Source organism: Saccharothrix mutabilis subsp. mutabilis (assembly GCF_039521145.1).
GTDB classification, from domain to species: domain Bacteria; phylum Actinomycetota; class Actinomycetes; order Mycobacteriales; family Pseudonocardiaceae; genus Actinosynnema; species Actinosynnema mutabilis.
In genome coordinates, this window is sequence record NZ_BAAABU010000013.1 from 115,344 (window position 1) to 172,516 (window position 57,173).

General features: G+C 72.3%; 53 protein-coding genes and 1 riboswitch (2 of these 54 cut by a window edge). Of the genes, 23 read left to right on the forward strand and 30 right to left on the reverse strand.

The features are described from left to right. Nucleotides 1-408 carry the 5' portion of an Lrp/AsnC family transcriptional regulator gene (locus ABD126_RS25255; RefSeq protein WP_343936387.1) on the reverse strand. The gene continues 42 nt to the left of window position 1, outside the view, so 408 of the gene's 450 nt are visible here — the first part of the coding sequence; its start codon is at nt 406-408; its stop codon lies beyond the left edge, outside the window. 75 nt (nt 409-483) lie between these two features. Between ABD126_RS25255 and ABD126_RS25260 the strand changes: the two genes are divergently transcribed. Genes ABD126_RS25260 through ABD126_RS25270 form a run of 3 tightly spaced genes read left to right on the forward strand, consistent with a single transcriptional unit; the run spans nt 484 to nt 1,836 of the window. Continuing rightward, the gene (locus ABD126_RS25260; protein WP_343936388.1) at nt 484-1,389 is read left to right on the forward strand and encodes an SMP-30/gluconolactonase/LRE family protein; all 906 of its coding nucleotides are present in this window, start codon (nt 484-486) and stop codon (nt 1,387-1,389) included. Nucleotides 1,390-1,399: 10 nt separating this feature from the next. Next, nucleotides 1,400-1,645: an MBL fold metallo-hydrolase gene (locus ABD126_RS25265; protein WP_343936389.1), complete on the forward strand. Its 246-nt coding sequence runs from the start codon at nt 1,400-1,402 to the stop codon at nt 1,643-1,645. Further along, complete coding sequence (locus ABD126_RS25270) at nt 1,624-1,836, forward strand: hypothetical protein (protein ID WP_343936390.1); 213 nt, start codon at nt 1,624-1,626, stop codon at nt 1,834-1,836. The genes ABD126_RS25265 and ABD126_RS25270 overlap by 22 nt, the downstream gene beginning before the upstream one ends. A 4-nt stretch (nt 1,837-1,840) precedes the next feature. On the opposite strand, the gene ABD126_RS25275 is transcribed toward ABD126_RS25270, so the two are convergent. Next, nucleotides 1,841-2,398, reverse strand: coding sequence for a hypothetical protein (locus ABD126_RS25275; protein WP_343936391.1), 558 nt, complete (start codon nt 2,396-2,398; stop codon nt 1,841-1,843). 89 nt (nt 2,399-2,487) lie between these two features. Here ABD126_RS25275 and ABD126_RS25280 point away from each other — a divergent pair, with 89 nt between their 5' ends. Next, nucleotides 2,488-2,760 (forward strand): hypothetical protein, encoded by a 273-nt coding sequence (locus ABD126_RS25280; protein ID WP_343936392.1) that lies wholly within the window; start codon nt 2,488-2,490, stop codon nt 2,758-2,760. Here the strand turns inward: ABD126_RS25280 and ABD126_RS25285 are convergent. Genes ABD126_RS25285 through ABD126_RS25295 form a run of 3 tightly spaced genes read right to left on the reverse strand, consistent with a single transcriptional unit; the run spans nt 2,757 to nt 5,748 of the window. Then, on the reverse strand, nt 2,757-3,575 hold the full coding sequence (locus ABD126_RS25285) for a carbohydrate ABC transporter permease (RefSeq protein WP_343936393.1): 819 nt from the start codon (nt 3,573-3,575) through the stop codon (nt 2,757-2,759). The genes ABD126_RS25280 and ABD126_RS25285 overlap by 4 nt on opposite strands. Beyond that, nucleotides 3,575-4,459, reverse strand: a complete 885-nt coding sequence (locus tag ABD126_RS25290; protein WP_343936394.1) for a carbohydrate ABC transporter permease — start codon at nt 4,457-4,459, stop codon at nt 3,575-3,577. Before ABD126_RS25290 ends, ABD126_RS25285 begins: the two co-directional genes overlap by 1 nt. Further along, the gene (locus ABD126_RS25295; RefSeq protein ID WP_343936395.1) at nt 4,456-5,748 is read right to left on the reverse strand and encodes an ABC transporter substrate-binding protein; all 1,293 of its coding nucleotides are present in this window, start codon (nt 5,746-5,748) and stop codon (nt 4,456-4,458) included. Before ABD126_RS25295 ends, ABD126_RS25290 begins: the two co-directional genes overlap by 4 nt. 391 nt (nt 5,749-6,139) lie before the next feature. Between ABD126_RS25295 and ABD126_RS25300 the strand changes: the two genes are divergently transcribed. From ABD126_RS25300 to ABD126_RS25315, 4 genes are all read left to right on the forward strand, one after another. Next, nucleotides 6,140-7,399, forward strand: a complete 1,260-nt coding sequence (locus tag ABD126_RS25300) for a haloacid dehalogenase-like hydrolase (RefSeq protein ID WP_343936396.1) — start codon at nt 6,140-6,142, stop codon at nt 7,397-7,399. Nucleotides 7,400-7,441: 42 nt separating this feature from the next. Next, nucleotides 7,442-9,496: a phosphocholine-specific phospholipase C gene (locus tag ABD126_RS25305; protein WP_343936397.1), complete on the forward strand. Its 2,055-nt coding sequence runs from the start codon at nt 7,442-7,444 to the stop codon at nt 9,494-9,496. 93 nt (nt 9,497-9,589) lie between these two features. Then, a complete protein-coding gene (locus ABD126_RS25310; protein ID WP_343936398.1) occupies nt 9,590-9,802 on the forward strand; it encodes a hypothetical protein in 213 nt (70 codons plus the stop codon). 124 nt (nt 9,803-9,926) lie between these two features. Continuing rightward, complete coding sequence (locus ABD126_RS25315) at nt 9,927-11,099, forward strand: extracellular catalytic domain type 1 short-chain-length polyhydroxyalkanoate depolymerase (protein ID WP_343936399.1); 1,173 nt, start codon at nt 9,927-9,929, stop codon at nt 11,097-11,099. A 38-nt stretch (nt 11,100-11,137) separates the two neighbouring features. Here ABD126_RS25315 and ABD126_RS25320 read toward each other — a convergent pair whose 3' ends face one another. The 4 genes from ABD126_RS25320 to ABD126_RS25335 form a co-directional block, all read right to left on the reverse strand. Then, nucleotides 11,138-13,024, reverse strand: coding sequence for a DUF8189 domain-containing protein (locus ABD126_RS25320; protein ID WP_343936400.1), 1,887 nt, complete (start codon nt 13,022-13,024; stop codon nt 11,138-11,140). Then, on the reverse strand, nt 13,021-14,439 hold the full coding sequence (locus ABD126_RS25325) for a PLL family lectin (protein WP_343936401.1): 1,419 nt from the start codon (nt 14,437-14,439) through the stop codon (nt 13,021-13,023). The genes ABD126_RS25320 and ABD126_RS25325 overlap by 4 nt, the downstream gene beginning before the upstream one ends. 834 nt (nt 14,440-15,273) lie before the next feature. Next, a complete protein-coding gene (locus tag ABD126_RS25330) occupies nt 15,274-16,785 on the reverse strand; it encodes a PLL family lectin (RefSeq protein ID WP_486374853.1) in 1,512 nt (503 codons plus the stop codon). Then, entirely contained in the window at nt 16,785-17,741 is a 957-nt protein-coding gene (locus ABD126_RS25335; protein WP_343936404.1) for an alpha/beta hydrolase, read from the reverse strand. The genes ABD126_RS25330 and ABD126_RS25335 overlap by 1 nt, the downstream gene beginning before the upstream one ends. A 147-nt stretch (nt 17,742-17,888) precedes the next feature. Between ABD126_RS25335 and ABD126_RS25340 the strand changes: the two genes are divergently transcribed. Together ABD126_RS25340 and ABD126_RS25345 are read left to right on the forward strand one after the other, a co-directional pair. Further along, complete coding sequence (locus ABD126_RS25340) at nt 17,889-20,135, forward strand: ATP-binding protein (RefSeq protein ID WP_343936406.1); 2,247 nt, start codon at nt 17,889-17,891, stop codon at nt 20,133-20,135. 10 nt (nt 20,136-20,145) lie between these two features. Then, on the forward strand, nt 20,146-20,901 hold the full coding sequence (locus ABD126_RS25345; RefSeq protein WP_343936408.1) for a class I SAM-dependent methyltransferase: 756 nt from the start codon (nt 20,146-20,148) through the stop codon (nt 20,899-20,901). A gap of 70 nt (nt 20,902-20,971) precedes the next feature. On the opposite strand, the gene ABD126_RS25350 is transcribed toward ABD126_RS25345, so the two are convergent. The 6 genes from ABD126_RS25350 to ABD126_RS25375 form a co-directional block, all read right to left on the reverse strand. After that, entirely contained in the window at nt 20,972-23,254 is a 2,283-nt protein-coding gene (locus ABD126_RS25350; protein WP_343936410.1) for a SpoIIE family protein phosphatase, read from the reverse strand. Next, entirely contained in the window at nt 23,251-27,795 is a 4,545-nt protein-coding gene (locus ABD126_RS25355) for a HAMP domain-containing protein (RefSeq protein ID WP_343936474.1), read from the reverse strand. Before ABD126_RS25355 ends, ABD126_RS25350 begins: the two co-directional genes overlap by 4 nt. A gap of 386 nt (nt 27,796-28,181) precedes the next feature. Beyond that, complete coding sequence (locus tag ABD126_RS25360; protein ID WP_343936412.1) at nt 28,182-28,550, reverse strand: hypothetical protein; 369 nt, start codon at nt 28,548-28,550, stop codon at nt 28,182-28,184. A gap of 243 nt (nt 28,551-28,793) precedes the next feature. Beyond that, a complete protein-coding gene (locus ABD126_RS25365) occupies nt 28,794-29,315 on the reverse strand; it encodes a phosphatase PAP2 family protein (protein WP_343936413.1) in 522 nt (173 codons plus the stop codon). 29 nt (nt 29,316-29,344) lie between these two features. Next, the gene (locus ABD126_RS25370) at nt 29,345-30,244 is read right to left on the reverse strand and encodes a serine hydrolase (RefSeq protein ID WP_343936414.1); all 900 of its coding nucleotides are present in this window, start codon (nt 30,242-30,244) and stop codon (nt 29,345-29,347) included. Beyond that, nucleotides 30,241-31,107, reverse strand: coding sequence for a LysR family transcriptional regulator (locus ABD126_RS25375; protein WP_343936416.1), 867 nt, complete (start codon nt 31,105-31,107; stop codon nt 30,241-30,243). The genes ABD126_RS25370 and ABD126_RS25375 overlap by 4 nt, the downstream gene beginning before the upstream one ends. 82 nt (nt 31,108-31,189) lie before the next feature. Here ABD126_RS25375 and bla point away from each other — a divergent pair, with 82 nt between their 5' ends. Both bla and ABD126_RS25385 read left to right on the forward strand, forming a co-directional pair. After that, complete coding sequence (gene bla / locus ABD126_RS25380) at nt 31,190-32,137, forward strand: class A beta-lactamase (protein ID WP_343936417.1); 948 nt, start codon at nt 31,190-31,192, stop codon at nt 32,135-32,137. Continuing rightward, nucleotides 32,134-32,706, forward strand: a complete 573-nt coding sequence (locus ABD126_RS25385) for a D-alanyl-D-alanine carboxypeptidase family protein (protein ID WP_343936419.1) — start codon at nt 32,134-32,136, stop codon at nt 32,704-32,706. Before bla ends, ABD126_RS25385 begins: the two co-directional genes overlap by 4 nt. Here ABD126_RS25385 and ABD126_RS25390 read toward each other — a convergent pair. Further along, entirely contained in the window at nt 32,703-33,002 is a 300-nt protein-coding gene (locus ABD126_RS25390) for a DUF1905 domain-containing protein (RefSeq protein WP_343936420.1), read from the reverse strand. The genes ABD126_RS25385 and ABD126_RS25390 overlap by 4 nt on opposite strands. Before the next feature lie 183 nt (nt 33,003-33,185). Between ABD126_RS25390 and ABD126_RS25395 the strand changes: the two genes are divergently transcribed. Beyond that, nucleotides 33,186-33,932 (forward strand): hypothetical protein, encoded by a 747-nt coding sequence (locus tag ABD126_RS25395; protein ID WP_343936421.1) that lies wholly within the window; start codon nt 33,186-33,188, stop codon nt 33,930-33,932. Here the strand turns inward: ABD126_RS25395 and ABD126_RS25400 are convergent. Then, nucleotides 33,929-34,486 carry a TetR/AcrR family transcriptional regulator gene (locus ABD126_RS25400; protein ID WP_343936422.1) on the reverse strand — a complete coding sequence of 186 codons (558 nt, stop codon included), beginning with the start codon at nt 34,484-34,486 and terminating at the stop codon, nt 33,929-33,931. The genes ABD126_RS25395 and ABD126_RS25400 overlap by 4 nt on opposite strands. A gap of 121 nt (nt 34,487-34,607) precedes the next feature. On the opposite strand from ABD126_RS25400, the gene ABD126_RS25405 reads away from it, so the two are divergent. Continuing rightward, nucleotides 34,608-35,450 (forward strand): alpha/beta fold hydrolase, encoded by an 843-nt coding sequence (locus ABD126_RS25405; protein WP_343936423.1) that lies wholly within the window; start codon nt 34,608-34,610, stop codon nt 35,448-35,450. 54 nt (nt 35,451-35,504) lie between these two features. On the opposite strand, the gene ABD126_RS25410 is transcribed toward ABD126_RS25405, so the two are convergent. Then, entirely contained in the window at nt 35,505-36,662 is a 1,158-nt protein-coding gene (locus ABD126_RS25410) for a trans-sulfuration enzyme family protein (protein ID WP_343936424.1), read from the reverse strand. Nucleotides 36,663-36,742: 80 nt separating this feature from the next. On the opposite strand from ABD126_RS25410, the gene ABD126_RS25415 reads away from it, so the two are divergent. From ABD126_RS25415 to ABD126_RS25425, 3 genes are all read left to right on the forward strand, one after another. Then, nucleotides 36,743-38,125 carry an aminotransferase-like domain-containing protein gene (locus ABD126_RS25415; RefSeq protein ID WP_343936425.1) on the forward strand — a complete coding sequence of 461 codons (1,383 nt, stop codon included), beginning with the start codon at nt 36,743-36,745 and terminating at the stop codon, nt 38,123-38,125. 118 nt (nt 38,126-38,243) lie between these two features. Further along, nucleotides 38,244-38,747 (forward strand): peptide-methionine (S)-S-oxide reductase MsrA, encoded by a 504-nt coding sequence (gene msrA, locus ABD126_RS25420; RefSeq protein WP_343936426.1) that lies wholly within the window; start codon nt 38,244-38,246, stop codon nt 38,745-38,747. A gap of 168 nt (nt 38,748-38,915) precedes the next feature. Next, a complete protein-coding gene (locus tag ABD126_RS25425) occupies nt 38,916-39,287 on the forward strand; it encodes a hypothetical protein (RefSeq protein WP_343936427.1) in 372 nt (123 codons plus the stop codon). Between the two features lie 46 nt (nt 39,288-39,333). Here ABD126_RS25425 and metH read toward each other — a convergent pair whose 3' ends face one another. The 6 genes from metH to ABD126_RS25455 form a co-directional block, all read right to left on the reverse strand. Beyond that, complete coding sequence (metH, locus tag ABD126_RS25430; RefSeq protein WP_343936428.1) at nt 39,334-42,948, reverse strand: methionine synthase; 3,615 nt, start codon at nt 42,946-42,948, stop codon at nt 39,334-39,336. Between the two features lie 23 nt (nt 42,949-42,971). Continuing rightward, nucleotides 42,972-43,049: riboswitch (S-adenosyl-L-homocysteine riboswitch) on the reverse strand. A 364-nt stretch (nt 43,050-43,413) separates the two neighbouring features. Continuing rightward, on the reverse strand, nt 43,414-44,586 hold the full coding sequence (locus tag ABD126_RS25435) for a Gfo/Idh/MocA family protein (protein WP_343936429.1): 1,173 nt from the start codon (nt 44,584-44,586) through the stop codon (nt 43,414-43,416). A 4-nt stretch (nt 44,587-44,590) separates the two neighbouring features. After that, entirely contained in the window at nt 44,591-45,418 is an 828-nt protein-coding gene (locus ABD126_RS25440) for a carbohydrate ABC transporter permease (protein WP_343936430.1), read from the reverse strand. Next, complete coding sequence (locus ABD126_RS25445) at nt 45,411-46,373, reverse strand: carbohydrate ABC transporter permease (RefSeq protein WP_343936431.1); 963 nt, start codon at nt 46,371-46,373, stop codon at nt 45,411-45,413. Before ABD126_RS25445 ends, ABD126_RS25440 begins: the two co-directional genes overlap by 8 nt. Next, on the reverse strand, nt 46,370-47,629 hold the full coding sequence (locus tag ABD126_RS25450; protein ID WP_343936432.1) for an ABC transporter substrate-binding protein: 1,260 nt from the start codon (nt 47,627-47,629) through the stop codon (nt 46,370-46,372). Before ABD126_RS25450 ends, ABD126_RS25445 begins: the two co-directional genes overlap by 4 nt. 243 nt (nt 47,630-47,872) lie before the next feature. Further along, complete coding sequence (locus tag ABD126_RS25455; protein WP_343936433.1) at nt 47,873-48,223, reverse strand: hypothetical protein; 351 nt, start codon at nt 48,221-48,223, stop codon at nt 47,873-47,875. Nucleotides 48,224-48,321: 98 nt separating this feature from the next. On the opposite strand from ABD126_RS25455, the gene ABD126_RS25460 reads away from it, so the two are divergent. Continuing rightward, nucleotides 48,322-48,528, forward strand: coding sequence for a hypothetical protein (locus ABD126_RS25460; RefSeq protein WP_343936434.1), 207 nt, complete (start codon nt 48,322-48,324; stop codon nt 48,526-48,528). A gap of 224 nt (nt 48,529-48,752) precedes the next feature. On the opposite strand, the gene def is transcribed toward ABD126_RS25460, so the two are convergent. Together def and ABD126_RS25470 are read right to left on the reverse strand one after the other, a co-directional pair. After that, complete coding sequence (def, locus tag ABD126_RS25465) at nt 48,753-49,280, reverse strand: peptide deformylase (protein ID WP_343936435.1); 528 nt, start codon at nt 49,278-49,280, stop codon at nt 48,753-48,755. A gap of 150 nt (nt 49,281-49,430) precedes the next feature. Then, complete coding sequence (locus tag ABD126_RS25470) at nt 49,431-49,964, reverse strand: CGNR zinc finger domain-containing protein (protein WP_343936436.1); 534 nt, start codon at nt 49,962-49,964, stop codon at nt 49,431-49,433. A 103-nt stretch (nt 49,965-50,067) separates the two neighbouring features. Here ABD126_RS25470 and ABD126_RS25475 point away from each other — a divergent pair, with 103 nt between their 5' ends. Beyond that, complete coding sequence (locus tag ABD126_RS25475; RefSeq protein WP_343936437.1) at nt 50,068-50,925, forward strand: alpha/beta fold hydrolase; 858 nt, start codon at nt 50,068-50,070, stop codon at nt 50,923-50,925. Between the two features lie 22 nt (nt 50,926-50,947). Here the strand turns inward: ABD126_RS25475 and ABD126_RS25480 are convergent, their stop codons facing one another. Next, nucleotides 50,948-51,757, reverse strand: a complete 810-nt coding sequence (locus tag ABD126_RS25480; RefSeq protein ID WP_343936438.1) for a TIGR03619 family F420-dependent LLM class oxidoreductase — start codon at nt 51,755-51,757, stop codon at nt 50,948-50,950. A 96-nt stretch (nt 51,758-51,853) separates the two neighbouring features. On the opposite strand from ABD126_RS25480, the gene ABD126_RS25485 reads away from it, so the two are divergent. Continuing rightward, nucleotides 51,854-52,192 carry a MerR family transcriptional regulator gene (locus ABD126_RS25485; RefSeq protein WP_343936439.1) on the forward strand — a complete coding sequence of 113 codons (339 nt, stop codon included), beginning with the start codon at nt 51,854-51,856 and terminating at the stop codon, nt 52,190-52,192. Between the two features lies 1 nt (nt 52,193). On the opposite strand, the gene ABD126_RS25490 is transcribed toward ABD126_RS25485, so the two are convergent. Then, nucleotides 52,194-53,177 (reverse strand): hypothetical protein, encoded by a 984-nt coding sequence (locus tag ABD126_RS25490; protein ID WP_343936440.1) that lies wholly within the window; start codon nt 53,175-53,177, stop codon nt 52,194-52,196. A 70-nt stretch (nt 53,178-53,247) separates the two neighbouring features. On the opposite strand from ABD126_RS25490, the gene ABD126_RS25495 reads away from it, so the two are divergent. Genes ABD126_RS25495 through ABD126_RS25505 form a run of 3 tightly spaced genes read left to right on the forward strand, consistent with a single transcriptional unit; the run spans nt 53,248 to nt 55,598 of the window. Continuing rightward, nucleotides 53,248-54,171 carry an aminoglycoside phosphotransferase family protein gene (locus ABD126_RS25495; RefSeq protein WP_425542880.1) on the forward strand — a complete coding sequence of 308 codons (924 nt, stop codon included), beginning with the start codon at nt 53,248-53,250 and terminating at the stop codon, nt 54,169-54,171. 9 nt (nt 54,172-54,180) lie between these two features. Next, complete coding sequence (locus tag ABD126_RS25500; RefSeq protein ID WP_343936442.1) at nt 54,181-54,870, forward strand: MOSC domain-containing protein; 690 nt, start codon at nt 54,181-54,183, stop codon at nt 54,868-54,870. Continuing rightward, complete coding sequence (locus ABD126_RS25505; RefSeq protein ID WP_343936443.1) at nt 54,861-55,598, forward strand: MBL fold metallo-hydrolase; 738 nt, start codon at nt 54,861-54,863, stop codon at nt 55,596-55,598. Before ABD126_RS25500 ends, ABD126_RS25505 begins: the two co-directional genes overlap by 10 nt. 15 nt (nt 55,599-55,613) lie before the next feature. Here the strand turns inward: ABD126_RS25505 and ABD126_RS25510 are convergent, their stop codons facing one another. Both ABD126_RS25510 and ABD126_RS25515 read right to left on the reverse strand, forming a co-directional pair. Further along, complete coding sequence (locus tag ABD126_RS25510) at nt 55,614-56,828, reverse strand: acyl-CoA dehydrogenase family protein (RefSeq protein WP_343936444.1); 1,215 nt, start codon at nt 56,826-56,828, stop codon at nt 55,614-55,616. An 18-nt stretch (nt 56,829-56,846) separates the two neighbouring features. Next, nucleotides 56,847-57,173, reverse strand: the end of a protein-coding gene (locus tag ABD126_RS25515) for an acyl-CoA dehydrogenase family protein (protein ID WP_343936475.1). Its footprint extends 963 nt past the window's final position; the window shows 327 of its 1,290 coding nt (coding positions 964-1,290); its start codon lies off the right edge, out of view — the gene reads right to left on this strand; it ends in the stop codon at nt 56,847-56,849.

A 57,173-nucleotide genomic window follows, 5' to 3' on the forward strand; every position in this document is an offset into this window, starting at 1 on the left:
CAGCACCACGATCGCGTTGGTCCCGGACACGCCCGCGATCTCGTGCACGTCCCGCAGCGCCGCCTGCAACTCGCGCGTCCCGGCGGTCCGGACCTTGAGCAGCAGCGACGCCTTGCCGGCCACGATGTGGGCCTCCTCCACCGCCGGCAGCGCACGCAGGGCCTCGGCGGTCTCCGGCGACCCCATCCACGCCGACGAGTCGACCAGCACGAACGCCAGCACGTCCAGGCCCAGCGCGGCGGGGTCGATCTCGATCGTCGTCCGCCGGATCACCCCGCGCTCGCGCAGCTTGCGCACCCGCTCGTGGGCCGCCGCCGCGGACAGCCCGACCCGCGCCCCCAACGCCGCGTAGGACAGGGTCGCGTCCTCCCGGAGCAGTGCCAGCACCGCGCGGTCCGTGTCATCCATCTCGCACTCCTCACCAGACGTCATCAAGCAGTATAGGCTTTGAGCAAGATGCTGTTCGGCGATGAGGAGCTTCAAGTGGATGTCTTCCCGACCAAGGTGGAGTCGTTCGACGAGCGGTTGCTGATCTTCGGGGACGACCTGTTGGAGCGCCTGCACACGGGCGGCAAGTGGACCGAGGGTCCCGTGTACGTCCCCGCCGGCCGCTACCTGCTGTGGAGCGACATCCCCAACGACCGCGTCCTGCGCTGGGACGAGACCACCGGCCACGTCGGCGTCTTCAAGTCGCCCGCCGGGTACGCCAACGGCCGCACGCTCGACGCCCAGGGCCGCGTGATCACCTGCGAGCAGGGCGAACGACGGGTCACCCGCACCGAGCACGACGGTTCCACCACGGTGGTCGCCGACCGGGTGGACGGCAAGAGGTTCAACAGCCCCAACGACGTCGTGGTCGCCGCCGACGGCGGCGTGTGGTTCACCGACCCGCCCTACGGCATCCTCAGCGACTACGAAGGCGTGCGGGCGGAGTCGGAGATCGGCGGGTGCCACGTCTACCGGGCCGACCCGGTGACCGGGGAGGTCCGGGTCGTCGCCGACGACTTCGTGCGCCCCAACGGCCTCGCCTTCTCCCCCGACCAGACCACCCTCTACATCGTGGACACCCGCCGCAACCACATCCGGGCGTTCGACGTCGAGGGCGGGAAGCTGAGCGGCGGCGACGAGGTCGCGCGGTGCACGGCCGGCCAGTTCGACGGCATCCGGCTGGACGAACAGGGCCGCATCTGGGCCGCGGCGGGCGACGGCGTGCACTGCGTCCACCCCGACGGCACGCTGCTGGGCAGGATCGGCGTTCCCGAGGTCGTGTCGAACGTGTGCTTCGGCGGCCCCAAGCGCAACCGGCTGTTCATCACCGCCACGACCTCGGTCTACTCGTTGCTGTTCAACGTCAACGGCGCGCGTCCGGTGTACTCGGCCGTTCGATAGGTTGCGGGGCATGACCGACTTGCGGGAAGTCGCGCCCGGCGTCCGCGCGTGGGTGCAGGCGGACGGCACGTGGCACGCCGGCGGCGAGGTGGTGCTGATCGACACGTGCGCGACCCGGCGGCGGACGCAGGCGTTCCTGGACGCGGTGTCCGCGGCGAGCGGCGGCGCGCCGATCAAGGCGGCGTTGAACACCCACCTGCATGGCGACCACGTCTACGGGACCCGCTGGTCGTCGTGCCCGGCCACGGGCCGCTGATCGAAACTCCACAGTGGACGGAAGTCCTGGCCGCCCACGCCCGCTACTACGAGTTCGTGGCGACCACCGCCGAGTCGGCGCCGGCCCGCGGCCTGACCCCGCTGGAGGCCGCGCGCGAGGCGGACCCCGGCGCGTTCGCCGCCCTGCCCGACAGCGAACGCCTCGTGCTCAACCTGCGCCGCGCGGTCTGACCGGTCAGCGGCCCCGCGAGGTGGCGTGCCCGAGGACGCCGACCAGCACCAGCACGAACCCGACGAAGAACAGCGTGACGCCCGGCCCGACGTCCGGCGTGTCGGGCCGGGAGGGGGTGCTGTGGTACGGGTCGGACCCGAACGGCCCGGTGCTGTCCATGCGCGAACCGACGGCGGTCAGCACCTCCAGGAAGAACAGGCCGACCCCGCCGACGGCGAACACCACCCCGATCCACACGCACGCCTGCACCCACCCCGGCGCACCGGCGAGGTTCCCGCGACGGCCACGGCCGCTGAGCCGGTGGTGGGAGGCGTGGTGGGACGAGTGGTGGTGAGAGCGGCCGTGGTGGTAGGACTCGTGGCCGTAGGGCGGTTGTTCGTAGCCGTAGTGGGGCTGGGGCGGGTAGGGGTCGTACCCGGCGGCCTGCCCGCTCTGGTCGAAGTACCCGTCGGCCCGGTCGAAGTCGTGGTCGGCTCGACCCGAGTCGTACCCGCTGCTCCCGCCGGAGTCATGGCTCGACGAGCTGTCGCTGCCGCTGCTACTGCTCCCGCTGTCGTCCATGTGCTCTCCCCCAGTCTCCGTGCGCGCAGTCATAGCACGTCGGGCCCGACCGGAGAGGGCGTTCCGCACAACGTCTGCAGTGGAACCCGATGGTCGAGTTGACGCTGTTGGGCGAGGTCACCCTGCGGGTCGACGGCCGGCCGGTGGACCTGCACCGCTTCCGGGCGCTGTGGACGGGGTCGCGGTCGGTGTCCGCGCTGGGCGAGGTCGAGCAGGCGCGGGCGGTGTGGCTGGAGGCGTTGGAGCTCTACCAGCGCCAGGAACGCGACCTCGACGCGGACCGCGTGCGCCGGCAGTTGGCCGACCTGGGCGTGTTCCCGGAGATCCGCGCGTGCGCGACGAACGGGGGCGCCGTCGACTAGGACTCGACGTGCTGGGTGACCGTGCCGCGCACGAAGTACCGCTGCGCCACCAGGAACAGCGCCACCATCGGCACGGTCGCGACGGTGCTCGCCGCCAGCACCAGCTCCCACTGCGCCTCCCCGCCCTCGCCGAAGCGGTCCAGCACGGTCTTCAGGCCGCGCGGCAGGGTGTAGAGCTGCGGGTCGCGCAGGTAGATCAGCGGCTTGATCAGGTCGGTCCACGCCGCCTTCAGCTCGAACACGAACACCACGATCAGGCCCGGCCGCGCCAGGGGCAGCGCCATGCTGGTGAACAGCCGCCACGGGCTCGCCCCGTCCACCCGCGCCGCGTCGAAGACCTCGCGCGGCAGCCCCAGGAAGAACTGCCGCAGCAGGAAGATGTAGAACGCCGACCCGAACAGGTTCTGCGCCCACAACGGGACCTGGGTGGTCGCCAGGCCCAGCGCGTGCCACTCCAGGTACACCGGCACCATCGTCACGGCGCCGGGCAGCATCATCGTCGCCAGCACCACGCCGAACAGCAGGCTGCGCCCCCGGAAGCGGAACAGCGCGAAGCCGAACGCCACCGCCGCGCTCGCCGCCGTCGCCGCCAACGCCGCCGCCACGCCCACCGCGGCGCTGTTGGCGATCCACGTCGTCAACGGCACCGCCCGCCACACCTCGACGTAGTTGCCCGGCGAGAACGGGCTGGGCAGCAACGCGTTGTCGAACACGTGCGCCCGGTCCTTGAGCGAGGCGCTGACCAGCCACCAGAACGGGTACCCGAACGCCAGCGCGACGACGAGCAGCCCCGACCACACCGCGACCCGTTTCATCACCGCTCGCCTTCGTAGTGCACGTACCGGCGCGACAGCCGCACCTGGACGGCCGTGACCACGGCGATCACCACGAACAGCCCCCACGCCAACGCCGACGCGTACCCCATCCGCAGCGACTCGAACGCCTCGCGGAACAGGTGGATCACGTAGAACAGCGCCGCGTCACCCTCACCGGACTGCTTGCCCCGCGCGCCGAAGAACATCGTGTAGGCCTCGGTGAACACCTGGAGGGACGCGATCGTGTTCACCACCACCGTGAAGTACACCGTGCCGCTGATGCCGGGCAGGGTGACGTGCCAGAACTGCCGCCACGGGCTCGCCCCGTCCAACCGCGCCGCCTCGTAGCGCTCCAGCGGCACGCGGGTCAGGGCCGCCAGGTACAGCACGGCCGTGCTGCCGACGGTCCACAGGCTCATCACCACCAGACCGGGTTTGATCCACACCGGGTCGGTGGTCCAGTTGGGACCGGTGAACCCGAACCAGCCGAGGAACGCGTTCACCGCGCCGTTCTGGCCGTTGAGCAGCAGCAGGAACAGCGCGGCCAACGCCACCGGCGGCGTCATCACCGGCAGGTAGACGATCGTGCGGAAGAACCCCGCCGCGCGCCCGGCCCGGCGCAGCAGACCCGCCAGCGCCAGGGCGAGCACGACTTGCGCCGGCACGTGCAGGGCGGTGAAGAACAGCGTGTTCCACAGCGCCGTGCCGGCCCGTTCGTCGGTGAGCGCCTCGCGGTAGTTGTCCAGGCCGATGTACTCCGGCGGTTTGAGCATGTCGTAGTGGTTGAGCGACAACCACAGGCTGAACAGCATCGGGCCGGCCGTGAACGCCAGGAACCCGACGATCCACGGCAGCAGGAACAGCCACGCCGCGCGGCCCTTCACCGGGCGCCCACGCGGCGCAGGGCCCGTTCGGCTTCGCGTTGCGCCTGGGCCATCGCGTCCTCCGGGCTCTGCCGGCCGGTCAGGACCCGGTTCACGCCGCCCTCCCACGCGCGGACCAGTTCGCTGGCCGCCGGGCTGGGCGCGAGGGCGAACGCCTTGTCCTGCAACGCCAGCACCTGCGGCACGCCGCGCTCCAGGATGCGGTTGCCGCGCGGGTCGAACACGTCGCGGAAGATCCGCTCGTCGGCCACCCGGTTCGCGGTGAACGTGCCCCCGTACGGCTTGCCCTTGGCGGCCAACGCGTCCCGCCGCGCGGTCGCCGCCGTGACCCACGTGTCGGCGTCGGTCATCGTCACCAGGAACCGGCACGCCAGGTCGGGGTGCCGCGCGCCCTTGGGGATCGCCCACGCCTGGCCGGAGGACTCGGTGAGCGGCTCGCCGCGCCGGTCGGTGAACGGGGCGATGGTCACGTCCGCGTCGGGCGAGTTGGTGGCCAGGGTGTTGAGGTACCAGGACTCCATGGGCATCGCGGCGAGCTGCCCGGTGACGTAGGCGTTCTGCGCGCCGAACTGGTCGAACGTGTCCCGGAACGCCTTGAAGGACGCCCATCCGCCTTGCCGGCGCACGAGGTCCGTGGTGTAGCGGACGGCTTCGACCACGCGCGGGTCGTCCAGGCGGGCGCCGACCAGGTCCACGCCGTTCGCCTTGGCCCACAGCGGGAGGAACTCGGGCACCTTGGGGTCGAACGCGATGTGGCGGGGCCGGGTTAGCCGGGCGGCCAGGTCGGCCAGGGCGCCCCAGTCGGTCGTGGAGAACGTGGCCGGGTCGACGCCGGCGGCGCGCAGGACGGGGTTGTTCAGGATCAGGACGCGGACCATCGCGAAGTCGGGCAGCCCGTAGACCCGGCCGTCGTGGGTGACCTGGCGCAGCGCCGCCGCGCGGAACTCGCCGAGGTCCACGCCGTGCTCGCGGACGCAGTCGTCCAGGGCGAGCACCGCGCCGCGCGCGGCGTAGCCGCCGAGCTTGCGGCGTTCGGCGTAGACCAGGTCGGGCGGGTCGCCGGCGGCGACGGCGGACAGGAACTGCTGCTCGTCGAACGCGCCCTCGTTGATCCGGACGTCCACCTCGGGGTGGGCGGCGCGGAACACGGCGACCCTGGCGGTGGCGTGCTCGTCGGGCTGCCCGAACCCCATCGTGACCAGCGTGTTGGGCGCGTCGGCCGGCGACGCCCCCACCCCGCCGCAGCCGCACACCAGCACCGCGACCAGACCGACCAGCCATCCGCGCACGACCGCCTCCCCGCAAGCCGGCAGTAAGGACACGGTGCCCGGTGCCGCCCATGATCACTCCAGAACCGCCCGAACGGCCCAGCGGGAACGGGGACGGCCCGAGTGGCGGCCCGGCGGTGCGACGACGACACGCTCAGGGTGATGAACAGCCATTACGAGGACGACGACGACTGGCCCACGACGTGCGCCGCGGCCGGTGCGGCACCCCGCCGCACCGGCCCCACCCTGCCCGCCCTCCGCCGGAAAGGTCAACCACCGCAACGGAAAACGAACACAAGCGACCACCGGAAACCTACCGGGAGGTATTCGGAGACGACCATTGACCGGCACCGACTGCGCGCTCTAGCCTTCACCGCCAATGGGTCACGTTCAGACCTTTACGGAGATGGCCATGCGCACTCTGGGTCGTGCAGGCGTTCTCGGCTTCGCCCTTTCCCTGGGCCTGACCGTGGCACCCCTGCCCGCTGCACCAGCACCGGCACCAGCCGGCTGCCCCACCCTCGACCGCACACTGCCCTGGCACGGCGAGAACCGCGCATCCCTGCAAGCATTGCTCGACGCGCACTGCGGGCGCAAGCCCGGCCGACGCCCGGTCGCCGCGTTCGACTGGGACAACACCGTCATCCGCAACGACGTCGGCGACGCCACCGTGTTCTGGTTGCTGCGCAACGACAAGGTCCTCCAGCCACCGGGCCGGGACTGGCGGGCGACCAGCGCGTACCTGACCGACGCCGCCGCGACCGCCCTGCGCACCGCGTGCGGTGCCGCCGAACCGGGCACGCCGCTGGTCACCTCCGGCCCGGACACCCGGTGCGCCGACGAGGTGCTGAGCGTGTACGCGCAGGCCAAGACCACGAGCGGCGCGACCGCCTTCGCCGGGGCCGACCTGCGCCGAGCCGAGCCGGGCTACGCGTGGGCCGCGCAGCTGCTCGCGGGCCGCACGGACGCGGAGGTCGCCGCGTTCGCCGCCGCCGCGCGCGCCGAGAACCTGGCCGCACCGGTCGGCGCCACCCAACGGGTCGGCAGCAGGCAGGTAACCGGCTGGGTGCGGTACTACGACCAGCAACGCGACCTGATCGGGGCCTTGCGCCAGACGGGGTTCGACGTGTGGGTGGTGTCGGCGTCACCCGAACCCGTCGTGCGCGTGTGGGCGGCCGGCGCCGGCATCCCCGCCGACCGCGTGATCGGCATCCGCAACGTCCACAAGGGACACCGGCTGACCTACGCGTTCGAGGGCTGCGGCGGAGTCCCGGACGGACCTACCGCGCCCATCACCTACATCGACGGCAAGCGGTGCTGGCTCAACAAGGTGGTCTTCCACGTGCCCGACCGGCGCGCGTTCGAACGCCAACCCGCCGCCCGCCGCCCGGTGTTCGCCGCCGGCGACTCCACCACCGACCTGACATTCCTCGCCGACGCCACCGCGCTGCGCCTGGTCGTCAACCGCAACAAGGCCGAGCTGATGTGCCACGCCTACGACAACAGCGACGGCCGCTGGCTGGTCAACCCGATGTTCCTGCAACCGCTCCCCCGGCGCGCCACCCCGTACCCGTGCGGCACCACCGCCCACACCGCCTCCGACGGCACCCCGGGACCGGTCCGGCGCGCGGACGGCACCGTGATCCCCGACCAGCTCGACACCGCGTTCTGAACCGCCCTCCGCGATCACCCCTGCGATCCTTGGAGTCCCCCGATGGACCGACGAAGCTTCCTGGCCGCCGCCCTGGCCGCCGGGACCTACTCGATGCTGCCCCCGAGCCTCGTCCGCGCGCTCGCCCAACCCGCACCGACCGGCGGCCTGGAGATGGTCGAGCACGTGGTCGTCTTCATGCAGGAGAACCGCGGTTTCGACCACTACTTCGGGTCGCTGCGCGGCGTGCGCGGTTACGGCGACCGCAACGCGATCACGTTGCGCGCCAACGGGAAGTCGGTGTTCCACCAGCCCGACGGCACCGGTTACGTCCTGCCCTACGGCACCGACAGCCACCAGCTCGCCGGCACCCCGCACTACTGGACCGACGGCCACGACGCGTGGAACAAGGGCAAGTACGACCGGTGGGTCCCGGCCAAGGGCAAGCACACCATGTGCTTCTACGACCGCGCGGACCTGCCGTTCTACTACCAGCTCGCCGACGCGTTCACCGTCTGCGACGCCTACCACTGCTCGGTGATGGGCTCCACCAGCCCCAACCGCAGCTACCACGTCACGGGCATGATCGGCAACGAGCCGGACGGGTCGCGCGCCATCGGCAACGCCGCCTACGCCGAGGACACCCACGCCGGTTACACGTGGAAGACCTACTCCGAACGCCTGGAGGCCGCGGGCGTGTCGTGGAAGGTGTTCCAGGAGTGGGACAACTACCAGAACAACAACATCGAGTTCTTCCAGGTCTTCAAAGCGGTGGCGCGCAAGGCGTTGCAACCGTTGGGCCTCAAGAGCATGCACACCTTCTACGGCAAGGTCCGCGCCGCGTCCGCGACCGAACGCGCGAACCTGCTCGCCAAGCTGGACCAGGGTGTCGCGACCCTGACGACCGCCGAGCGCAGCCTGTTCGAGCGCGGGTTGCGGCGGGTGCCGACCGGGGACCTGACCGCGTCCTTCCGCGCCGCCGTCGCCGCCGACGCCCTGCCGACGGTGTCGTGGGTCCTCGCCTCGGAGGACCAGTGCGAACACCCGTCCTCGGACGGCCCGAGCACCGGGTCCGAACTGGTGTGGCAGGTGCTCGACGCGTTGGCGTCCAACCAGGCCGTGTGGAACAAGACCGTGTTCCTGCTCAACTACGACGAGAACGACGGCTACTTCGACCACGTGCCGCCGCCCGTGCCGCCGACGACCGAGACCTCCGAGTGGGTCAACGGCGCGCCGATCGGCCTCGGGCCGCGCGTGCCGCTGCTGGTCGTGTCGCCGTGGAGCCGGGGCGGGAACGTGTGCTCGGAGCTGTTCGACCACACGTCCGTGCTGCGGTTCCTCGAAGCCGTGACCGGCGTGCGGGAGACCAACATCAGCGCGTGGCGGCGCAACCTGTGCGGCGACCTCACCGCCACGCTCGACACCGCCGCCCCGGGCCCCTACCCCGGCTTCACGCGCCCGGTGCCCACCGCCGGGTCCGGCCCGTCCACGCCCGCGCCGCCCAGCCCGCAGGTCATGCCGACCCAGGAGCCCGGCACCAAACCCGCCCGCAAGCTGCCCTACAACCCGCGGGTCGGCACCCGGCAGACCAAGTCGTCCGGGCGGGTCTGGTTCGACCTGACCAACAACGGCACCCGCCACACCCACTTCTCCGTCTACGCCAACGCGCACCGCAGCGACGGCCCGTGGCGCTACGACGTCGCACCGGGCGCGACGACCTCGGACTACTTCAGCGTCCAGACCTACGGCGGCGGCAAGTACGACCTGTCCTGCTACGGCCCCAACGGGTTCTGCCGCCGCAGCACCGGCGACCTGAACGCGCCCGGCGCGACCGTGGAGGTCACCGCGACGACCAGCACCGCCGAGGACGGCCTGGTCACCCTCACGTTCACCAACGCCGGCGCCACCGAGGTCACGTTCACCGTGAAGGCCAACGCCTACCGCACCGGCTCGTGGACCTACGTCGTGCCGGCCGGCGCGACGCGCACCGACACCTGGCACGCCGGGTGGTACGGCAACCGGTGGTACGACCTGACCGCCACCGTCAACACCGACGCGTCCTTCTCCCGCCTGTTCCGCGGCCACATCGAGACCGGCGTTCACGGCGTGACCGGCTAAGACGCGGTTGTGGTGGGGCCACACACCATCTCGGCCCAGGACAGTGGCCCCACCACATGGTTCTCGCGCGGCCGAGTGCCTAGTTTCGGTGCCATGCACCTGACCCGCGAGCGCTCGACCTGGCTGGCCGACCGCGAGGCGGCGGCCGAGTACGCGGCCCGGCGGCTCGCGGACGACCGCGGCATCGACCCCGGCGCGTTCGGTGTCGTGTGGGCGAACATGCGCAAGGGGCACCGGTTCGGCGAGCTGCGCGTGCTGCCCGGGTTGGCGGAGGCCTTCGAGGACTGGGTGGCCGAGCACCGCTGACGTGGGCAACCACCACACGGCCGCCGGCGAAAATGGTGGTGTCCACCAACGACCGGCGGCCCCGGCGTTCCTAGCATCGGCGTAACGCATGTGACTGCGATCACCTCAACGTGGAGGAAGCGTCATGCCGATCCGTCCCCCTGCCCGCGGCCCCGCCGCGGTACTGCTCGCCGCCGCGACCGCCCTGGCCGCGGCCACCCTGGTCGCCACCCCCGCCTCGGCCGCCACCCTGCGCGAGGTCACCGGGTTCGGCACCAACCCCGGGAACCTCCAGATGTTCCGGTACGTGCCCGATGGCCTGCCGTCCGGCCGCCCGGTCGTGCTGGCCCTGCACGGCTGCACCCAGAACGCCTCGTCCTACGCCACCGGCACCGGCTGGCTGAAGCTGGCCGACCAGCACCGGTTCACCGTCGTGTTCCCGCAGCAGCGGTCGGCGAACAACGCGAACTCGTGCTTCAACTGGTTCGAGCCCGGCGACACCCGGCGCGGGTCGGGCGAGGCGCTGTCGATCAAGCAGATGGTCGACCGCACCCGCCAGGACGTCGGCGCGACCGCCGCCTACGTCAGCGGCCTGTCCGCGGGCGGCGGGATGACCTCGGTCATGCTCGCCACCTACCCGGACGTGTTCTCCGGCGGCGGTGTGGTCGCCGGCCTGCCCTACGGCTGCGCGACCTCGGTCTCCACGGCGTTCACCTGCATGAACCCGGGTGTGAACCTGTCGCCCGCGCAGTGGGGCGACCGCGTCCGGTCGGCGTTCTCCCACTCGGGCCCGCGCCCGAAGGTGTCGATCTGGCACGGCACCTCCGACACGACCGTGCGGCCCATGAACGCGGTCGAACTGGTCGAGCAGTGGACCAACGTCAACGGCACCGACCAGACCCCGGACACGACGGACACCGTCGGCGGTTACCCGCACCGGGTGTACGGCGGCACGGTCGAGCACTTCGAGATCACCGGCATGGGCCACGGCCACCCCGTGGACCCCGGCACCGGGTCCGCCCAGTGCGGCACGGCCGGCGCGTACGTCCTCGACGTGAACATCTGCGCGGCCCACCACCTGGTCCGGTTCTGGGGCATCGCCGACTCCGCGCCGCCGACCACCACCACCACGACCTCCCCCGCCGCCCCGCCGTACACCGACACGGCCCTGGGGACGCCGACGGACCACTACGTCGCCGGCCGCGTGGACGTGACCGAGTACAACACCCTGGGCACGCGCTACGGCTACTCGACGCCGATCACCCTCTACCGCTGCGCGACCGACTGGACCGACAAGCCCGACTGCTCCCCGATCTGACCGCTCGGCGGCACCGGGCGCCCGCCCGGTGCCGCCCCTCACCGCAGCACGGGACCGCCGACCGACGCCCACTCCGACCAGTGGCCGCTGGGCACCACCTGGTACCGGCCGCCGACGGGCCGCACCGGCGACCCCGCCAGCACCTCCAGCCGGCCGTCCGGGTTGGTCCCGACGTCCAGCGCGGACGTGCCCGGCCCGAACGACTCCCAGGCCGACCAGCCCGACCCGTTCTCCCAGCGGTGCCACGTGGCGGAGCCGTCGGTGGCGAACACCTCCAGCCGGCCGTCACCGTTGCGCCCGATGTGGACCTTCGCGTGCGCCGGCCCACCGAAGCCGGACCACGACCAGGCCCCGCCCGGCCCGTCCTGCGCGGCCCGCGCCAGCCCACCGGCACCGGAGGCGACCAGTTCCAGCGCACCGTCCGGCCGCCGCCCGACCGCGAGGTCGCCGACACCGCCGACCCGCCCCAGTTCCGCGAACCCGGCCTCCCACCCCGCCGGTCCCTGTCCGCGCCGCCGCACCACCCCGTCGGCGAGGGCGAACACCTGGAGCCCGCCCCGCGCGGCACGCCCCGTGGCCAGGGTGGCGTCCGCCGGCCCGCCGAACGCCGTCCACCCCGACCACTCGCCGCCGGGCGAGGTCTGCCACCGGTGGTAGATCCCCACGGGCCCGGACGCGAACACCTCCAGCCGACCATCCGCGTTCTGCCCCAACGTCATGCTCCGCGCGGCAGTTCCGAAGGACTCCCACTCGCCCCACCGGTCGGGCGAGGACTGGGCCCTGCGATCCACCCGCCCCTCCCCCGCCGCCAACACTTCCAGCCGCCCGTCGACGTTGCGCGCCAACGACAACACGGCCGAACGCGGCCCGCCGAACGGGTACCACTGCGACCACGACCCGCCGGGCGTCACCTGGTACCGCCCCCACACCTGGTCCGAGCCGCCGACGAACACCTCCTGCCGACCGTCCACACCGGACACGACGGCGACCCGGTCCGACGACGCGGACGACGCCTCCACCGAGTACTGCCGACTGCCGTCCCGGAAGTCCAGCCCCGCCAGCCACACCCCGCGCTGCCCCCACCCCGCGTGGCTGACCCACCACCGCCCGCCGTCCGCCACGACCTCGGCCGCGTGCGCGTAGACGTGCCCGCTCAACCCGTCGGCCGTGAACCGGAACGGATCGGCGCTGGTGAAGACGTCGGTGCCCACGTAACCGCCCCGCGGCCCGAGGAACAACCGCCAAGCCCCGTCGGCGAAGACCACGAACGGCGACTCGGTGTTGCCGCCGCCGACCCCCGACGACGGGTCGCGGAACGCGATCCCCCGCTCGCCCCAGTGCACCAGGTCCGTGCTGGTCCGGTACGCGACGACGTGGTTGCCGCCACTCGCCGGCTCGGTGGCGGTGTAGTACATGACCCACCGGTCCCCCACCCGCACCACGTGCGGGTCACGCGCCACCGCCCCGTCCCGGAACAACGGCCCACTGGGCAAGCGCGTCCACGTCTCCAGATCCCTCGACGTGGCCAGGTTGATCGCGTGCCGACTCGGGTCCGCGCCACCGCCCGCGTAGAACATGTAGTACAGGTCGCCGTGTTTGATCACGTGCGGCGCCCACAGGTGCGTTTCGCCGTAGGACGGGTCGGTGTGCAACGCGGGCGGCCGGGTGGTCCAGGGGCCGCGCAGGTCCGGTGCGGTGGCGTGGGCGAAGGTGTCCTCGTCCTCGTCATCGGCCGGTTCGGTGTGGGTGATGCCGAACAGGTGCCAGGTGCCCGCGTCGTCGCGGATGAGGGTGTGGTCGTTGATGTACCGGGCTTGGGTCGTGCTCGGGTCGTAGACCTGCACGAACGGCGTCGCGCCGACGTCGGCGACGGCCGTGGCGGGCGCCACCAGTGCGGCGACCACCACGGCCACGAGCAGCTTCACGACACACCCGGGCCGGCGGACCCGTTGAGCCAGGCCCACTCCGACCACGTTGAGAACCCGGTCTGCCACTTGTGGAACACGCCCGCCTGACTGGTGCCGAACACCTCGATCCGCCCGTCGGCGTTGTTCCCGGTCGCGACCTCCGCCCCGCCGGTGCCGAACGTCTCCCACCCCGAGTAGGGCGAATTCGGCCGCTGCTGCCAACTGTGCACAGCGGTGTCCCCGTTGATGGCGAACACCTCGACCCGCCCATCGACAGACCGCCCGGTAGCCAACTCTGCGTTCGCTATCCCGCCCGTGCCCTCCCACCCGGACCACGACGTGGAACCGGTCTGCCACTTGTGGAACACCCCGGCATGGCTGGACGCGAACACCTCAAGCCGCCCGTCCTGGTTGTGGCTCACCGCGACGTCCCGGCCACCCCCACCGAAGTCCTCCCACGCCGACCAGCCCCCGTTGGGCGAGGTCTGGTAGAGGTGCTGGAACGTGCTGTCCGACAGGGCGAACACCTCAAGCCGCCCATCCGGCGCGGCCTCCATCGCCAACCGCGACAGGGAAGGCCCACCCAACCCCTCCCAAGCCGACCACCCGGCCCCCGTCTGCCACCGGTGGAACACCCCACTGGCGTTGGACGCGACAACCTCGATCCGCCCGTCGGCGTTGGCCCCGACCGCGACCCGGTACCCACCACCCCCGAAGTTCGCCCACCCGGACCACGCCCCACTGGGCGAGGACTGCCACATGTGGTCGAAAGTGCTGTCGGACAAGGCGAACAACTCCAACCGCCCGTCCCCGTTGGCCGCGATCCCCAACTGGGCACCCCGCGGCCCACCCACGAACCGCCACTCCGACCAACCACCGTTCACGGCCGTCTGCCACGCGTGGTAAACCCCGTCCGCCCCGGCCGCGAACGCCTCCAACCGCCCATCAGCCGACCGAGCGGACACCACCCGCCCACTGGCATACGGATGCACCCGCCGCCCCATCCCACTCCACAACGCGTCCGCGATCACGACCGCGTCCCCCGCTTCCACCCCGTACCGGTACCGGTACTGCGCCGCGGGCCGCTGAACGTCGGCGGCGACGTCCCCGATCGAGGCGTTGTTCCAGGAGCCGTTGGGATACTCGCGCTCCATCCCGTTCAGGAAGGAGTTGGTGGCGAACACGGGATCGATGCACTGCGCCGGCTGACACCACCCAGCCGAGGGCCGCTGCTGGAAGAGCCCGAGCGAGTCGTGGTCGACGGCCTCGGAGTAGTTCATGATGCCGGTCTCCACGATCACGGTGGAGATCGCGATAGCGGCGGCGTGGCGGTTCAACCCCCGCGCACGCACGGTGTCGACGACCACCCGAGCACAGGACATCCGGTAGGCGGTCAGGTGCCCGGCCATCTTGGTCGCCAACTGCGGGTTCAACTGAGCGGCAAGATTGCCATCCATAGCCGACGGCCCGTTGGCGTCACAGGGAGCGGTGGCAATAGCGGCCCGCACGTCCTGCGGCCAGATCTCATCGGGATCAACGGGCTGCGCACCAGCAACCGGCACCCAAACACCCATCAAACAAAGCACAAGAACAAACACACGTCTCAACGACACAACTCCCCCTCAACGAAACATGAATTCGCGCGCGCAGCGCGCCAATAGGGCCTGGCGAGGTCACAACTCAACCCGGGCTTCTTGCTTGTGTCATCTCCGTATGGCCTGCCCGAAGGGCTACCGCGCTTTCCCGGGGTTGGGCCAAAAAGTTTTGCGAGGAACGAGCAAAAGTTTTTCGACCGACCCCGGGAAAGTGTGGTAGGCTCCGCCAGGCCATATGGAGATGGCACAAGCAAGAAGCCCCCGCTCTTTCTTTTGCTTTTGTGTCATCTTTGGCGGCCTGCCCGCCGGCGAGGCTCTTTTAATCTTTAAGAGTGACGCTGACGCTCTCAAGCCGAGCGCGCTTCGCGCTTGGGAGCGCTCCGCGCATTGGGACGCGCGGAGCGCTTGAAAGATTAAAAGCGCCTCGCCGGCGGGCAGGCCCCCGGGGGTGGAAGGGCGTCGGTTCGTTCCCCGTACGGCCTGCCGGAGGCAACCACCCTTCGCTGCTCTTGGCAACCGGTGAAGCGTGGTTGCCAAGAACAGCGAAGCGCGGTTGGGCTGCGCCCAGGCCGTACGGGGAACGAACCGAGGCCCTTCCTTGGGCTCAAGAGCCCAACAAAAGCGCGCCTGCGGCGCGAACCTCGCGACGCGCCTCGGCCCAGCGGCGGGCGGCTAGGCGATCGGGGGTCCGGCGGAAGCGTTCAACCACGACCATTCGGACCAGGTGGCGAAACCCGTCTGCCACTTGTGGTACACGCCCGCATGGCTGGTGCCGAACACCTCGATCCGCCCATCCGCGTTGTTCACCGCCGCCACCTCGGCCCCGCCGGTACCGAACGTCTCCCACCCCGAATAAGGCGCGTTGGGCCCGGTCTGCCACATGTGCGCGGCGGCGTCCGCGTTGATCGCCACCACCTCGACCCGCCCGTCCACCGTTCGGGCACTGGTCAGTTGCGAGTTCGCCGGTCCACCGACGCCCTCCCAGCCGGACCACGACGTGGCGTTGGTCTGCCATCGGTGGAACACGCCCACCGGGCCCGAGGCGAAGACTTCCAGCCTCCCGTCCGTGTTGTGGTTGACCGTCAGGTCGTGCCCGCCGCCGCCGAACGCCTCCCACGCCGACCAGCCGCCGTTCGGCGAGCTCTGGTAGACGTGCTCGAACACGCTGTCGGACAGGGCGAACACCTCAAGCCGTCCGTCCGGAGCGGCCTCCATCGCCAATCGCGACGACGGAGGTCCGCCCAATCCCTCCCAAGCCGACCAGTCAGCCGGTCCCGTCTGCCACCGGTGGAACACCCCACTCGCGTTGGACGCGAAGACCTCCACCCGCCCGTCGGCGTTGGCGCCCACCGCGACCCGGTACCCACCGCCGCCGAAGTTCGACCAACCCGACCACTCCCCGCTGGGACCGGTCTGCCACATGTGGTCAAAAGTGCTGTCCGACAACGCGAACAGCTCCAACCGGCCGTCGCCGTTGGCCGCGATCCCCAACTGGGCGCCGCGGGGCCCGCCCACGAACCGCCAGTCCGACCAACCGCCGTTCACGGCCGTCTGCCACGCGTGGTGCACCCCGTCCGCCCCGGCCGCGAACGCCTCCAACCGTCCATCAGCCGAGCGCGCCGACACCACCCGCCCACTGCCGTACGGGTGGGGACGGATCGCCGAGTCCTCGATGATCTTCCGGTACCGCAGTGCCTTGTAGTCGCCGTTGGGGTGGCCGTCGAGGTACCGGTCGTTGATGTTCGCGCGCAGGTGGGAGACCGGGGTGGAGCCGAAGGAGTAGTAGGCGAAGCCGCCCCGGTCGTCGGTCCACTCGTGGAAGATCAGGACGTGGTCCCAGTGCGAGTTGAGGATGTCGCCCGCCCTCAGGTCCGCGCGTGGGATCTCCTGCGAGTAGTCGGGCAACGTCCCGGTCCACGGGTTGGCGTCCAGGTGCCACGCCATCGCCACGTACCCCGAGCAGTCCCGGCGGTACCGGTAATCGCCGCCGGGACCCCACGCATAGCCCTGCTGGTCGTAGGGGCCGGGCTGGTGGTCGACCCAGTACTGGGCCCGCCAGATCACCTCGCTGCGGGTGATGGGGCCGCCGCGCACGGAGTCGGCGCGGGCCGGGGTGGTCGTGAGCAGTCCGCTCGACACGGCGGCCAGGACGGCGGGCAGCGCGAGGACGGTTCTTCGTCTCATCACGGGTGCCACAGGACGTCCATCATCACCGGCAGCTCACGGCCGATGCCGTTGCGCGCCACGCACTCGATCCAGTGGCCGCAGTCGTACTCGACCATCCAGCTGTTGCCGATCCCGCTGGCCAACAGGTGCTGGTGGAACTCGTAGGTCAGCCGGTGCGCCTGCGCCTCCAGCAGGTCGTCGTGCCGCGTGCCCGCGTACAGCACGGTGTGCACGCCGCTCAACCCGCTGACCCGGTGCCACGGGTTGTTGAACCCCCACGACCCGTCCCACGGCGCGCCGAACGGGCCGTCCAGCGGCAGGCCCTTCTCCGGCAGGGGCGCGGTGACGGCGGTGCGCATGCGCTGGTCTTCCAGGTTGTAACCGCCGGACATGCCGATGGCCATGCGGAACAGCCACGGCCGGTGGGTGGCGTGCCGGATCGCCGTGTAGCCGCCCATGGAGAACCCGGCCACCGCGCGGCCCTCGCGGGCGCGGATGGTGTTGAGGTTGTCGTCCACCCACGGGATCAGCTCGTCGAGGTGGAACCGGTCCCACTGCTGGACGCCGGCGGACTGGTTGACCCAGTTGGTGCCCCACCCGGCCCAGCCGGCCTCGGCGGCGACGGTGATGATCGGGTACCCGTGGGTGACGGCCTCGATGTTGGCCTCGTTGTGCCACGCGCCGGGGCTCTGCGCCCGCCCGTGGTACAGGTACAGCACCGGGTAGGAGACGTTGGGGTTGTAGTTGCTCGGCAGGGTGATGATCACGTCGTGGTAGGTCCACGCGAGGGCGCGGGTGTCCACGGAGTTGGTGTGGATGTTGACCACGTACGTGCGCGGCGTGGTCTGCATGACGTTGCGGACCTCGATGCCGTGGCCGTTGTGGAACTGCGGCGCGGCGCTCGCCGGCGTGGCGCCACCCAGCAGGCCGCCGAGCAGCACGAAGGTGAGCAGGATGACTTTGAGGCGTTTCACGTGCGGGTTCCTCCCCGGGATGAGCCGCGAGAGGTGAGTGGTCCCCTACCACCCGGTAGCTCTCGCTGCGCCCGGTAGCGCATCATGTGCGGAGTGTCAGGAGGTCCTTCGCTGGAGAACGCCGGAAATTCTGGAAACCCGGACGACGTGGCCGCGTTCGCCCGGGAGCTGAAGCACTGGACCCGGCGCGGGCCGCGCGGGCCGGTGAAGGTGGCGGCGCTGGCGAAGCGGCTCGCGGTGTCGCAGAGCACCCTGTACGCCTACCTCGCGGGCACCACCCTGCCGTCCAGCCAGGCCCTGGACGACCTGCTCACCGCGCTGGAGGTGCCCGCCGACGAGCACCGGCGGCTGGCCACCGAGCGCGACCGCCTGCACCGGCCGCGCGGGGCGGCCCGGCCGGACCGGCCGGCCGAGCTGCCCGCCGACCCGGCGGGGTTCACCGGTCGCGCGGCGGAGCTGGCGGCGCTGGACCGGGCGCTGGCCGAGGGTCCCCCGATCGTCGTGGTCGCCGGGCCGGCCGGGGTGGGCAAGACCGCGTTGGCGGTGCGCTGGGGGCACCGGGCGCGGTTCCCCGACGGATGCCTGTACGCCGACCTGCACGGCTACTCGCCGGGCGAGCCGCGCGAGCCGGGCGCGGTGCTCGCGGGCCTGCTGCGCAGCCTGGGCGTGGAGGACATCCCCGACGACCCGGCCGAGCGGGCGGCCCGGTTCCGCAGCGCCCTGGCCCGCAGGCGGCTGCTGCTGGTGCTGGACAACGCCCTGGACGTCAACCAGGTCCGGCCGCTGCTGCCCGGCGGGCCGCCCGCGTTCACCGTGATCACCTCGCGCACCGACCTCGCCGGGTTGCAGGTCCGGCCGGGGGCGCTGCGCGTGGACCTGCGGCCGTTCGGCCCCGACGACGGCGTGGAGCTGCTGCGCGCCCAGGTCGGGCCGCGCGTGGACCGGTCCGCGCCGGCCGCGTTGCGCCTGGCCGAGCGCTGCGGCGGGCTGCCGCTGGCGCTGCGGATCGTGGCCGCCCGCGCCCAGGGCGGGCGGTCGCTGGAGGAACTCGCCGACGGGTTGGGCCCCGGGCTGGACGGGTTCGACGTCGGCGACCCGGACACCGCCGTCCGCACGGTGTTCTCGTGGTCCCTGCGCCACCTCGACGCCCAGGCCGACCGCGACTTCCGCCTGCTCGGCGCGCACCCCGCGCACACCATCGCCGCGCCGGCCGCCGCGGCGCTGCTGGACACGACCGTGAAGGACGCCGCGAAACGGCTGGACGTGCTGGTCCGGGCGCACCTGGTGCAGCACTCGGCGGGCCGGTACGGCATGCACGACCTGGTCCGGGCGTACTCGCGCGAACAGCCGGTGGAGGGCCTGGACACCGCGCTGGACCGGTTCTTCGACCACTACACCGACACCCTGGCGGCGGTCATGGACGTCCTGCACCCGACGGCGGGCACCACGCCGAAGCTGCCCGTGCGCACCGCCCGCGACTGGCTGGACGCCGAGTGGGACACCCTGCTCACCCTGGTCCGCGCCGGCGCCGCCGCCCGCCTGGGCACCGAACTGCAACGCCACCTCGACCAGGGCGGGCGGCACAGCGACGCGCTGGTGGTCCTGGAGCACGTCCGGTCGGCGGCCCGCGACGCCGGCGACCGGGCCGCGGAAGGCGCGGCGCTCTACCACCTGGGCGTCGCCTACCTGCGCCTGGGCCGCCACCGGGAGGCGATGGAGCACCACCGCCAGGCGCTGGTGATCTGCCGCGAGGTCGGCGACCGCGACGGCGAGGCGGGGGCGTTGAACAACCTGGGCAACCTCCACGAGCGGCTGGGCCACTACCCCGAGGCCCTGGCCCACTACCGGCAGGCCCTGGCGCTGGTCGAGGGCTTCCGCAAGGGCCGCGCGGTGCTGCTGGTCAACATCGGCGTCGTCCACGCCCGGCTGGGCGACCACGAGGCGGCGGTGCGGGCCTACGAGAAGGCCCTCGCGACGTTCACCGACCTGGGCGACCAGGGCGGCATGGCCCGCGCGGTGGGGAACCTGGCGGAGGTCCACCACCTGGCGGGCCGGCCCGAGCAGGCGTTCGCGTTGTTCGCACGGGCCTTGGACCTGGCGCGGGAGATGGGCGCACGGGGCATCGAAACAGAGGTGCTGAACAACCTGGGCGCGGCGCACGCGGCCACCGGCCGCACCGACCTGGCCGCCGGCACCTACGCCGACGCCCTGGCGGTGGCGCGCGAGGTCGGCGACCGGTACGAGGAGGCGCGGGCGCTGGAAGGCCTGGGCACGGTGACCGGCGAGGTCGAGCGCTGGCGGGACGCCCTGGCCGTCTACCGCCAACTCGACCTGCCCGAGGCCGCCCGCGTGGCGGACCTCCTCGCCGGCCGAACCCCGCCCGCCGGCCCCTAGGGTCGGGGGTGTGGATGCGAAGACCGTCGACACCTCGACGACCGCGTGGCGCCAGTGGCAGGACAGTCCGTGGGGACGGTTGCGGTACGCGCTGGCCGAGCACAACCTGGCCCGCCACCTCGGCGACGCGCCGCTGCGGGTGCTCGACCTGGCCGGCGGGGACGGGTCCGACGCGGTGCGGCTGGCCGTGCGGGGCCACGACGTGACAGTGCTCGACAACTCCCCCGCGATGCTCGCCGCCGCCGCCGAACGCGCCGCCGCCGCCGGGGTCACGATCACCCGCGTCGAGGCGGACATCGCCGACCTGCCCGAGACGGCTTACGACGTCGTGCTGTGCCACAACATCGTCCAGTACCGCGACGACGCGCTCGCCCTGGCTCTGGACGCGCTGCGGCCGGGTGGCCTGCTGTCGGTCATGGCCATCAACCGGCACGCCGCTCCCCTGGTCACCGCCGTGCGCCGACTCGACCCGGCCGCCGCCCTGGCCGCCCTGGACACCGATCAAGCGCACACGGCCACGTTCGACACGACGATCACCCTCTACACCGCCGAAGACCTCAGCCGGCTCATGCGCGTCTCCGGGTGCCGGGTCCTCGCGCACTACGGCATCCGCGCGGTGTGCGACTACATCGCCGACGACGAGCGCAAGCACGACCCGGCCTTCTACGCCGACCTGGAACGCCTCGAACTCGCCCTCACCGACCGGGAGCCCCACAAGCACACCGCCCGGCTCTTCCAACTCGTCGGCCGCAAGGACGTCCCGTGACCCGCCGCCTCACCAGGCCCCGCCGCCGGCGTCCGCCGGCGGTCGAGGACCAGGCCCGGGCCGCGGGCGCTCAGGTCACCTGCAAGCCCACCACGCACGTGTCGTCGTCGGTGTTGGAGTCGCTGCCGTCCAGCAGGTCGTCCAACCGGTCCTCCAGCGTCCCCTCGAAGCGGGCCGACACCACCAGCAGCCGTTCCAGGCACTCGTCCAGCGGCACGTCCCGCCGTTCGATCAACCCGTCGGTGTAGAGCAGCAGGGTGTCCCCGACCTCCAGCTGCACCTCGTCCTGCTCGTAGGTCCCCTCCGCCAGGGCGCCCAGCAGCACACCGCTCAGCAGCGGCAGCGCCGTCGCCTTGCCGCCCCGCACCAGCACCGGCGCGGGGTGGCCGGCCCGCGCCCACCGCAGCACCCGCGTCTCCGGGTCGTACACCCCGCACACCGCCGTCGCCAGGATGTGGTCGGTCAGGTGGTGCGCCACCAGGTTCAGCCAGGTCAGCATCTGCCCCGGCCCGGCGCCGGTCGCCGCCAAGCCCCGCAACGCGTTGCGCAGCACGACCATCCCGGTGGCGGCCTTGATGCCGTGCCCGGTGATGTCGCCGACCGACAGCAGCACCTGCTTGGACGGCAGCACCACCGCGTCGTACCAGTCGCCGCCCACCACGTGGTCGCCGCCGCTGGGCCGGTAGCGCACCGCGATCCGCAGCCCGAACGCCTCGATCGACGGCTCCGCCGCCGGCATGATCGCGTGTTGCAGCTGCACGGTCAGCCGTTGCTGCTCGGCAACGTGCTGCTCGGTGTCGGCCAGCCGGTCCCGCGTGGCCGACAGGGCGACCTCGGTCCAGTGCTGCGCCGAGATGTCCTGGAACGCCCCGCGCACCGCCAGCAGGTGCCCGCTCGGGTCCAGCACGGGTTCGGCCACCACCCGGATGTGCCGGGCCACGCCGTCGGGCCGCAGCAGCCGGAACGCCGCCGACCCGGCCCGCCGGTAGCGCAGGACGGTCCGCAGGAACCGGTCGATGGCGGGCACGTCGTCCTCGTGGGCGTGGGCGGTCAGCTGCGCCAGCGGCACCGGGTCGGCCGCCGGTTCCAGGCCCCACAGCGAGTAGAGCTGGCTGCTCCAGGTGATCTCGCCCAGCGCGGTGTTCTCCTCGAACCCGCCGACCCGGCCCAGCCGCTGGGCGTGCTGCAACAGCGTCGCCAGCCGCGCGACCTCGTCCTCCACCCGCCACACCACCAGCACCGCGTCGCCGTGGCGGGTGATGCTGATCGCGGCCACCACGGTCAGCGGGACCTGGTCGACCATCTCGGTGAAGGTCATCCGCTCGGTGCGGAACGACTCGCCGGTGGCGTAGACGTGCTCGACCTTGTCGAACAGCTGCCCGGCGCCGGCCATCGGGTAGGCCTCCAGCAGCAGCGCCCCGGACACCAGGCCGCGCGGCCGGCCGGTCAGGTCGACGAACGCCGGGTTGAGGTGCGCGATGCGGAAGTCCGCCAGCGCGCCCGTGTCGTCCAGGTGCGGCCGGAGCACCAGGGCCGAGTCGAACAGCCCGTCGGCCAACGCCTCCAGCTCCGACACGTCCGGGGTGGTGGCCGCGGCGGCGTCGGCGTCCAGCGCGTGCCCGCACAGCTCGGCCAGCGCGTCCAACTGCCGGTGTACGGGCTGGGGCTGCGGCTCCAGCGGACGCGGCCAGCACACCTCCAGCACGCCCAGCAGCCGGCCGCCGGTCACCGTGGGCAGCACGGCCCGCCCGCCGGACGGCCCCACCGACGGCAGGCCGGCCGCGGCGAGGTCCTCGATCCACACCGGTTCGCGCTCGATCAGCGCCCGCCGCGCCGGGGTGGCCACGCCCGGCGGCACGTACCGCCACCGGCTCGCCTCGCCGGGGGTGATGCCCGCGAACCCGGCGAGGGTGAGCGAGGAGTCGGTGGCCGCCGACCAGATCGCCACTGCCGTCGCGCCCAACGGCCGCGCCGCGTGCGCCAGCACCGACTCGGCGACCCGTTGCGTGTCGCCGCCGGACAGGACCGCGCTCTCGGCGGTGCGCAGCCGCACCGCCGCCGACAGCTCGTCGCTCGCCCGCACCAGGAACTCGCCGACCGCCTCGGTGACCCGGTCCTGCGCGGCCTGGTTGACCAGGTCGGCCGCCAGCTCCAGCGGGGTCACCGACGCCTGCTCGGCCAGCGTCTCCAACTGGCGGGCGGCGTGCGCGGGACCGCAGCGCAGCCGTTCCACCAGCACGCCCTTGGCCAGCTCGATCAGGGCGCGGCCGTCGGCGGCGGCGTTGGCCTCCTGGATCTCCCGCCGCAGCCGCTCGACGGTCGCGGCCAGGCGGCTGACCGGTGTCGCGCTCACGCGCCCAGCCAGCGCTTGACGGAGGCCACCAGGGCGTCGGCGTCGACCGGCTTGGTGACGTAGTCGTTCGCGCCCGACGCCAGGCTCTTCTCCCGGTCGCCCAGCATCGCCTTGGCGGTGACCGCGATGATCGGCAGGTCGGCGTGGTCGGGCATGTCCCGGATCGCCGCCGTGGCCGCGTAGCCGTCCATCTCGGGCATCATCACGTCCATCAGCACCAGGTCGATCTCCGGGTGGCCCTGGAGGGTGTCGATGCCCTCGCGGCCGTTCTCGGCGTGCAGCACGTGCACGCCGTGCAGCTCCAGGATGCTGCTCAGCGCGAACAGGTTGCGGGCGTCGTCGTCCACGATGAGCACGGTCCGGCCGGCCAGGCTGCCGTCCACCGGCCGGGGCTCGGGGGTGGTCGGGTCCTCGCGGCGCACCAGCGGCAGCACGTCGCCGGGCGCCTCCGCGCTCAGGTGCAGGGCGATCCGCTCACGCAGTTCGTCCAGGCTGGACAGCAGCTCCAGCGGCTGCGGGCCGGTGCGGGACTGCAACGCCCGTTCCTGCTGCGGGTCCAGCCGCCGGTTGTTGTGCGCCAGCACCGGCACGGTGCGCAGGGCCGCGTCGCCGTCCATGGTCTCCAGCAGCCGCAGCGCGGCCCCGCCGGGCATGTCCAGCTCCAGCACCACGCAGTGGAACGCCTCGGCGGCCAGCGCGGCGGCGGCCTCCTCCGCGCCGATCGCGGTCACCACCTGCACCGGGCCGCGCTGGTCGTGGCTGTCGGTGAGGTCGGCGACGGCGCTGCCGGCCACCAGCGACAGCAGGCCCTGCGGCCGTTCCTCGACCACGAGCAGCCGCCGCTGGTGGGTCTGCGGCGACGGCGCGGGCTCGACGTCCTGGGGCGCGGTGTCGGTGTGCTGGGTGGTCGCGGTCTCGGCGAAGTCCGGCCGCGCCACCGGCAGGTACAGGGTGAACGTGCTGCCCTGGCCCGGGGTGCTCTCGGCGGTGATCGCGCCGCCGAGCAGGTAGGCGATCTCGCGGCTGATCGACAGGCCCAGGCCGGTGCCGCCGTACTTGCGGCTGGTGGTGCCGTCGGCCTGCTGGAACGCGCCGAAGATCGACTCCAGTTGCTGCTCGGCGATGCCGATGCCGGTGTCGATCACCCGGAACGCCAGGGCCGCGCCGTGCCGGCGCACGGTCGTGGGCGGCTCGTCCGGGGCGGCCGGTTCGATGCGCAGCTCGACGCTGCCGGTCTCGGTGAACTTCACCGCGTTGGACAGCAGGTTGCGCAGCACCTGGCGCAGCCGCGAGTCGTCGGTGAGCAGGTCGGCCGGGACGCCCGGCGCGGTGGTGACCCGGAACCCGAGGCTCTTCTGCGTGGTCATCGGGCGGAAGGTGACCTCGACGTAGTCCAGCAGCCGGCGCAGCGGCACCCGCTCCGGGCTGACGTCCATCTTGCCCGCCTCCACCTTGGACAGGTCGAGGATGTCGTTGATCAGTTGGAGCAGGTCCGAGCCCGCCGAGTGGATGATGCCCGCGTACTCGACCTGCTTGGGGGTGAGGTTGCGGGTCGGGTTCTGGGCCAGCAGCTGGGCCAGGATGAGCAGGCTGTTGAGCGGGGTGCGCAGCTCGTGGCTCATGTTGGCCAGGAACTCCGACTTGTACTTCGAGGCCAGCGCGAGCTGCTGGGCGCGGGCCTCCAGCTCCTGGCTGGCCAGCTCGATCTCCAGGTTCTTGGCCTCGATGTCGCGGTTCTGGCTGGCCAGCAGCGCGGCCTTGTCCTCCAGCTCGGCGTTGGAGGCCTGCAACTCCTCCTGCCGCGCCTGGAGTTCCTCCGAGCGGGCCTGGAGCTCCTCGGCCAGGCGCTGGGACTCGGTGAGCAGCTCGTCGGTGCGGGAGTTGGCGATGATGGTGTTGACGTTGACCCCGACGGTCTCCATGAGCTGGTCGAGGAAGTCGCGGTGGATGCGGGTGAACCGGTGCACCGAGGCCAGCTCGATCACGCCCAGCACCTGGTCCTCCACCACGATCGGCAGCACCAGGATGTTCACCGGCGAGGTCTGGCCGAGACCGGAGGTGATGGTCAGGTAGTCGCCGGGGACGTCGTCCACGGTGATCGGGCGGCGGCTGCGGGCGGCCTGGCCGACCAGGGACTGGCCGAAGGTGAACCGGGACGGGCGGCCCGGCTCGTCGGGGCCGCCGTAGGAGCCGATCAGCCGCAGCTCGGCCGTGTCGGTGGTGTCGTCGGCCAGGTAGAACGCGCCGTACTGGGCCGAGACGAGCGGGGTCAGCTCGTCCATCACCAGCTCGGCGACGACCTCCAGGTCCCGGCGGCCCTGCATGAGGCTGGAGATGCGGGCCAGGTTGGTCTTGAGCCAGTCCTGGTCGCGGTTGGCCCGGGTGGTCTCGCGCAGCGACTCCACCATCGAGTTGATATTGTCCTTGAGCTCGGCGACCTCGCCGGAGGCCTCGACCGTGATGGACCGGGTCAGGTCGCCCTCGGCGACCGCGCTGGTGACCTCGGCGATCGCGCGCACCTGGCGGGTGAGGTTGCCGGCCAGCTCGTTGACGTTCTCGGTGAGCCGCTTCCAGGTGCCCGAGACGCCCTCGACCTCGGCCTGGCCGCCCAGCCGGCCCTCGCTGCCCACCTCGCGGGCCACGCGGGTGACCTCCGCGGCGAACGCGGAGAGCTGGTCGACCATGGTGTTGATGGTGGTCTTGAGCTCCAGGATCTCGCCGCGCGCGTCCACGTCGATCTTGCGGGTCAGGTCGCCCTGCGCGACGGCGGTGGTGACCTGGGCGATGTTGCGGACCTGGTTGGTCAGGTTGTTCGCCATGAAGTTGACGTTGTCGGTCAGGTCCTTCCACGTGCCCGCCACGTTCGGCACGCGCGCCTGACCACCGAGGATGCCCTCCGTGCCGACCTCGCGGGCCACGCGGGTGACCTCGTCGGCGAACGCGGAGAGCGTGTCGACCATCGTGTTGATCACGCCGGCCAGCGCGGCGACCTCGCCCTTGGCCTCGACGGTGATCTTCTGGCTCAGGTCGCCGCGGGCCACCGCCGTCGCGACCTGGGCGATCGAGCGCACCTGGCCGGTCAGGTTGGAGGCCATGACGTTGACGTTGTCGGTCAGGTCCTTCCAGGTGCCCGACACGCCCCGCACGGTGGCCTGGCCGCCCAGGTTGCCCTCGGTGCCGACCTCGCGGGAGACGCGGGTGACCTCGTCGGCGAACGCCGAGAGCTGGTCGACCATCGTGTTGATGGTCTCCTTCAGCTCCAGGATCTCGCCGCGGGCGTCCACGCGGATCTTCTGGGACAGGTCGCCGCGCGCGACGGCCGTGGTGACCTGGGCGATGCTGCGGACCTGCGCGGTGAGGTTGTCGGCCATGACGTTGACCGACTCGGTGAGGTCCTTCCAGGTGCCGGAGACGCCCTTGACGTCGGCCTGGCCGCCCAGCCGCCCTTCGGTGCCGACCTCGCGGGCCACCCTGGTGACCTCGTCGGCGAACGCGGACAGCTGGTCCACCATCGTGTTGATGGTGTTCTTCAGTTCGAGGATCTCGCCCCGCGCGTTGACCGTGATCTTCTGGGAGAGGTCGCCGCGCGCGACGGCGCTGGAGACCTGAGCGATGGAGCGGACCTGCGCGGTGAGGTTGCCCGCCATGAAGTTCACCGAGTCGGTGAGGTCGCGCCAGGTGCCCGAGACGCCCTTGACGTCCGCCTGCCCGCCCAGCGCGCCTTCGGTGCCCACTTCGCGGGCCACGCGGGTGACCTCGTCGGCGAACGCGGACAGCTGGTCGACCATGGTGTTGATGGTGTTCTTCAGTTCGAGGATCTCGCCCCGGGCGTTCACAGTGATCTTCTGGCTGAGATCACCGCGGGCCACCGCCGTCGCGACCTGCGCGATGTCGCGGACCTGGTCGGTGAGGTTGCCCGCCATGAAGTTCACCGAGTCGGTGAGGTCACGCCAGGTGCCGGCGACGCCCGGGACCTGCGCCTGACCGCCCAGCCGGCCCTCGCTGCCGACCTCGCGGGCCACGCGGGTCACCTCGTCGGCGAAGCTGGAGAGCTGGTCGACCATCGTGTTGACGGTCTCCTTCAGCTCCAGGATCTCGCCGCGCGCGTCCACGTCGATCTTCTGCGACAGGTCGCCGCGCGCGACCGCCGTGGCGACCTGCGCGATGTCGCGGACCTGGCTGGTGAGGTTGCCCGCCATGGCGTTGACGGAGTCGGTGAGGTCGGCCCACGTGCCCGACACGCCCGGGACCTGCGCCTGGCCGCCCAGGACGCCGTCGGTGCCGACCTCGCGGGCCACGCGGGTGACCTCCGAGGTGAACAGCGAGAGCTGGTCGACCATGCCGTTGAAGACGGTCGCGATCTCGCCGAGCAGGCCGTCGGCCTCCTCCGGCAGCCGGGTCCGGAAGTCGCCGTCGCGCACGGCGGTCAGGCCCGCCAGGAGTTGGCGCAGCTCCACCTGGTCGCCACCGCCCCGGGCGCCGTCGCCGCCTTGGCCCCTGCCCCGGGCAGCGCGCACTGATCCCGCAGCCGCGTCTGTCATCTCCACCCTCGCTCCGTCCGCAGGCCGGTGGGAACACGGCTCGCGGGGCGGTCGGGGTGGGGTGGGGAGCGTGGACGTGGGTCGTCAGCGCATCCTCCCGCCGCACGGCGGCCGACCGTCGCGAAGCCGGTCACACGGGATGCTGCGCTGTTGAACATCCACTTCGGGGGAGACTCTACGGCACCTCCGTCCGGTGGCCGCCGCCGCGGTCCGCCAGACACCGCCCACGGCAAGACACCGTCCACAGTGGACCTGCCGGCGCGAAGGCGAACGGTCCGTCCGCCGCGACCCCGGCTCGGGGGATCGCCGCGGACGGACCGCATCAACCGGTTTTCCGGTACTTCCCAGTGCTTGCCTGCCTATCCGCGGATCATCGCCGCCTGCGGTCAATCGCTGTCGGCGTAGGAGAAGGTCTCCTGGTGGTAGGCGCCGTGGTCACTCGCGTAGGCCTCTTCGTTGTGGTAGCCCGCGCTCGACCCGTCGTGGTGGCCACCGCCGTGATGGCCGTCGTGGGTCCACGAAGTGGTACTGAACGAACCCGCGCCGTGCGGACCCGCCGCCGCGGCGTGCTCGTGGAAGTACGTGTTGCCGTGGTCGTCGGCGAAGGCGACCACGGTGTGCGCCCACGCGCCGCCGGGGCCCGCGACAGCGGTCTGCTGACCGTACGCAGCGTCAGCGAAAGCCAGGCCCGCGCCGGCGACCAGCATGGGCGCGGCCAGGGCGCCCGCGGCGATCAGGCGGTGGAGAGTACGCATTGAAAAACCTCCATCTGTAAGGGACTTGCGTTCCCATGATGGACACCGGCGCATCGACACGCCGCGCAGTTACCCCATTGTGTAAAGCCGTCCCTCGGTGACTGTGCGTAACAGGCGTTGGTGTGACGGAGGGTGACGTTTAGCGGTGTGCTTCAGGCCACGTCCAGGGGAATACCGGTCTCACCCACCGTTCGGGCGTGACCGGGGTCCGGTTGGCGGGCCGGGGCGACGGTCGGGAACCCGTCAGCGCCGGCGGACCGCCCAGGCCACGGCCGCGCCCAGCACCAGCCCGCCGACCACGTCCGACGGCCAGTGCACGCGGGTGCGCACGCGGCTGTAGGCGATCACCGCGACCAGCGGCGCGACGGCCGCCCCCGCCCGCGGGCTCTCCGCGCCCACCGCCGTGCCGAACGCCGCCGCCGTCATCGCGTGCTTGGACGGGAACGACGACGAGTCGGGCCGCTCCGGCAACGCCCGCCGCGCCGGCAGCCGGGACGCGGGCGGTCGCCGCCGGAACACCGCCCGGCTCAGCAGGTGCCCCAGCGGCAGCGCCACGCCGGCCGCCACCAGGCCGCGCACCGCCGCCCGCCGCTCCCCCACCCCGGCGAGGACCGCCGCGACCGGCACCCACACCGCTCCGCCCCGCGCCACCAGGCTCGCCGCCACCACCCACGCGGGCGGCCGGGAGGTCGGCATGGCGTAGCTGTCGCGCAGCGACTCCCGGTCGAGCTCGGCCACCTCGGCCAGGGGATCACGTGTCGGCATCTCACCGTCTTACCCGGTCACGGCGACTCTCAACACATCCGCAACCGGTCCCGCAGCGTCCGCGCCACCTGCGCCATCAACGCCTCGGCGCCCGGCTGCACGACGGCCGGCACCCGCGACTCCGTCAACGCCGCCACCGCGTAGGTCTGGCCGTCGGCGTGCTCGACCACCCCGACCTCGTGCCGCATGTTGAGCACCGTTCCGGTCTTGGACGCCCACCGGCTCGCGTCGGACATGAAGTCCGGGGCCAGCCGGTGCCGCAGCACGTTGTCCCGCATCAGCTCCCGCACCCGGGCCGCGACCGCCGGCGTGATGGTCGTGGGCCGCCACAGGCCCTGCAACAGGTCCACGAACGCGCGTGCCGACCCGGCGTTGGCCCGGCTGATGTCCAACTGCGGCACGGGGTGGCCGCGTCCCTCGGTGGCGGCCGTGATCGCCAGCGAGTGCGCCAGGTGGACCTCGGCGGGCGCGAACCGCTCGGCCGGCGTCTCGACCAGGTCCTGCATCAGGTGGCGGACCGCGATGCCGTCGTAGCCAAGCCGGCGCAGCTCGGCGGTGACGGCCGCGGGCGGGGTGAGGGCGAACAGGGCGTCGGCGGCGACGCTGTCGCTGATGGACGTGCTCAGGTAGAGCAGGTCCTCCAGCGCGATGGTGGCCGGGTGGCGGAACCTGCTCACGCCGGTCGGCCCGGGGATCGCGCTGCGGCCGGGCGCGAGGACCACGGGCGTGGCCGGGTCGAGTTCGCCGCGCGCGACGCGTTCCAGCGTGGCCACCGCCAGCGGCACCTTGACCAGCGACGCCACCGGGAACTCCACCTCGGGGTCGATGCCCAGCTCGTCGCCGGTGTCCAGGTCGCGGACCAGGAACGAGCCGCGCAGGCCGCCGTCCTCCAGCGCCGCCCGCAGGTCGCGCAGCACGGCGGTGGTCACGACGCCCCCAGGCACGGGCCGACCAGCGGGAGCGCGCGGACGCGGTTCGCGTCGTCGCGGGACCGGGCCGTCACGTCGTAGCCGCGCGCGACCCGCACCTCGCCGATCGGGCGCCAGTGCAGCCCGAGGTCGTCGGCCTGGGCGGGCGAGCACAGCAGGAGGTCGGCGGAGGCCAGGACCTCGGCGGTGGCCGCGACCAGCGAGGACGTGACGACCACCTGGGCGGGTCGCAGCCCGACGGCGGCGCCGAGGCGGGTGATCCGGTCGCGGACGTGCGGCACGTCGTCCTCCGCCTCGACCCAGATCCGGCGGCGCGGACCCCGGTCGGCGCGACCGGCGCGCAGCGTCTCGACGTAGACGGCGGTGGCCGGTCCCGGGTCGTCGCGGCCGGCGAGCCCGAGCGGCACCCGCCACACGCCGTCGTCCGGCGGCACCGCGACCAGCGCGGCCCGCACCTCCAGCGTCCGGGCGAGTTCGGCGCGCCGGGCCGGCGGCGCGGGGTGCGGGTCCAGCGTCAGGTCGTGACGGCGGGCGTCGGCGACCAGCCGGGCCAACGGCCGCGCGGCGCTGACCAGCGGCACCGCCAGCCGGAACGGCCGCCGCCGGGCCTGCTCGGCGTCGTGCTCCAACGCCTCGGCCAGCTCCACCAGCCGCCGCGCGGAGGGCAGCAGCTCCCGCCCGAACGGGGTGAGCGAGACGCTGCGCGAGGACCGCGTGAGCAGCCGCGCGCCGAAGTGCTTCTCCAGCGCCGCGATCCGCCGGCTGGCCACCGACTGCGGGATGCGCGCGGCGGCGGCCCCGGCCGTGAAGCTCCCGCACCCGCTGACGGAGACGAACGCCTTGCACGCCGCGACCACGTCCACACGCTCACTATATGCCGGATCGGCATCAATCGGCTCGATCCCGTCTTGGACGGCATAGCCGGGCGCTGGAACCCTGGCTGTCGTGACCGGACGTACGGTGCCCGCCCGACTGACCCGCCGCACGCTGCTCGGCGCGGCCCTCCTGCCCCTGGCCGCCTGCACGACCCCGCCGCCCGCTCCGCCGGCCACCCAGACCACGACGATTGCCCAGATCGCGACGACTGCCCCGCCCACCACCACGCCGGCAGTCGAGCACCACTCGCGTTTGTACGAGTTGGAAAGCAACTTCGCGGCGCGCCTGGGCGTCTACGCAGTGGACACCGGTTCCGGCGCGACCATCGCCCACCGCGCCGACGAGCGCTTCGCGTTCTGCTCGACGTTCAAGGGCCTGGCCGCGGCGGCCGTCCTGCACCGCCACCCGCTGTCCCGCCTGGACACGCTGGTGACCTATTCGGAAACGGACCTGATGAGGAGCTCCACCATCACCAGGCAGCACGTCGCCACCGGCATGACCCTGCGCGACCTGTGCGACGCGGCCGTCCGCCACAGCGACGGCACCGCCGGCAACCTCCTCCTGCGCGAGGTGGGCGGCCCGGCGGGGTTCACGCAGTTCGTCCGCGCGCTCGGCGACACGGTCACCCGCATGGACCGGTGGGAACCGGACCTCACCAGCGCGATCCCGGGCGACCCGCGCGACACGACCTCGCCCCGAGCGATCGGGACCACCTACCGCGAAGTCGTCCTGGGCGAGGCCCTGCCGCCGGAGCGGCGGGACTTCCTCCGCGACCTCCTCGAACGCAGCACCACCGGCGCCCGCCGCGTCCGCGCCGGACTGCCCCCGGGCTGGCGGGCGGCCGACAAGACCGGCACCGGCGACCGCGGCACGGTGAACGACATCGCCCTCGCCTGGCCGCCCGACGCGAAGCCGCTGGTCATCGCGATCATGTCCGACAAGTCCGAGCCCGACGCGAACTACGACGAAGCCCTCTTGGCCCAGGCCGCGGCCTACGTGGCGGAAACCCTGACATGACCTTGCGCACCACCGTCCTGACCCTGGTCGTCGCCCTCCTGCTCGCCACCGGCGCGGTGGTCTACCTCGGCCTCGACCACCGGTTGCCGGTCTACGACCCGCAGCCGGGACGTCCGCTGGCGATCCTCGAAGAGGTGCCGGGCCCGCCGACGGGCCCGGTGTGCGACCTGGACAACCGGTACGTCGACGAGAACCCCGAGGGCCTGCACCCGGACGTCCTGGCCGCGTGGCACCGGCTGACCGCGGCGGCGGCCACCCAGAACGTCCGGCTGTGCCTGAACGACGGCAAGCGCAGCAACGCCCAGCAGCGGGCGGAGTTCGAGGACGCCGTGCGCAAGTTCGGCACGGAGGAGCTGGCCGCGAAGTACGTCCTGCCGCCGGAGCGGTCCCAGCACGTCAAGGGGCGCGCGGTGGACATCCAGCCGCACTCGTCGGCCCTGTGGGTCGAGCGCAACGCGGCCACGCTGGGCTGGTGCCGGCGCTACGACAACGAGTACTGGCACTTCGAGCACGACCCGGCCTACGCGACGACCGGCTGCCCGCCGCTGCTGCCCAGCGCGACCGGCTAGTCGAGCAGTTCCACGGTCACCGCCGCCACGTCGCCCACCTCCAACGACTCCGCCTCGCGCACCGCCCGCTTGACCGGCAGCACGTAACACCCCCGGGCGCTGTCCGGGAAGATCGACGTGGACCACGACGTGCCGCCCACCGTGACCCGCACGCGCACCGACCCGAACCCGCGGCGCGCGCCGCCGACCAGCTCGCGGACGTCCTCGGAGGACTCGGCGGGCAGGCTCACGAACACCCAGCTGTCGTCGCGGCGGGCGTCCCAGATCCACAGTTCGGCGTCGAAGTCGATGACCACACCGCGAGGATCGCACGGGGCACCGACAATTCCGGGCGTGCCCACCGACGGGCGTTCCCACCGACGGGCGTTCCCACCGACGGGCGTTCCCACCGACGGGCGTTCCCACCGACGGGCGGGGCGCGCCGGCAGCGTTTACGGTGACTGTCCAAGCTGGACGATGCATCGGGAAGCGGGTGACCGGTGGACGCCTCACGCTGGGCACGGGCCGTGGCCGTGGTGTCGGCGCTCGCGCTGGCCGGGTGCGGCGGCGGCGAGGAGAGCACCGCCCCGTCCGTCACCGGCGACCCGCCGCGGCCCACGACGTCCGCGGCCCCCACCGCCGACCCCGCGACCACCACCCTGGCCCAGGCCGCCGTGCTCACCCCGAACGACCTGGGCGGGCCGTGGGCGGTCTTCCGGCCCGAGACGGCGGCCGAGGCGGTGACCGAAGGCGACTGCGGTCACGACACGCAGTACGCCAAGCTGCCGCTGTCCGCCCGGCACGTCGGCCCGCAGCTGCAACGCGGCGACGCGAAGTGGTACGTCTCCTCGGCCTCCGCGGTGTTCCCCGACGAGACCGGGGCGAAGGAGTGGGTCGAGACGCGCAAGTCCGGCGCGTACGTCGAGTGCCGCCGCGCGGCGCTGGAGAAGGAGCAGAAGGACGCCGGCGACCAGCGGTTGTCGGTGAAGACCGCCGAGACCACCGGTCCGGGCCTCGGGGAGAACGGCTACGAGGGGTACGTGCGCTACCAACTGCACGCCGACACCGGCGACGGGCCGCGACCGGCGAACGGCTCGTTCAGCCGCCACACCTACCGCGTCGGGCGGACCGTGATCTCCGTGTCGGTGGACGTCGTGAGCAGCCAGAACGACCCGCCGGACCTGCCGGACAAGGTGGCCGACGAGATCAAGAAGGGCCTGACCGCCGCGTTCGCGCGGGTCCGTTAGCCCAGCAGCAGTTCGGGCAACCGGGCCAGGGCGCGGCGGAACGGGGCGCCGTCGTCGAACAGGCGCCCGTAGACCAGGCCGCCCTCCGCCCAGGCGAAGGCGTCCTCGGCCGCCGCGCGGGCGTCCTCGGGTGACCGGCCGCCCCGGCGCGCCACGTCGGCCATCGCGGAGATCCACACCTCGGCCACCTGCGCCGCCCGCCGCCGCACGCCCTCGGGCGCGCCGCTGAGCGGCAGGGTGTCCAGCACGCACGACAGCAGCCCGCCACCGTAGAACGCGCTGATCCGCTCCGCCGTGCGCATGACGCCCGTGCGCGGGTCGGGGTCGGTGCGCATCGGTTCCAGCAAGTCCTGGAACAGCCGCTCGACCCGCCCCATCACGGCTTCGGCCATCTGCGCCTTGCCGTCGGGGAACCGGTGGTAGAGCGACGCGCGCTTGAGCCCGGTGGACTCGGCGAGCGCGCCCAGGGACGCGCCTTCGTAGCCGGTCGTGCGGAACACCTCCGCGAGCCGGTCGTACAACTCGTCGTCCTGCACCGACGGTGGACGCGCCATACCACCTGTTTACCGAACGAACGGTCAAGACGCAAGGTCGGCTTGGCCACATTGCTTTACCGATCGTTCGGTAATAACTTCGACCACGTCACCGAGCAAGCCCCGAGGGAAGGAACCGGACATGCCGTACATCAAGGTCGGGCAGGAGAACACCGCCGACATCAACCTCCACTACACCGACCGCGGCGCCGGGCAGCCGGTCGTGCTGATCCACGGCTACCCGCTGTCGGGCGCGTCCTGGGAGAAGCAGGAACAGGCGCTGCTGGAGGCAGGCCACCGCGTGATCACCTACGACCGCCGCGGCTTCGGCCAGTCCAGCCAGCCCAGCACCGGCTACGACTACGACACCTTCGCCGACGACCTGCACCGGGTCCTGACCGCGCTGGACCTGACCGACGTCGTCCTGGTCGGCTTCTCCATGGGCACCGGCGAGGTCGGCCGCTACCTGGCCCGCCACGGCTCGGCGCGGGTGGCCAAGGCCGCGTTCCTGGCGTCGCTGGAGCCCTACCTGCTCAAGACCGAGGACAACCCGACCGGGGTGGACGGCTCGGTGTTCGCGGGCATCGAGGCCGCCGCCAAGTCCGACCGCTACGCCTGGTTCGACCAGTTCTACGCCGACTTCTACAACCTCGACGAGAACCTGGGCACGCGGATCAGCGAGGCGGCCGTGCGCACCAGCTACGCGATCGCGGCCGGCGCGGGCGCGAAGGCCTCGTGGGCCGTGGTGCAGTCCTGGCTGACCGACTTCCGGGCCGACATCCCGAAGATCGAGCAGAGCGGCGTGCCGACGCTGATCGTCCACGGCACCGGCGACCGCATCCTCCCGGTCGACGCCTCGGGCCGCGAGTTCGCCAAGCGGCTGCCGAACGCGCGGTACATCGAGATCGAGGGCGCGCCGCACGGCTTCCTGTGGACCCACGGCGACGAGGTCGCCCGGATCCTGGTGGAGTTCCTGGCCGGCTGAGCCGACCCCCACGCGCTCCGCACGGGTGCTCCCCGGGCGGAGCGCGGGGCCGTCCTACGCGGTGAGGGCCCGGGCGATGTCGTCCCACAGGTCGTCGGGGTCCTCGATGCCGACCGAGAGCCGGATCGTCCCGCCGGAGATGCCGGCCGCGTTCAGCTCCTCCTCGGTGAGCTGGCGGTGCGACGTGCTGGCCGGGTGCAGCACCAACGTCTCCGTGCCGCCCAGCGACGGGGCCAGGTGCACCAGGTCGAGCGCCTTGACGAACCGCCGGCCCGCGTCCGCGTCGGCCAGGTCGAACGAGAACGCGCTGCCGAACCCGTCCAGCAGCTTGGCCGCCACGTCGTGGCTGGGGTGGGTGGGCAGGCCCGGCCAGTGGACGGCCCGCACGGACGGGTGCCCGACCAGGCGGTGGGCCAGGACCGCGGCGTTCTCCTCGTGCCGGCGCATCCGCAGCGCCAGGGTGCGCAGGCCGCGGAGGGTGAGCCAGGCCGCGAACGGGTCCGGGGTCACGCCCAGCTCGATGCCGTGCTGCCAGACGTGGCGGTGGCGCTCGGCGTCGGCGAACACCGCCACGCCGCCGGTGACGTCGCTGTGGCCGCCCAGGTACTTCGTGGTCGAGTGCACGACGACGTCCGCGCCGTGCTCGATCGGCCGGCACAGCAGCGGCGTGGCGAAGGTGTTGTCCACGACCACCAGCGCGTCGCCGGACGCCGCCGACACCGCCGCCAGGTCGCTGACGTGGCCGGTCGGGTTGGAGATCGTCTCCAGGTAGAGCACCCGGGTCGTGGGGCGCAGCGCGGCGCGGACCTCGGCGGGGTCGTGCCCGCCGACGAAGGTCAGCTCGATGCCCCAACGCGCCGCCAGGTCGTGCAGGAGGGCGTGGGTGCCGCCGTAGAGGGAGCGTTGGGCGATGACGTGGTCGCCGGCGGAGAGGGTGGCGAGCAGGACCGCGTTGATCGCGCCCATGCCGGAGGACGTGGCCAGTGCGGCGGCGCCGCCTTCCAGGTCGGCGAGGGCGTTCTCCAGGGTGCGGACGGTCGGGTTGCCCAGGCGGGTGTAGACGAAGGCCCCGTCCGGGCGGTTCATCGCGTCGGCGAAGGTGTCCGGGTCGCTGAACGCGAAGCCGGAGGTCTGGTGCAGCGGCACGGCCAGCGGGCGGCTGCCGGTCAGGTCGGGGACGGCCGGGTGGACGAGTCGGGTGTCTGGGCGCATGGGCTCGATCTTGGGGTGCACGATTGGTTCGTGCCGAGAGCCAATTCGGATAAATTGGTTTGATTGTGAGGCCAATACCGGTGGACGAGCTGGTCGGTGCGCTCGGACGGTGGTCCGCCGGGCGCGGGTCGCTGTACCTGTTGCTGGCGTCGAGGTTGCGCGAGCTGATCGACGAGGGGCGGGTGCCCGGCGGCACGCTGCTCCCGCCGGACCGGGTGCTGGCCGCCGGGCTGGCGGTCGGGCGCACCACGGTCGTGGCCGCGTACGACCTGTTGCGCCAGGAGGGCCGGCTGGTCCGGCGGCGCGGCAGCGGGACGTGGGTGCCGCAGGCCGGTCCGTCGCCCGCGCGGGCGGAGACGGCGAACCCGATGTTCCTGAACCTGTTGGAGCCGCCCGACGGCGTCCTCCAGTTCGCGTGCGCCGGGCCGTTGAGCCCGCCGGCGTCGGTCGTCGAGGCGCACCGGCGAGCGCTGTCCCGCCTGACCGACGACATGGGTTACCACCCGCTGGGCCTGCCGGCACTGCGAGCGACCCTGGCCGCGCACTACACCGCATCGGGTACACCCACGTCACCCGATGAGGTGCTGGTGACCACCGGCGGTCAGCAGGCGCTGGCGTTGATCACCCGAGCGTTGGTCGCGCCGGGCGACGAGGTGCTGGTGGAGGCGCCGACGTACCCCGGTGCCCTGGACCTGTTCCGCGAGGCCGCCGCCGCGCTCCGGCACGCGCCGCCCGGTGGGTTGGCCGATGCGCTGGCCGGGGTGCGTCCGGCGTTGGTGTACGCGGTGCCGACGTGCCACAACCCGACCGGGTCGTCACTGAGCCCGTTGGAGCGGCGGCGGTTGGTGCGGGTCGCCGGTGAGGTGCCGTTGGTGTTCGACGATGCTCTGGCGCACCTGGATTTCAGTGCGCCCGCTCCCCCGGCGGTGCCGTCGGTGATCACGGTGGGGTCGTTGAGCAAGATCGTGTGGGGCGGGATGCGGGTGGGGTGGGTGCGGGCCCCGTCGGCGGTGGTGGCGCGGTTGGCGCGGTTCAAGGCTGTGCACGACCTGGGCAGTGCGGTGGTGGAGCAGCTCGCGGCGGTCGAGTTGATGCGTGATTTCGAGGCCGTGCGGGGTGAGCGGGTGGCGTTCCTGCGGGCGAGCCATGATCACCTGTGCGGGTTGCTGCGCTCGGAGCTGCCGGAGTGGGAGTTCACAGCGGCGACGGGCGGGCAGACGCTGTGGGTGCGGTTGCCGGGCGCGGATGCCGCCGCTTACGCGCAGGTCGCCCTGCGGCACGGGGTGGCGGTGCTGCCGGGCGGCGCGCTGGACCCGTCCGGTGGGAGCACGGACCGGCTGCGCCTGCCGTTCGTCGCGCAGCCGGAGGTGATCACGCGGGCGGTGACCGGGTTGGCGGCGGCGTGGCGGCGCTTCGCGACCGAGCCGGCGGGTCCGCCGGTGGTGCCGACCATCGCCGTGTGATCGGCGGCAGCGGTGGCGGCGCACCCGCGCGGGTGAGATCACAGCGGTGTCGGGATGGGTCCGGGACGTGAGAGCGTTCACTTGGACAGGTATCGGATTCGAGGAGCGGAGCGACCACATGGCCACTGTCACCGAGAAGGCGGTCCTCGCGGGCGGGTGCTTCTGGGGCATGCAAGACCTGTTCCGCCGCCACCCCGGCGTCGTGTCCACCCGGGTGGGCTACACCGGCGGGGACGTCCCCAACGCCACCTACCGCGACCACGGCACGCACGCCGAGGCGATCGAGATCGTCTACGACCCCGCGCAGCTGAGCTACCGGCAGATCCTGGAGTTCTTCTTCCAGATCCACGACCCGACGACCCGCAACCGCCAGGGCAACGACATCGGCACCAGCTACCGCTCGGCGATCTTCTACGACGGCGACGAGCAGAAGCGGGTGGCCGAGGCGACCATCGCCGACGTCGACGCCTCCGGGAAGTGGCCCGGCGAGGTCGTCACCGAGGTCGCCCAGCTCGGCGACTTCTGGGAGGCCGAGCCCGAGCACCAGGACTACCTGGAGCGCTACCCGAACGGGTACACCTGCCACTACGTCCGCCCGGACTGGCAGCTCGGCGAGCGGTGAGCACGCCGGTCGAGCAGCGGTGAGCACGCCGGTCGAGGTGGTGGCGCTGCACGTGTCGAGCGTGCACGCCCACGAGGGCAGGCCCGCCGACGGCCCCCGCCCGGACCCCGCGCCCGTCGCCCGCGGCCACGTCGTGGTCCGGGCGGGCCTCGGCCTGCTCGGCGACCGTTGCTTCAACCACTCCGGGACTTCCTCGCCGTCAGCGGCACGCGCGAGGACTTCGTGGACTTCCACAAGTACGGCGCGGGCGAGAAGGCCGTGTGCGACAGCCAACTGCTCGCCGACACCGTGCAGTGGACCACCGACGTCCAGGCGGTCCGGGCGATCATCGCCGAGGTCGTGCCGGCGCGGGCCGGGGCGATCGGCATCCAGGACGCGGTGATCAGCGTCGGAGCCGGCACCTCGGCGCGGGTGCACCAGAAGGACGGCGGCACGGTCAGCTACGCCAAGCCGGCCGACCTCGGGTCGCGGCCCGTGGTGGGCGGCGCGGTCGCCGTGACGCTGCCCGGACCGTCGGTCACGCAGGTGGTCGTGGGCTGAGGCCCGGCGGGTGGTGGGGCGTCCGGGAGCCCCACCACCCGGCGGGTCACTCCACGTCGTAGGCGAGGTTGGGGCGCAGCCAGCGCTCCACCTCGGCCACCGGCACGCCGCTGCGGGCCGCGTAGTCCTTCACCTGGTCGCGGCCGATGCGCCCGACGGTGAAGTAGCGGGCGGCCGGGTTGGCGAAGATCAGGCCGCTGACCGCCGCCGCCGGGGTCATCGCGAACGACTCGGTCAGGCCCAGGCCGACCGACCCGGCGTCGAGCAGGGCGAACAGGGCCTGCTTCTGGCTGTGGTCCGGGCACGCCGGGTAGCCCAGCGCGGGCCGGATGCCGCGGAACTTCTCGGCGTGCAGGTCCTCCAGCACCGGCGTGGAACCGGGCTCGAACCACGCCTGCCGCGCCTTGAGGTGGAGGTGCTCGGCGAACGCCTCGGCCAGGCGGTCGGCCAGCGTCTTGACCATGATGGCCCGGTAGTCGTCGTGCTCGGCCTCGTAACGGGCGGCCAGGTCCTCGGCGCCGTGGATGGCCACCGCGAACGCGCCCAGGTGGTCGCCTTCGGGCGCGACGTAGTCGGCCAGGCTGCGGTTGGGGCGGCTGTCGGGCTTCGCGGTCTGCTGGCGCAGCATCGGGAAGCGCACCGGGCCGCCGTCGGTGGACAGGACCAGGTCGTCGCCCTCCGCCGCGGCCGGCCAGAAGCCCAGCACGCCGCGCGCCCGGAACGACCCGTTCGCCACGATCTCGTCGAGCAGGGCGTTGGCGTCGGCGAACAGGTCGCGGGCGACCGGGTTGTCCAGGACGGCCGGGTACTTGCCCTTGACCTCCCAGGCCAGGAAGAAGAACTGCCAGTCGATCATCTCGCGCAGCTCGGTCAGCGCCGGCTCGACCACCCGCAGGCCGGTGAACTCCGGGGTGGGCAGGTCCTCGAACGGCACCCGCTCGCGGTTGGCCCGCGCCTGCTCCAGCGTCAGCAGGGCGACCCGCTTGCGGTCCTCGTGCTGCCGCCGCAGGCGCTCCTGCTCGGCGCGGTTGCGCTCGTCCAGGCCCTCGACGCGGTCGGGGTCGAGCAGCTCGGACACCACGCCCACCACGCGCGAGGCGTCGGCGACGTGCACGGTGGTGCCCTCGAACGCGGGCGCGATGCGCACGGCCGTGTGCTGGCGGGACGTGGTCGCGCCGCCGATGAGCAGCGGCAGCTTCACGCCCCGGCGCTGCATGTCCGCCGCGACCGTGACCATCTCGTCCAGCGACGGCGTGATCAGCCCCGACAGGCCGATGGCGGAGGCGCCCTCGGCGATCGCGGTGTCGATGATGACCGAGGACGGGACCATCACGCCCAGGTCGATCACCTCGTAGTTGTTGCAGCCCAGCACGACGCCGACGATGTTCTTGCCGATGTCGTGGACGTCGCCCTTCACGGTGGCGAGCACGATCTTGCCGGGGCCGCCGGAGGTGTCGATGCGGCCCTCGGCGCGGGCCTTCTCCTTCTCCGCCTCCATGAACGGCTCCAGGTAGGCCACCGAGCGCTTCATCACGCGCGCGCTCTTGACCACCTGCGGCAGGAACATCTTGCCCGAGCCGAACAGGTCGCCGACGATCTTCATGCCGTCCATCAGCGGACCCTCGATGACCTCCAGGGGCCGCGCGGCCCGCTGCCGGGCCTCCTCGGTGTCCTCCTCGATGAAGTCCACGATGCCGTGCACGAGCGCGTGCGCGAGCCGCTCGGCGACGGGGGCCTCGCGCCAGGACAGGTCGGCGACCCGCTTCGTGCCGCTGCCCTTGACCGTCTCGGCGTGCGCGACCAGCCGGTCGGTGGCGTCGGGGCGGCGGTTGAACAGCACGTCCTCGACCAGTTCGAGCAGGTCGGCCGGGATGTCCTCGTAGACGGCGAGCTGACCGGCGTTGACGATGCCCATGTCCAGGCCCGCGCGCACCGCGTGGAACAGGAACGCCGAGTGCATCGCCTCGCGGATGATGTCGTTGCCCCGGAAGGAGAACGACAGGTTCGAGATGCCGCCGCTGGTGCGCGCGCCCGGGCAGCGCTGCTTGATCAGCGGCAGGGCGTCGATGAACGCCTTGGCGTACTCGTCGTGCTCGGCGATGCCGGTGGCCACGGCCAGCACGTTCGGGTCGAAGATGATGTCCTGCGGCGGGAACCCGACCTCGTCGACGAGCAGGTCGTAGGCCCGGCCGCAGATCTCGACCTTGCGCGCGGCGGTGTCGGCCTGGCCCAGCTCGTCGAACGCCATCACGACCACGCCCGCGCCGTAGGCCCGGATCGCGCGCGCCTGCTCCAGGAACGGGCCTTCGCCCTCCTTGAGGCTGATGGAGTTGACCACGCCCTTGCCCTGCACGCACTTCAGGCCGGCTTCCAGCACGCTCCACCGCGAGCTGTCCACCATGATCGGCACGCGCGCGATCTCGGGCTCGGTGGCGATGAGGTTGAGGAAGGTGGTCATCGCCTCCTCGGAGTCGAGGAGGTCGGCGTCCATGTTGACGTCGAGCAGGTTCGCGCCGCCGCGCACCTGGTCCAGCGCCACGTCCACCGCGCCCTGGTGGTCGCCGGACTCGATCAGCCGGCGGAACTTCTTGGACCCGGTGACGTTCGTGCGCTCGCCGATCATGACGAACCCGGTGTCCGCGCCGATCGCGAACGGCTCCAGGCCGCTGAACGCGGTCAGCGGCGCGTCGGTGACCGGCCCGCGGCCGGGGCGCATGCCCTTGACCGACTCGGCGATGCGCGCGATGTGGGCGGGGGTGGTGCCGCAACAGCCGCCGACCAGGTTCACGATGCCGGAGCCGGCGAACTCCCGCAGCAGCTCGGCGGTCTCGTCGGGGGTCTCGTCGTAGCCGCCGAACGCGTTGGGCAGCCCCGCGTTGGGGTGCGCCGCAGTGTACGCGCCGGCGATCCGGGACAGCTCGGCGACGTGCGGACGCATCTCCGCCGCGCCCAGCGAGCAGTTGACGCCCACCACCAGCGGCTCGGCGTGCTCGACCGACCGCCAGAACGCCTCGACGGTCTGGCCGGACAGCGTGCGGCCGGACAGGTCCACGATGGTGACCGAGATCCACAGCGGCAGGTGCGGCGCGACCTCGCGGGCGGCGGCGATGGCGGCCTTGGCGTTGAGCGTGTCGAAGATCGTCTCGATCAGCAGCAGGTCCACGCCGCCTTCGGCCAGCGCCGCGATCTGCTCCGCGTAGGAAGCCTTGACCCGGTCGAACGTGACGGCGCGGTAGGCGGGGTCCTCGACGCGGGGCGAGAGGGAGAGGGTGACGTTGAGCGGGCCGACCGAGCCGGCGACGAACTTGCCGCCCGCCTCGTCGGCGGCCTGGCGGGCGAGGCGGGCGCCCTGGACGTTCATCTCGCGGACCAGGTGCTCCAGGCCGTAGTCGGCCTGGCCGATGCTGGTGGCGGTGAAGGTGTTGGTGGTGGTGATGTCCGCGCCGGCGGCCAGGTACTGGCGGTGGACGTCGAGGATGACGTCCGGGCGGGTGAGGTTGAGCAGGTCGGGGTCGCCGGTGACGTCCTTGGGGTGGGCGTCCGCGATGAGGTCGCCCCGGTAGTCGGCCGGCCCGAGCCCGGCGGCCTGGAGCATGGTGCCCCACGCGCCGTCCAGCACCGCGACCTTCCGGTCCAGCAGTTCCCGCAGTGCCTCGGACATCCGGACTCCTCCCATGGCGTGTCACATGGAAGGCGCCCTTGCGGTGGTCGGACCTGGTCGAGCGTGGCGGACGTGAGTCCGTTGCAGCGCCTCTCGACCAGTGGTCGCGAGCTTAGCAAAAGATCACCCGTGAGCGGTTCTCACGACCTGGGGTTTTAGTGGAGTGCGAGGCTTCTACCAGCAGGAATACGGCGAGGTGACACACTCTGGGGTATCTCACGATGTGGGCGGGTGGGGGCGCGCGGTGGGCGGCGGTTCCACTGGCCGGGCGGCGCGGGCGGGCGGCGGCGAGGGCGGGCGGCGGCAGGCGCGGGCGGCGGCGAAGGCGGCGTGAGGTGGGTGGCGATCGGTGAAGTGGGGCGGCGCGCGTTTCGTTCGCCCGCCCGCCGCCCCCGCCAAGCCGCCCCCGCGCAAGCCCGAACTGCATCCCGCCTTCGGCGGCGCGCCCGCGGCGCGGGGGTGGCCTCAGGAACGCTGGCCGGCGTCGTAATAAGCCACCAGGTCCGCCGGCAGGGCGGGGACGTCGACCGGCACGCCGCCCGAGCGCAGGGACTCCGTGGCCGCGCACCCGGTGGCCACCGCCTCCCGCGCCGCCACCGGGGAGGTCAGCGTGGCCCCTCCCGAACGGACGAAAGCCAGGAACTCCGCCACGATCCGGGGGTCCGCCCCGCCGTGCCCGCCCTCGGCCTCCGGGATGCGGACCGTCACGTCCGGCTCCCCGTGGCCGCGGTGGCGGCGGTTCCACACGTGGACCTTCGCGCCCGGGGTGTCGCCGATGTTCTCCAGCCTGCCCTCGGTGCCGATCACCGTGTAGTTCCGCCAGTAGTCCGGCGTGAAGTGGCACTGCTGGTAGGTCGCCAGCACCCCGTTGTCCAGGGCCAAGTTGACCATCGACAGGTCCTCCACGTCCACCACCGGGTTCAGGCCGGTCTGCGCCAGCGGCGGCCAGTTCGTGCGGTACTCCTCCCAGTCGTGGCTCGTCTTGTACTCCGGGGTGGTCAGGCGATCGGTCACCCGGCCGTACACCGACAGCGCGCCCATCGCGTTGACGCGCCTGGTGTAGCCGCCGGCCAGCCAGTGGATCACGTCCAGGTCGTGCGCGCCCTTTTGCAGCAGCAGGCCGGTGCCCCTGGCGCGTTCCGCGTGCCAGTCCTTGAAGTAGTAGTCGCCGCCGTGCCCCACGAAGTGGCGGCACCAGACCGCCTGCACCTCGCCGATCGCCCCGTCCAGGACCAGGTTCCGCATGGTCTGGACGACGGCCATGTGCCGCATGTTGTGTCCGATGTAGACCTTCACGCCGGAAGCGCGGGCCCGGGACAGGATCAGGTCGGCGTCCGCGATGGTGATCGCCAGGGGTTTTTCCAGGTACACGGGCACGCCGGCCTCGAACGCCGCCAGTGCGTGCTCCACGTGCAGGTGGTCGGGGCTCAGCACGAAGACCGCGTCCAGGTCCGCCTTCAGCAACTCCTCGGCGTCCGCGGTGGTGGACGCGCCGAAGGTCGTCGCCGCCAGCTCACGCCGGTCCGGGCGGGGGTCGGCCACCGCGACCACGGCGCTCCCCCGCCCCGGGCGGTGGGCGTGGGTGATCAGAGGGGCGCGCAGGCCGTAGCCGATGACGCCGATCCGCAGGTCCGTCAACGCCTCATCCCTTCGAACCGGTGAACGCGATGCCCTCCAGCACGCGCCTCTGCATGACGATGAACACCACGATGACGGGCAGCGTCGCCAGCAGCGACCCGGCCATCAGCACCGGGTAGTCGGTGAAGTGCTCGCCCTTGAGCGTCGCCAGGCCCGCCGACAGCGTCATCTGCTCCGGGTCGTTGTTCACCACCAACGGCCACATCAGGTCGTTCCACGACCACAGCACCGTCAGGATGCCCAGCGCCACCAGGCCCGGCCGCGCCAGCGGCAGCATGATGTGCCAGTAGATCCGCAACGGGTTCGCCCCGTCCAACCCCGCCGCCTCCTCCAGGTCCTTGGGCAGGGACAGGAAGAACTGCCGCAGCAGGAACGTCCCGAACGCGCTGAACACGCCCGGCACGATCAGCGCCTGCAACGAGTTCAGCCACCCCAGCTCCTGCATGATCTGGTACTGCGGGATCAGGAACAGCTGGCTGGGCACCATCAGCACCGACAGGAACAGCATGAAGATCGCGTCCCGCCCGGGGAACGTCAGCCGCGCGAACGCGTAAGCCGCCATCGAGCACAGCAGCAGTTGGCCGGCCGTGCGCCCGGCGGTCATCAGCACCGTGTTCAGCAACTGCTCGCCGAACGGGATGCTGTGGAACACCTTGGTGTAGTTCGACCAGTCCCACGCCTCCGGCAGGATCGTCGGCGGCACCCGCACGGACTCGCCGAACGACTTCACCGACGTCAGGAACTCCCACACCAGCGGCGCGACCATGACCAGCGCCCCGACCACCAGCACCGCGTGCACCGGCCACGTCCGCCGCGCCACCCGCTCAGGCATAGTGCACCCACCTCTTCTGCGCCCGGAACTGCACGATCGTCAGCAGCAGGATCACCAGCAGCAGCACGAACGCGATGGCCGCCGCGTAGCCCTTGTCGTTGTCCACGAACGCCCGCTCGAAGAACAGGAACACGATCGTCTGGTTCTCGTCGATGGCCGGGTTGCGCAGCGCGGCGCTGTTGGAGCCCAGCATCAGGTAGATGACGTCGAAGACCTGCAACGCGCCGATCGAGGTCAGGACGGTGACGAAGAACGCCGTGGGGCTGAGCATCGGCAGCGTGATGCTGAAGAACTGCCGCACCGGCCCGGCCCCGTCGAGTTCGGCGGCTTCGTAGAGGTCCTTCGGGATGCCCTTCAGGCCCGCCGCGAAGATCACCATGTTGTAGCCGACGGTCATCCAGATGCCCACGACCGCCGTGGCGTACAGGGCGAACCGGGGGTCGGCGACCCAGTGGTGGCCCTCGATGCCGACCAGCGACAGCAGGTGGTTGATCAGGCCGATGTCACCGTTGTAGAGCCACCGCCACACCATGCCGACCGCCGCCGGCATCGTCACCACGGGCAGGAAGTACAGCACCCGGTACACCGCCGCGCCCCGCAACCCCGGCGTGTTGATCAGGGCCGCGAGCACCAGCGACACGGGCACGCCGAGCAGCACCAGCGCCGCGTACAGCAGGGTGTTCTTCAGCGCCTTCAGCACTTCCGGGTCGGAGACCAGCTTGACGTAGTTCTCCGCGCCGATCCACGTGTGGCCGCCGAACGCGCCCCACTCGGTGAAGCTGTAGTACAGCGTCTGGAACACCGGCCAGATGTAGAACGCCAGCAGCCCCAGGCCGTTGGGGGCGATGAACGCGAACCCCCACAGCCACTCCCGGCGGCGCAGCCCCTTGCGCGCGGGTCGCCCCGTCGCCGCGCGGGGCGGCGCGGCGACGGGGACCTCCTCCAGCGTGGTCACTTCTCCTTGCCCAGTTCCTCGTCCACGGCCTTGGCCAGCTCCCTGGCCGCGTCGGCGACGTCCTTCTCCCCGGTCCACGCCTTGAGGAGCAGGTCCTCGGCGTGCTTGGTCCACGCGGAGGTGTTCTTGGAGCGCGGCAGCGGGACGGAGTCGGGGACCTGGTCGATGAACGCCCGGAGCTGGAACTGCGGGTGCGCCTTGACCCACGTGTCCTGCGTGCCCTCGTAGGCGGAGATCACCGCGCCGGCCTCGGCCTGGATCTGCTGCGCCTGCTTGCCGCTGGCGAACACGGCGAAGTCCGCGGCTTCCTCAGGGTTCTTGGACTTGGCGTAGGCGACGTTGGCCAGGCCGTGGATGACGACCGCCTCCTTCTTGCCCTTGGGCAGCGGGGCGACGTCCACCTTGCCGGTCAGGTCGGCGTTCTTGGCGAACCCGTTGGCCTCCCACGACCCGCCGTAGTACATGGCGACCTTGCCGGAGGAGAACAGCTGGGTCGGCTCGGTGTCCGACATCTGCTGGACGGTCGGCGAGGAGCCGGACTTGATGAGGTCCACCCAGAACTTCAGGCCCTCGACCGCCTCGGGGTCGCCGAAGCCGGACTTCTTGCCGTCGGGGGCGATGACCGTGCCGCCGGCCTGGAAGATCGTGTTGTAGTAGTTGGCCTGGGAGTCGGCGGGGGCGGCGATGCCGTACTGGCCCTTGGCGGGGTCGGTCAGCTTGGCCGCGGCGGCCTTGAGGTCGTCCCAGGTCCAGGTGGCGTCGGGGTGCTTGACGCCGGCCGCGTCGAAGAGCGCCTTGTTGTACCAGAGGCCGATGGTGTCGTAGTCCTTGGGCAGGCCGTACTTCTTGCCCTCGAACGTGTAGAGGTCCACCAGGGACTTCGGGTAGGCGGCGGTGTCCACGCCGGCGGCGGAGATCCGCTCGTCCAGCGGCTGGAGGACGCCCTGCGAGGCGTAGAGGCCGATGCGCGGGCCGTTCATCCAGAACACGTCGGGGGCGCTGCCGCCGGTGACCGCGGTCTGCAGCTTGGTCCAGTACTCCTTGTTGGCGGTGAGCTGGACCTTCACCGTGACGTTGGGGTGGGCCTTGGTGTACTCCTGCGCGATCTTCTCCATCGCGGGCTGCTGGTCCTTGTCCCAGATCGCGTAGGTCAGGGTGACCGGACCGCCGTCCGAACCCGCTCCGCCGCCACCGCAGGCCGCGGCGCTCACCGCGACCGCCGTCGCGGCGAGCGCCTTCCACCACCGGTTGATCATGTGCACGCTCCTCGCGCCAAGGGGGGTGCGCGACGCTGTCCCATGTCACACACCACGTTGTGCTTGCGGGCACACTATGTGCGCATTCTTGCGCAGTCAACGGCTGTTTATTACAACTTCGCTCATCACTGAGCGTGCTTTGCGCAGCTTCGAGCGTGATCGTGCGCAGGGTTCAGCCACGTGGGACCGGTTCAGAACCTGCGTGTCGCCGCGCCCCGCGGGCTCGCCCTCCCCGGCCGTCGGTCAGGCCGAGGGGTCGCCGAAGTCGAGGGCGAGTTGGCCGGTCGGGCGTGGCGGACCGGCGGCGTGGCGGCGGGCGTCCAGGCACAGGCCGCAGTCGACCGGGTCGGTGGTCGGGAAGTAGACCTGCCACCACGGGCGGCCGGCGGCGAAGTAGCCCGCGTGGCAGTCCGGCGCGGGGATCTCGACACCGCGCTCGTCCACCACGAAGCCCGCCCGGTGCACGGTGCGGTTGCGGCCGATGCGCAGGCCGCGACCGCGGAACTGCTCGGCCGCCCACGCCTCGCCGGGCGCGCCGGGGTTCGGGTCGAGGTCCGGACCGGGCGCCGGGTCGCCGAACAGCGGGAGGGTCACGCCGACGATCGTGCCGACTTTCTTTCGCGCCCGCCAGGCAACCGGGGTAGAACAGGAACCGGAACCCCCACCGGACACCGATCGAAAGGGGCTCGCACATGGGCGTGGAGGACGAGGTCTTCCGCCAGGCCGACGCCGTGGACCTCCCCGAACGCGACACCGTCGACCAGCGCACCCCGGTCGACCCGGACGCCGAGCCCGACGAGGTGCCACCCCTGGGCGACGCCTGGCAGCAGGCCGACCCCGCCGACGTCGCCGACCAGCACCGCGTCGTGCCGCTGGACGACGAACCCGACCACTTGTAGCGACCGCGGCAGTACTTCCGCGACATGTCGGCGGCGGCGGCGTTCGGCCGCCGGCCGCGCGCCCTGCGCACGTCCGCCCGGTGCGCGTCCGCCCTGCGCACGTCCGCCCGGTGCGCGTCCGCCCGGTGCGCGTCCGCCCGGTGCGCGTCCGCCCGGTGCGCGTCGGCCGGCCCCGCGGCCGGTCCCGCGTTACGGCGCGGTCGGGCGCGGGGCGAGGACGGAGGTCAGACGTGGCGCAGCGGCCGGCCGCGCCAGGGAGCCGTCTCGACGTCGCCCTCCGCCCGCCGGCGGGCCTTGCCGCCCAACCGTTCCAGGTAGACCTTGCCGTCGAGGTGGTCCACCTCGTGCTGGAAGGCCCGCGCCAGGTAGCCCTCGGCGGTGATGTCCAGGGCGGAGCCGTCGAGGTTGTGGCCCGTGCACCGGACGCGTCTGGCCCTCGGCGTCGGGTAGGACAGCCCGGGGATGGACAGGCAGCCCTCCTCGCCGTCCCGCAGGCCGCCCGGCAGGCGTTCCAGCACCGGGTTCACCACGCACCCCTTGCCCTCCGGGCCGCAGTCGTAGACGAACACCCGCAGGTCAACGCCGACCTGGTTGGCGGCCAGGCCCGCGCCGGGCGCGGCGGCCATCGTGGTGAACATGGCGTCCACCAGGCGTTCCAGGGCGGTGTCGAACTCGGTCACCGCCCGGGTCGGGGTGTGCAGGACGGGCTGTCCGAACAGGACGATCGGGGGACGCGGACCCACCTCGATCACTTCGCCAACTCCTCGGGGGAGGCCAACGGGAACAGCCGGGTCACCACAGCGACGGTCGAGGGTCTTGCCCGACCGGGTCACGCGGTCGGCGGGCATTCCATGGGTTGACCGGGGCGGGGTTGATCGCACTCGTGGGGTGCACGTGGACGCTCACGCTTGTGCGCGCTGCCGGTCGTGGTGCCGCCGCGCCTTGAGGCGGTTGCCGCACGCCGTCATCGAGCACCACTGGCGGCGGCCGGTGCGCGAGGTGTCCACGAAGTGCAGGACGCAGTCCGGGTTGGCGCACTTGCGGATGCGGTCGGGGTGTTCGGCGCGCAGGCGCAGGTGGTCGCGCAGGCACACCCAGGCCGCGTACCAGCGCGGATCGGCCACGTCCGGGTGCTCGGCGGCGACGGTGAGCCGCAGGCGGCCGTGGTCGAGCAGGGCGTCGAGGGCGGGGAGGTTCGCCTCGTCGGCGATGGCGGCGATCACCGCCTCGCGGGTCGCCTTCAGCTCGGCGCGGGGCACGGGGTCGGTGGGCAGGCCGTGGTCGGCGAGCCAGGCGCGGGTCAACTCGTCGTGGTCGAGCACGTCGTACCAGGTCGTGCCGGTGATCCAGCGGGTGTTGAGGAGGTCGAGGCCCAGCGGCTGGTCGGCCAGGGGCCGCTCGGGCCAGTCGCGGGCGCGCAGCGCGTCGGTCAGCACGGCTCGTCCTCCTAACCTTTTTCGGACGCTTGACAGGTTAGCACGGATCATGCTTGGGTTGATCTAACCGTTCTGAGCGACTTGAACAGTTAGGTGCAACGCCATGACGACCTACCACCACACCGACATCGACGGCCTGAGCGTCTTCCACCGCGAGGCCGGTCACCCCGACGCGCCCGCGATCGTGCTGCTGCACGGCTTCCCGACCAGCTCGCACATGTTCCGCGACCTGATCCCCGCGCTGGCCGACCGCTACCGCGTGATCGCGCCGGACCACATCGGGTTCGGGCAGAGCTCCGCGCCCTCGGTCGACGACTTCGACTACACCTTCGACCGGCTCACCGAGGTGACCACGAAGCTGCTCGACCGGCTCGGCGTGCGCCGGCACGCGCTCTACATCCAGGACTACGGCGCGCCCATCGGCCTGAAGATCGCGTCGCGGGAGCCCGAGCGGGTCAGCGCGATCATCACCCAGTCCGGCAACGCGTACCTGGAGGGCTTCACGCCGTTCTGGGAGCCCCTGTTCGCCTACGCCACCGCGCCCGGCCCGGACACCGAACCCGCCGTGCGCGCACTGCTCACCGCCGAGGCGACGCGCTGGCAGTACACGCACGGCGTGAAGGACGTGACCCGGATCAGCCCCGACACCTGGTCGCACGACCAGCCGCTGCTCGACCGGCCGGGCAACGCCGAGGTCCAGCTCGCGCTGTTCCGCGACTACAAGAACAACCTCGACGCGTACCCGGCGTTCCAGCGGTACTTCCGCGACAGCCGGGTGCCGCTGCTGGCGGTGTGGGGGCGCAACGACGAGATCTTCGGGCCGGACGGCGCCACCGCCTACCGCCGCGACCTGCCCGACGCGGAGATCCACCTCCTCGACGCCGGGCACTTCGCGCTGGAGGACCAGCTGGACACCATCGCCGGCTACGCGCGCGGCTTCCTCGGCCGCGTCCTGGGCTGAGGTCCGGCGGTCGCCGCGGAGGTCAGCGCACGGCTTCGGCGAACTCCGCCATCCGCTCGGCGAACCCGTCGGCCGGGCTGAACCACACGGCGACCGCCTCCGCCCCGGCGTCGGCGAACGCGTGCGCCCGCTCGACCGCCTCCGCCACGTCCCCGCCGGGGTGGGCGATCCGCACCGTCGGCTTGACCGGCCGGTCCGCGAGCGAGCGCAGCCGGTCCAGCCGCGCGGCGAACCCGGCGGGGTCCACCCCCACCGCCTGCCACTCGTCGCCGAACCGGGCGGCGCGGCGCAGGGCGGCGTCGCTCATCCCGCCCACCACGATCGGCACCCGCCGCAGGGGACGCGGCTCGAACACCCCGGTGTCGTAGCCGTAGTACCGCCCCTCGAACGGCCCCTCGCCGTGGCAGAGGTGCCGCAACAACCGGATCGCCTCGTCCGTGCGCGCACCCCGGTCGGTGAAGTCCGAGCGCAGGGCGGCGAACTCGGCCCGGTCCCAGCCGACCCCGACGCCCAGCGCGAACCGCTCACCGGACAGCCGGTCCAGCGTCGCGACCTGCTTGGCCAGCACGAACGGGTCGCGCAACGGCACCACGAGCACCGACGTGCCCAGCCCGATCGCGCTGGTCCGGGCGGCGATGTAGGACAGGGCCACCAGCGGCTCGTAGACGCCGCCGTACCGGTCCGGCCCGTAGGAGTCGGGCGGCAGCACGTGGTCGGGCAGGTAGACCCGGTGGTAGCCCAGCGCTTCCGCCCGCGCCGCGAGGTCGGCCAGGGGGTGCGGCGGCATGTCCGGCGACTCGTCGGGCAGCACGACCTCCAGCTCGGCCTTCACCGCCGCCCTCCCGTGACGAAATGTTCGACCATGCTCCGACGTTAAGCACTCACATCGGTGTCAAGGTCAACTGCTCGGTGTTCTGGAGTGCGTCACATGCTGATCGGCGAGCTGTCCGAACGGACCGGCGTGAGCCCCCGGCTGCTGCGGTACTACGAGTCGCAGGGCCTGCTGGAGACGTGCCGCGCGGCCAACGGCTACCGCCACTACGACGACACGGCGGTCACCACCGTGCGGCAGATCCGCGCGTTGCTGGCCTCGGGGCTGAGCACGGAGGTGATCCGGTCGGTGCTGCCGTGCACGTACGGCGACGAGGCGCGGGTGGACCTGTGCCCCGAGGTGCGCTCGATCCTGACCCGCGAGCTGGCGGCGCTGGACGAGCGCATCGCGGGCCTCCAGCAGTCCCGGGGCGCGCTGGCCGCCTACCTGCCCTGAGCTACTTCGGGAGCTTGGCCCACACCTCGGCGGCGACCTCCTTGACCGCCGCGCACGCCTGGTCCGCCGGGGTGCCCGACGGCAGGCTCACCGAGACCACCGCCAGCTCCTGCAACCCGTCCTCGAACGGGATGTGCGTGGTCTCCGCGACGCAGAACGACACCGAGGAGGCCGAGGACTTGTGGATCACGGTCGGGCGTCCGCCGACGTCCTCGCGCACGGAGTCCTTGCCGTCGGGCTCGGACGGCTTGCCCACCGCGTAGGTGAGCCGGGCGCGGGGCGTGGACGCCTCGCCGTCGTTGCTCCACCGGCACTGGTGGCCCGCCGGGTACTCGTAGGCCTTCGGGCCGGTCAGGCCGGGCACCTTGGCCAGGCTCGCCCGGACGGCGTCGCAGGCGACCAGCTTGCCCACGGACTTGGCCCCGAACCGGCGGTGCTCGACCTCCTTGGCCAGAACACGGTCGGCGACGACCTTCGTGGCGTGGTCGGCGATGCGGCACATCTCGGTCGAGGGCACGGCCTTCTCGCTGTAGTTCTCGACGCTCACCGACAGCGTGACCAGGTCGGTGAACACCAGCCGCCGGGCGCACCGGACCGACTCGCCGGGCTCCTCGACGATCCGCAGGTCCTCGTAGTCCACCAGCTCGCCCTTGAAGTCGCGCTCGGACGCGGCCTGTTCGAGCGTGCCGAACAGGACCTCCAGCTTCGCGCCGCCGGTGACCGTGACGGTGACCAGGCAGAAGTCCAGCGACTCGGGCCGCCCGTCGACCGCCTCGCCGAACTGCTTGAGGTCGCGGGCCTCGACGTAACCGCACGGGTCGACGGTCGGCAGGTCGCCGAGCAGGCTCTCGGCGGTGGTCTGCGCCTTCCGCGGCGTCGTCGGGTTGGGCACCGGCACCGGCGACCCGGTGACCTGGGTGGTGCAGGCGCTCAGCGCGAACACCAGCCCCACGACGGCGGCGACGCGCCCGGACGGCCTGATCATGCGCGCAGCCTAGGTGACCGCGGGTCCCCGCAGGCGCACAACGGGATCACCGATCCGCATCGACGCGTTCATGATCGGTAATGTCGGGGGCACGATGACCTCTTTCGACATCCCCGACGCGCTCGTGCGGTCCCACCGCTCCCCCGCCGGCCGCGCCTGGCTCGCCGCGCTGCCCGCCTCGGTCGCCGAACACCTCGAACGCTGGTCGCTGCGCCCGGACGGCGCCGTCCGCAACGGCATGGCCTCGCTCGTGCTGCCGGTCGTGCGGGCCGACGGCACGCCGGCCGTCCTGCGGCTCCAGCCGCCGACCGAGGAGACCGCGGGCGCGCTGGCCGGCCTGCGGACGTGGAACGGCGACGGGGTCGTGCGCCTGCTGGACCACGACGACACCGGCGGCGTGATGCTGCTGGAACGCCTCGACGCGACCCGTCCCCTGTCCACGGTCGCCGACGACGACGAGGCGTTGACCGTCCTGGCGGGCCTGCTGGCGCGCCTGACCGCCGTGCCCGCGCCGCCCGGCCTGCGCCGGTTGGCCGACATCGCCGCCGCCATGCTCGACCAGGTGCCGTGGGCGGTGGCGCGGCTGGGTCCCGACGACGCGGCGCTGGTGCGGACGTGCGCGGCGGCGGTCGCGGAGGTGCTGCCGGAGCCGGGTGACCGGCTGCTGCACTGGGACCTGCACCACGACAACATCCTCGCGGCCGACCGGGAACCGTGGCTGGCGATCGACCCGGAGTCCCTCGCCGGAGACCCGGGTTTCGACCTGCTGCCCGCGCTGGACAACCGGTGGGAGGCGGTGGCCGACGACGTGCCGCGCGGCGTGCGCCGCCGGTTCGACCTGCTGACCGGGACCCTGGGGCTCGACCGCGACCGGGCGAGGGCGTGGACGCTGGGCCGGGTGCTGCAGAACGCGCTGTGGGACGTCGAGGACGGCAAGCCCGCGCTGGAACCGGTCCAGGTCGCCATCGCCGCGGTGCTGCTCGCCGCCGGCTAGGGTGACGTGGTGCTGGGAGTGGTCGAGAGCGTGTGGCGGTACCCGGTGAAGTCGACCGGGGGCGAGCCGGTGGACCGGGTCGAGGTCGAGGAGCGCGGGCTGGTCGGCGACCGGCTGTGGGCGGTCCGGGACGCGGACGGCAAGTTCGGGTCGGGCAAGAACAGCCGCCGGTTCCGGCGGATGCCCGGCCTGCTGGCGTTGCGGTCGCGGTACACCGGCGACGGCGTCGAGGTGCTCGACCCGGACGGGTCGGCGTTGACCGGGGAGGGCCTGCGGGCCTGGCTCGGGCGCGACGACGTGTCCCTGGTGCGCGAGGGCGCGGTGTCGCACTTCGACGAGCTGCCGGTGAGCGTGCTGAGCACCGCGACGCTGGAGTGGTTCGGGCAGGCGCTGCCGGGTGTCGCGGTGGACGAGCGCCGGTTCCGGCCCAACGTCGTCGTGCGCACGCCGCCGGGCACGCCGCCGTTCGTGGAGGACGCGTGGCTGGGCCGGGAGCTGACCGTCGGCGGGGTGCGGCTGGAGGTGGTGCGCTCCAGCGAGCGGTGCGTCATGGTCAACGAGGAGCAGCGCGGGCTGCCGCGGTCCTCCGACGTGCTGCGCAAGATCGCCGACGCGCACGACAACAAGCTGGGCGTGCTGGCCCGGGTGCTCGTGCCCGGCGGGTTCGCGGTGGGCGACGAGGTGGCGCTGTGCACGTGATCCGCGTGAACGACCGGGTCCACATGGTCACCGGGACCAACGTCAACTGGGCGCTGGTGTCGGACGGGACGGCGCTGACCCTGGTGGACACCGGCTACCTCAACGACTCCGCCGCCCTGCTGGCCTCCATCACCGCGATCGGCCGCCGGCCGGAGGACGTGACGGCGATCCTGCTGACCCACGCGCACCTGGACCACATCGGCGGCGTGCCGGCCATGGTGGACCGGTTCGGCACGCCGGTGCTGACGGGGGCGGAGGAGGCGCGGCACGCGCGGCGGGAGTACCTGGAGCAGATCACGCCGGTGGAGATGCTGCGGCTGTGCGGGCACGCGCCGAGCCGCCGTTGGGTGCTCGACACGGTCCGCGCGGTGTTCCCGCGGATCAGGATGTCGTTGCGCGAGGTGGGCGTGGTGCCGCCGAACGTGCCGCTGGACGTGCCGGGCGGTCTGGTGGCGGTGCCGACGCCGGGGCACACCAGCGGGCACACGGCGTACCTGATGCCTTCGACGGGCGTGTTGTTCAGCGGCGACGCACTGGTGACCGGCCACCCGACATCCCGGCGCGGCGAGGGCCCGCAGCGCCTGCCCGAGGTGTTCAACACCTCCGAGCAGGGCACCGCGGACGCCATCGCCTCCTTGCGCGAGGTCCCGGCCGACACCCTGGTCCCGGGTCACGGCGGCCTGGCACGCGGTCCGCTCAGCGGGATGGTCGACGCAGCCCTGAGGTGAGGCGCGGGGGTGCGGTCACTTCAGCTCGGCGGACGACTTGCCCAGCAGCCGTCGCGCCACGATCAACTGCTGGATCTGTTGCGTGCCCTCGAAGATGTCCAGGATCTTCGAGTCCCGCGCCCACTTCTCCAGCAGCGACGTCTCGCTGTACCCCGCCGCGCCGGCCAGTTCGACGCAGCCCAGGGTCACGTCCGAGCCCGTCCGGCCCGCCTTCGCCTTGGCCATCGACGCCTGTAGCGAGTTGGGCTTGCGGTTGTCGGCCATCCACGCCGCCTGGAGCGCCAGCAGGTACGCGGCCTCCCAGTCGGCCTCCAGCTTCAGGAACTTCGCCGCCGCCGCGTGCTGCGAGCCGGCCGGTCGGTCGTAGTCGACCTCCACGCCCGCCTCCGCCAGCACCCTCCTGGTCTCCTCCAGCGCCGCCCGCGCGACGCCGACGGCCATCGCGGCCACCAGCGGGCGGGTGTTGTCGAAGGTCTGCATGACGCCGGCGAAGCCCTGCTCGGTGTTGATCTCCGGGCTACCCAGCAGGTTGTCCTTGTGCACCCGCACGTTGTCCAGGCGGAAGTGCGCGGTGTCCGAGGCGCGGATGCCCAGTTTGTGCTCCAGCCGCACCAGTTCGAAGCCCGGCGTGCCGCGGTCGACCACGAACGACTTGATCGCCGCCTTGCCCAGCGACCGGTCCAGGGTCGCCCACACCACCACGCAGTCCGCGCGCTCCCCCGCCGTGACGAAGATCTTCTCGCCGTTGAGGACGTAGTGGTCGCCGTCCTTCACCGCGGTGGTGCGGATGGCGCCGGAGTCCGAACCGGTGTCCGGCTCGGTGATCGCCATCGCGGCCCACTTGCCCTGGTACCGCTTGAGCTGCTCGTCGTTGGCCACCGACGCGATCGCCGCGTTGCCCAGGCCCTGGCGCGGCATGCTCAGCAGCAGGCCGACGTCGCCCCAGCACATCTCGATGGTGCCCAGCAGCAGCTGGAGGTTCGAGCCGTTGCGGTTGCCCTGCTTGGACTTGTCCGCGGACGAACCGCCGCGCCGCACACCGCCCGCGCTGGCCCCGCCGCCGGCCGCGGACAGGCCGTCCAGCAGCGCGGCGAGCATGTCCAGTTCCTTGGGGTAGGTGTGCTCGGCCTCGTCGTACTTGCGGGAGTTGGGCCGCAGGAACTCGGCGGCGGCCTGGTGCGCCTGGTCGACGAGCTGCTCGAACTTCTTCGGAACTTCCAGGTTGATCATGATTCCCTCTCCGCCCCGTCAGACGAGGACGACGCCCTCGGCCAACCCGACCGCACGCAGGTCCCGGTACCACCGCTCGACCGGGTGCTCCTTGACGAACCCGTGCCCGCCCAGCAGCTGCACCCCGTCCAGGCCGATCTTCATGCCCTTGTCCGCGCACAGCGCCCGCGCCAGCGCGGTCTCCCGGGCGAACGGCTTGCCCTGCTCGGCGCGGCCGGCCGCGCGGTAGGTGACCAGGCGCATGCCCTCCAGCTCGATCGCGATGTCGGCGACGGAGAACGCGACGCCCTGCCGGTGGCTGATCGGCTCGCCGAACGCGACCCGGTCGTTGACGTACGGGATCAC

Bases quoted from the DNA above. Each gene is read 5' to 3' on its own strand.
- ABD126_RS25265 (WP_343936389.1), top strand. From the start codon at position 1,400: ATGACCGACTTGCGGGAAGTCGCGCCCGGCGTCCGCGCGTGGGTGCAG.
- ABD126_RS25275 (WP_343936391.1), bottom strand. From the start codon at position 2,398: ATGGACGACAGCGGGAGCAGTAGCAGCGGCAGCGACAGCTCGTCGAGC.
- ABD126_RS25280 (WP_343936392.1), top strand. From the start codon at position 2,488: ATGGTCGAGTTGACGCTGTTGGGCGAGGTCACCCTGCGGGTCGACGGC.
- ABD126_RS25285 (WP_343936393.1), bottom strand. From the start codon at position 3,575: ATGAAACGGGTCGCGGTGTGGTCGGGGCTGCTCGTCGTCGCGCTGGCG.
- ABD126_RS25300 (WP_343936396.1), top strand. From the start codon at position 6,140: ATGCGCACTCTGGGTCGTGCAGGCGTTCTCGGCTTCGCCCTTTCCCTG.
- ABD126_RS25305 (WP_343936397.1), top strand. From the start codon at position 7,442: ATGGACCGACGAAGCTTCCTGGCCGCCGCCCTGGCCGCCGGGACCTAC.
- ABD126_RS25310 (WP_343936398.1), top strand. From the start codon at position 9,590: ATGCACCTGACCCGCGAGCGCTCGACCTGGCTGGCCGACCGCGAGGCG.
- ABD126_RS25315 (WP_343936399.1), top strand. From the start codon at position 9,927: ATGCCGATCCGTCCCCCTGCCCGCGGCCCCGCCGCGGTACTGCTCGCC.
- ABD126_RS25330 (WP_486374853.1), bottom strand. From the start codon at position 16,785: ATGAGACGAAGAACCGTCCTCGCGCTGCCCGCCGTCCTGGCCGCCGTG.
- ABD126_RS25355 (WP_343936474.1), bottom strand. From the start codon at position 27,795: ATGACAGACGCGGCTGCGGGATCAGTGCGCGCTGCCCGGGGCAGGGGC.
- ABD126_RS25360 (WP_343936412.1), bottom strand. From the start codon at position 28,550: ATGCGTACTCTCCACCGCCTGATCGCCGCGGGCGCCCTGGCCGCGCCC.
- ABD126_RS25365 (WP_343936413.1), bottom strand. From the start codon at position 29,315: ATGCCGACACGTGATCCCCTGGCCGAGGTGGCCGAGCTCGACCGGGAG.
- ABD126_RS25385 (WP_343936419.1), top strand. From the start codon at position 32,134: ATGACCTTGCGCACCACCGTCCTGACCCTGGTCGTCGCCCTCCTGCTC.
- ABD126_RS25400 (WP_343936422.1), bottom strand. From the start codon at position 34,486: ATGGCGCGTCCACCGTCGGTGCAGGACGACGAGTTGTACGACCGGCTC.
- ABD126_RS25405 (WP_343936423.1), top strand. From the start codon at position 34,608: ATGCCGTACATCAAGGTCGGGCAGGAGAACACCGCCGACATCAACCTC.
- ABD126_RS25410 (WP_343936424.1), bottom strand. From the start codon at position 36,662: ATGCGCCCAGACACCCGACTCGTCCACCCGGCCGTCCCCGACCTGACC.
- msrA (WP_343936426.1), top strand. From the start codon at position 38,244: ATGGCCACTGTCACCGAGAAGGCGGTCCTCGCGGGCGGGTGCTTCTGG.
- metH (WP_343936428.1), bottom strand. From the start codon at position 42,948: ATGTCCGAGGCACTGCGGGAACTGCTGGACCGGAAGGTCGCGGTGCTG.
- ABD126_RS25440 (WP_343936430.1), bottom strand. From the start codon at position 45,418: ATGCCTGAGCGGGTGGCGCGGCGGACGTGGCCGGTGCACGCGGTGCTG.
- ABD126_RS25450 (WP_343936432.1), bottom strand. From the start codon at position 47,629: ATGATCAACCGGTGGTGGAAGGCGCTCGCCGCGACGGCGGTCGCGGTG.
- ABD126_RS25460 (WP_343936434.1), top strand. From the start codon at position 48,322: ATGGGCGTGGAGGACGAGGTCTTCCGCCAGGCCGACGCCGTGGACCTC.
- ABD126_RS25475 (WP_343936437.1), top strand. From the start codon at position 50,068: ATGACGACCTACCACCACACCGACATCGACGGCCTGAGCGTCTTCCAC.
- ABD126_RS25485 (WP_343936439.1), top strand. From the start codon at position 51,854: ATGCTGATCGGCGAGCTGTCCGAACGGACCGGCGTGAGCCCCCGGCTG.
- ABD126_RS25490 (WP_343936440.1), bottom strand. From the start codon at position 53,177: ATGATCAGGCCGTCCGGGCGCGTCGCCGCCGTCGTGGGGCTGGTGTTC.
- ABD126_RS25495 (WP_425542880.1), top strand. From the start codon at position 53,248: ATGATCGGTAATGTCGGGGGCACGATGACCTCTTTCGACATCCCCGAC.
- ABD126_RS25510 (WP_343936444.1), bottom strand. From the start codon at position 56,828: ATGATCAACCTGGAAGTTCCGAAGAAGTTCGAGCAGCTCGTCGACCAG.